Source organism: Pseudoalteromonas sp. NGC95 (assembly GCF_015864705.1).
GTDB classification, from domain to species: domain Bacteria; phylum Pseudomonadota; class Gammaproteobacteria; order Enterobacterales; family Alteromonadaceae; genus Pseudoalteromonas; species Pseudoalteromonas arctica.
In genome coordinates, this window is sequence record NZ_JADYWR010000011.1 from 1 (window position 1) to 57,671 (window position 57,671).

Annotated in this window: 52 protein-coding genes (1 of these 52 running past the window's edge); 34 read left to right on the forward strand and 18 right to left on the reverse strand. The window is 37.8% G+C overall.

Annotated elements, in window-relative coordinates; translation table 11 throughout:
• Positions 1-220: 220 nt before the first annotated feature.
• Complete coding sequence (locus I6E70_RS11500) at positions 221-1,429, reverse strand: porin (protein ID WP_197188752.1); 1,209 nt, start codon at positions 1,427-1,429, stop codon at positions 221-223.
• A gap of 903 nt (positions 1,430-2,332) precedes the next feature.
• On the opposite strand from I6E70_RS11500, the gene I6E70_RS11505 reads away from it, so the two are divergent.
• The 5 genes from I6E70_RS11505 (at position 2,333) to I6E70_RS11525 (ending at position 9,652) form a co-directional block, all read left to right on the forward strand.
• Positions 2,333-3,922 carry an ABC-F family ATPase gene (locus I6E70_RS11505; protein WP_076915491.1) on the forward strand — a complete coding sequence of 530 codons (1,590 nt, stop codon included), beginning with the start codon at positions 2,333-2,335 and terminating at the stop codon, positions 3,920-3,922.
• 161 nt (positions 3,923-4,083) lie between these two features.
• A complete protein-coding gene (gene purE / locus I6E70_RS11510; protein WP_002962540.1) occupies positions 4,084-4,566 on the forward strand; it encodes a 5-(carboxyamino)imidazole ribonucleotide mutase in 483 nt (160 codons plus the stop codon).
• Positions 4,567-4,568: 2 nt separating this feature from the next.
• A complete protein-coding gene (locus tag I6E70_RS11515; protein WP_197188753.1) occupies positions 4,569-5,717 on the forward strand; it encodes a 5-(carboxyamino)imidazole ribonucleotide synthase in 1,149 nt (382 codons plus the stop codon).
• Positions 5,718-5,839: 122 nt separating this feature from the next.
• Positions 5,840-7,015 carry an endonuclease/exonuclease/phosphatase family protein gene (locus tag I6E70_RS11520; protein WP_197188754.1) on the forward strand — a complete coding sequence of 392 codons (1,176 nt, stop codon included), beginning with the start codon at positions 5,840-5,842 and terminating at the stop codon, positions 7,013-7,015.
• A gap of 132 nt (positions 7,016-7,147) precedes the next feature.
• The gene (locus I6E70_RS11525) at positions 7,148-9,652 is read left to right on the forward strand and encodes a S9 family peptidase (RefSeq protein WP_197188755.1); all 2,505 of its coding nucleotides are present in this window, start codon (positions 7,148-7,150) and stop codon (positions 9,650-9,652) included.
• An 89-nt stretch (positions 9,653-9,741) separates the two neighbouring features.
• Here I6E70_RS11525 and rrtA read toward each other — a convergent pair whose 3' ends face one another.
• Positions 9,742-10,338, reverse strand: a complete 597-nt coding sequence (rrtA, locus tag I6E70_RS11530) for a rhombosortase (RefSeq protein WP_197188756.1) — start codon at positions 10,336-10,338, stop codon at positions 9,742-9,744.
• A 97-nt stretch (positions 10,339-10,435) separates the two neighbouring features.
• Between rrtA and ggt the strand changes: the two genes are divergently transcribed.
• The 3 genes from ggt to I6E70_RS11545 all read left to right on the forward strand — a co-directional run bounded on the left by ggt (position 10,436) and on the right by I6E70_RS11545 (position 14,931).
• Complete coding sequence (gene ggt / locus I6E70_RS11535) at positions 10,436-12,214, forward strand: gamma-glutamyltransferase (RefSeq protein WP_197188757.1); 1,779 nt, start codon at positions 10,436-10,438, stop codon at positions 12,212-12,214.
• A gap of 142 nt (positions 12,215-12,356) precedes the next feature.
• On the forward strand, positions 12,357-14,051 hold the full coding sequence (locus I6E70_RS11540; RefSeq protein WP_197103534.1) for an NAD-dependent malic enzyme: 1,695 nt from the start codon (positions 12,357-12,359) through the stop codon (positions 14,049-14,051).
• A gap of 154 nt (positions 14,052-14,205) precedes the next feature.
• Positions 14,206-14,931 (forward strand): SIMPL domain-containing protein, encoded by a 726-nt coding sequence (locus I6E70_RS11545; protein WP_007586691.1) that lies wholly within the window; start codon positions 14,206-14,208, stop codon positions 14,929-14,931.
• Positions 14,932-15,065: 134 nt separating this feature from the next.
• Here I6E70_RS11545 and I6E70_RS11550 read toward each other — a convergent pair whose 3' ends face one another.
• Positions 15,066-16,412: a DUF2254 domain-containing protein gene (locus I6E70_RS11550; protein ID WP_197188758.1), complete on the reverse strand. Its 1,347-nt coding sequence runs from the start codon at positions 16,410-16,412 to the stop codon at positions 15,066-15,068.
• A 153-nt stretch (positions 16,413-16,565) separates the two neighbouring features.
• On the opposite strand from I6E70_RS11550, the gene I6E70_RS11555 reads away from it, so the two are divergent.
• The 14 genes from I6E70_RS11555 (at position 16,566) to I6E70_RS11620 (ending at position 31,433) form a co-directional block, all read left to right on the forward strand.
• Positions 16,566-16,937 (forward strand): MAPEG family protein, encoded by a 372-nt coding sequence (locus tag I6E70_RS11555; protein ID WP_007586689.1) that lies wholly within the window; start codon positions 16,566-16,568, stop codon positions 16,935-16,937.
• Positions 16,938-16,951: 14 nt separating this feature from the next.
• Positions 16,952-17,584, forward strand: coding sequence for a sulfotransferase (locus I6E70_RS11560; RefSeq protein ID WP_165726049.1), 633 nt, complete (start codon positions 16,952-16,954; stop codon positions 17,582-17,584).
• A gap of 47 nt (positions 17,585-17,631) precedes the next feature.
• Positions 17,632-18,204 (forward strand): tRNA-(ms[2]io[6]A)-hydroxylase, encoded by a 573-nt coding sequence (locus tag I6E70_RS11565; RefSeq protein ID WP_007586685.1) that lies wholly within the window; start codon positions 17,632-17,634, stop codon positions 18,202-18,204.
• Positions 18,205-18,417: 213 nt separating this feature from the next.
• On the forward strand, positions 18,418-20,337 hold the full coding sequence (locus I6E70_RS11570; protein ID WP_024609061.1) for a pilus assembly protein N-terminal domain-containing protein: 1,920 nt from the start codon (positions 18,418-18,420) through the stop codon (positions 20,335-20,337).
• Positions 20,334-21,011 (forward strand): tetratricopeptide repeat protein, encoded by a 678-nt coding sequence (locus I6E70_RS11575; RefSeq protein WP_197188759.1) that lies wholly within the window; start codon positions 20,334-20,336, stop codon positions 21,009-21,011. The genes I6E70_RS11570 and I6E70_RS11575 overlap by 4 nt, the downstream gene beginning before the upstream one ends.
• A gap of 376 nt (positions 21,012-21,387) precedes the next feature.
• Positions 21,388-21,777, forward strand: coding sequence for a hypothetical protein (locus I6E70_RS11580; RefSeq protein ID WP_010552792.1), 390 nt, complete (start codon positions 21,388-21,390; stop codon positions 21,775-21,777).
• 97 nt (positions 21,778-21,874) lie between these two features.
• Entirely contained in the window at positions 21,875-22,642 is a 768-nt protein-coding gene (locus I6E70_RS11585; protein WP_007586678.1) for a hypothetical protein, read from the forward strand.
• A 6-nt stretch (positions 22,643-22,648) separates the two neighbouring features.
• On the forward strand, positions 22,649-23,947 hold the full coding sequence (locus tag I6E70_RS11590; RefSeq protein WP_010552794.1) for a CpaF family protein: 1,299 nt from the start codon (positions 22,649-22,651) through the stop codon (positions 23,945-23,947).
• A complete protein-coding gene (locus I6E70_RS11595) occupies positions 23,940-24,815 on the forward strand; it encodes a type II secretion system F family protein (RefSeq protein ID WP_121955001.1) in 876 nt (291 codons plus the stop codon). The genes I6E70_RS11590 and I6E70_RS11595 overlap by 8 nt, the downstream gene beginning before the upstream one ends.
• Positions 24,812-25,627: a type II secretion system F family protein gene (locus I6E70_RS11600; protein ID WP_197188760.1), complete on the forward strand. Its 816-nt coding sequence runs from the start codon at positions 24,812-24,814 to the stop codon at positions 25,625-25,627. Before I6E70_RS11595 ends, I6E70_RS11600 begins: the two co-directional genes overlap by 4 nt.
• A gap of 9 nt (positions 25,628-25,636) precedes the next feature.
• The gene (locus tag I6E70_RS11605) at positions 25,637-26,803 is read left to right on the forward strand and encodes a hypothetical protein (protein ID WP_165726040.1); all 1,167 of its coding nucleotides are present in this window, start codon (positions 25,637-25,639) and stop codon (positions 26,801-26,803) included.
• The gene (locus tag I6E70_RS11610; protein ID WP_197188761.1) at positions 26,800-29,685 is read left to right on the forward strand and encodes an ATP-binding response regulator; all 2,886 of its coding nucleotides are present in this window, start codon (positions 26,800-26,802) and stop codon (positions 29,683-29,685) included. Before I6E70_RS11605 ends, I6E70_RS11610 begins: the two co-directional genes overlap by 4 nt.
• A 37-nt stretch (positions 29,686-29,722) precedes the next feature.
• Positions 29,723-30,148: a response regulator gene (locus I6E70_RS11615; RefSeq protein ID WP_010552799.1), complete on the forward strand. Its 426-nt coding sequence runs from the start codon at positions 29,723-29,725 to the stop codon at positions 30,146-30,148.
• A 460-nt stretch (positions 30,149-30,608) separates the two neighbouring features.
• On the forward strand, positions 30,609-31,433 hold the full coding sequence (locus tag I6E70_RS11620; protein WP_197112801.1) for an alpha/beta fold hydrolase: 825 nt from the start codon (positions 30,609-30,611) through the stop codon (positions 31,431-31,433).
• A 420-nt stretch (positions 31,434-31,853) separates the two neighbouring features.
• On the opposite strand, the gene I6E70_RS11625 is transcribed toward I6E70_RS11620, so the two are convergent.
• The 6 genes from I6E70_RS11625 to I6E70_RS11650 all read right to left on the reverse strand — a co-directional run bounded on the left by I6E70_RS11625 (position 31,854) and on the right by I6E70_RS11650 (position 38,711).
• Positions 31,854-32,813 (reverse strand): sugar-binding transcriptional regulator, encoded by a 960-nt coding sequence (locus I6E70_RS11625; RefSeq protein WP_002960874.1) that lies wholly within the window; start codon positions 32,811-32,813, stop codon positions 31,854-31,856.
• A gap of 248 nt (positions 32,814-33,061) precedes the next feature.
• A complete protein-coding gene (locus tag I6E70_RS11630) occupies positions 33,062-34,063 on the reverse strand; it encodes an ABC transporter ATP-binding protein (protein WP_197188762.1) in 1,002 nt (333 codons plus the stop codon).
• A gap of 10 nt (positions 34,064-34,073) precedes the next feature.
• Complete coding sequence (locus I6E70_RS11635) at positions 34,074-34,904, reverse strand: carbohydrate ABC transporter permease (protein WP_197188763.1); 831 nt, start codon at positions 34,902-34,904, stop codon at positions 34,074-34,076.
• 2 nt (positions 34,905-34,906) lie between these two features.
• Complete coding sequence (locus tag I6E70_RS11640; protein WP_002960879.1) at positions 34,907-35,779, reverse strand: carbohydrate ABC transporter permease; 873 nt, start codon at positions 35,777-35,779, stop codon at positions 34,907-34,909.
• 146 nt (positions 35,780-35,925) lie between these two features.
• Complete coding sequence (locus I6E70_RS11645) at positions 35,926-37,230, reverse strand: ABC transporter substrate-binding protein (RefSeq protein ID WP_197188764.1); 1,305 nt, start codon at positions 37,228-37,230, stop codon at positions 35,926-35,928.
• Positions 37,231-37,382: 152 nt separating this feature from the next.
• A complete protein-coding gene (locus I6E70_RS11650; protein ID WP_197188765.1) occupies positions 37,383-38,711 on the reverse strand; it encodes a hypothetical protein in 1,329 nt (442 codons plus the stop codon).
• Between the two features lie 529 nt (positions 38,712-39,240).
• On the opposite strand from I6E70_RS11650, the gene I6E70_RS11655 reads away from it, so the two are divergent.
• From I6E70_RS11655 to I6E70_RS11675, 5 genes are read left to right on the forward strand one after another with little or no spacing between them, the layout of a single operon-like run.
• The gene (locus tag I6E70_RS11655; RefSeq protein WP_007582739.1) at positions 39,241-39,624 is read left to right on the forward strand and encodes a response regulator; all 384 of its coding nucleotides are present in this window, start codon (positions 39,241-39,243) and stop codon (positions 39,622-39,624) included.
• 13 nt (positions 39,625-39,637) lie between these two features.
• Positions 39,638-40,543, forward strand: coding sequence for an AAA family ATPase (locus I6E70_RS11660; RefSeq protein WP_197188766.1), 906 nt, complete (start codon positions 39,638-39,640; stop codon positions 40,541-40,543).
• A gap of 6 nt (positions 40,544-40,549) precedes the next feature.
• Complete coding sequence (locus tag I6E70_RS11665; RefSeq protein ID WP_197188767.1) at positions 40,550-41,536, forward strand: DUF58 domain-containing protein; 987 nt, start codon at positions 40,550-40,552, stop codon at positions 41,534-41,536.
• Entirely contained in the window at positions 41,536-43,506 is a 1,971-nt protein-coding gene (locus I6E70_RS11670; protein WP_197188768.1) for a transglutaminase family protein, read from the forward strand. Before I6E70_RS11665 ends, I6E70_RS11670 begins: the two co-directional genes overlap by 1 nt.
• Positions 43,507-43,514: 8 nt before the next feature.
• Positions 43,515-44,837 (forward strand): Na+/H+ antiporter family protein, encoded by a 1,323-nt coding sequence (locus tag I6E70_RS11675; RefSeq protein ID WP_197112794.1) that lies wholly within the window; start codon positions 43,515-43,517, stop codon positions 44,835-44,837.
• 263 nt (positions 44,838-45,100) lie between these two features.
• On the opposite strand, the gene I6E70_RS11680 is transcribed toward I6E70_RS11675, so the two are convergent.
• From I6E70_RS11680 to I6E70_RS11690, 3 genes are read right to left on the reverse strand one after another with little or no spacing between them, the layout of a single operon-like run.
• A complete protein-coding gene (locus I6E70_RS11680) occupies positions 45,101-45,532 on the reverse strand; it encodes an acyl-CoA thioesterase (protein WP_008169421.1) in 432 nt (143 codons plus the stop codon).
• A gap of 5 nt (positions 45,533-45,537) precedes the next feature.
• The gene (locus I6E70_RS11685; RefSeq protein WP_197188769.1) at positions 45,538-46,356 is read right to left on the reverse strand and encodes a M23 family metallopeptidase; all 819 of its coding nucleotides are present in this window, start codon (positions 46,354-46,356) and stop codon (positions 45,538-45,540) included.
• The gene (locus tag I6E70_RS11690; protein WP_007582754.1) at positions 46,349-47,206 is read right to left on the reverse strand and encodes a 6-carboxytetrahydropterin synthase; all 858 of its coding nucleotides are present in this window, start codon (positions 47,204-47,206) and stop codon (positions 46,349-46,351) included. The genes I6E70_RS11685 and I6E70_RS11690 overlap by 8 nt, the downstream gene beginning before the upstream one ends.
• A gap of 203 nt (positions 47,207-47,409) precedes the next feature.
• On the opposite strand from I6E70_RS11690, the gene fabA reads away from it, so the two are divergent.
• On the forward strand, positions 47,410-47,925 hold the full coding sequence (fabA, locus tag I6E70_RS11695) for a bifunctional 3-hydroxydecanoyl-ACP dehydratase/trans-2-decenoyl-ACP isomerase (RefSeq protein WP_007582756.1): 516 nt from the start codon (positions 47,410-47,412) through the stop codon (positions 47,923-47,925).
• A 67-nt stretch (positions 47,926-47,992) separates the two neighbouring features.
• On the opposite strand, the gene rmf is transcribed toward fabA, so the two are convergent.
• The gene (rmf, locus tag I6E70_RS11700) at positions 47,993-48,163 is read right to left on the reverse strand and encodes a ribosome modulation factor (protein ID WP_002960897.1); all 171 of its coding nucleotides are present in this window, start codon (positions 48,161-48,163) and stop codon (positions 47,993-47,995) included.
• A 409-nt stretch (positions 48,164-48,572) separates the two neighbouring features.
• Here rmf and acuR point away from each other — a divergent pair, with 409 nt between their 5' ends.
• Positions 48,573-49,208 carry an acrylate utilization transcriptional regulator AcuR gene (acuR, locus tag I6E70_RS11705; protein ID WP_024589313.1) on the forward strand — a complete coding sequence of 212 codons (636 nt, stop codon included), beginning with the start codon at positions 48,573-48,575 and terminating at the stop codon, positions 49,206-49,208.
• A 49-nt stretch (positions 49,209-49,257) separates the two neighbouring features.
• The gene (gene acuI / locus I6E70_RS11710; RefSeq protein WP_197188770.1) at positions 49,258-50,250 is read left to right on the forward strand and encodes an acrylyl-CoA reductase (NADPH); all 993 of its coding nucleotides are present in this window, start codon (positions 49,258-49,260) and stop codon (positions 50,248-50,250) included.
• Between the two features lie 43 nt (positions 50,251-50,293).
• Here the strand turns inward: acuI and I6E70_RS11715 are convergent, their stop codons facing one another.
• On the reverse strand, positions 50,294-50,860 hold the full coding sequence (locus tag I6E70_RS11715) for a hypothetical protein (RefSeq protein ID WP_007582760.1): 567 nt from the start codon (positions 50,858-50,860) through the stop codon (positions 50,294-50,296).
• Positions 50,861-51,054: 194 nt separating this feature from the next.
• Between I6E70_RS11715 and I6E70_RS11720 the strand changes: the two genes are divergently transcribed.
• Complete coding sequence (locus tag I6E70_RS11720) at positions 51,055-51,471, forward strand: VF530 family DNA-binding protein (protein ID WP_007582761.1); 417 nt, start codon at positions 51,055-51,057, stop codon at positions 51,469-51,471.
• A gap of 102 nt (positions 51,472-51,573) precedes the next feature.
• Here I6E70_RS11720 and I6E70_RS11725 read toward each other — a convergent pair whose 3' ends face one another.
• The gene (locus tag I6E70_RS11725) at positions 51,574-52,005 is read right to left on the reverse strand and encodes a DUF3859 domain-containing protein (protein ID WP_197188771.1); all 432 of its coding nucleotides are present in this window, start codon (positions 52,003-52,005) and stop codon (positions 51,574-51,576) included.
• A gap of 206 nt (positions 52,006-52,211) precedes the next feature.
• On the opposite strand from I6E70_RS11725, the gene I6E70_RS11730 reads away from it, so the two are divergent.
• Together I6E70_RS11730 and I6E70_RS11735 are read left to right on the forward strand one after the other, a co-directional pair.
• On the forward strand, positions 52,212-53,216 hold the full coding sequence (locus I6E70_RS11730) for a YHYH protein (RefSeq protein ID WP_197188772.1): 1,005 nt from the start codon (positions 52,212-52,214) through the stop codon (positions 53,214-53,216).
• A gap of 13 nt (positions 53,217-53,229) precedes the next feature.
• Complete coding sequence (locus I6E70_RS11735; RefSeq protein WP_197188773.1) at positions 53,230-53,760, forward strand: hypothetical protein; 531 nt, start codon at positions 53,230-53,232, stop codon at positions 53,758-53,760.
• A 105-nt stretch (positions 53,761-53,865) separates the two neighbouring features.
• Here I6E70_RS11735 and I6E70_RS11740 read toward each other — a convergent pair whose 3' ends face one another.
• The 3 genes from I6E70_RS11740 to I6E70_RS11750 all read right to left on the reverse strand — a co-directional run bounded on the left by I6E70_RS11740 (position 53,866) and on the right by I6E70_RS11750 (position 57,258).
• A complete protein-coding gene (locus I6E70_RS11740; protein WP_169060968.1) occupies positions 53,866-55,683 on the reverse strand; it encodes a protein kinase domain-containing protein in 1,818 nt (605 codons plus the stop codon).
• A gap of 199 nt (positions 55,684-55,882) precedes the next feature.
• Positions 55,883-56,143 (reverse strand): hypothetical protein, encoded by a 261-nt coding sequence (locus tag I6E70_RS20680; protein ID WP_231620104.1) that lies wholly within the window; start codon positions 56,141-56,143, stop codon positions 55,883-55,885.
• Positions 56,144-56,598: 455 nt separating this feature from the next.
• Positions 56,599-57,258, reverse strand: coding sequence for an NADPH-dependent FMN reductase (locus I6E70_RS11750; RefSeq protein ID WP_197188774.1), 660 nt, complete (start codon positions 57,256-57,258; stop codon positions 56,599-56,601).
• 255 nt (positions 57,259-57,513) lie between these two features.
• On the opposite strand from I6E70_RS11750, the gene I6E70_RS20685 reads away from it, so the two are divergent.
• Positions 57,514-57,671, forward strand: the 5' portion of a protein-coding gene (locus I6E70_RS20685; RefSeq protein ID WP_231620105.1) for a hypothetical protein. The gene runs 199 nt beyond the window's last position; 158 of the gene's 357 nt are visible here — the first part of the coding sequence; its start codon is at positions 57,514-57,516; its stop codon lies off the right edge, out of view.

Sequence of the window (57,671 nt, forward strand, 5' to 3'; positions counted from 1 at the left end):
AGCGTCGACAACTTGTAATTTAAAGCCTAATGAATAATCTCGTTGTGTTCGTTTGATCGGTGTATTATTTGACTTGGTCATAATAAATCCTAAATGTGTAAACACATTTCAGGACGAGACAGCGGAATAAAAAAAGCCCAGTTAAAAAAGTTAAAAGGGCTAAAAGGGTTGTGCTTAGGGAAGTTGTAGTCGTTTTTTAACTTATATTTAGAGCTTATATTTAGAACTTATATCTAAAACCAAATGCTATACCGTCATCTTCCGACTGCTCCATTTGTGCTTGTTGATCGTCGTTATCACTTTCAAAGTCGCTAAAGTCTTTACGCGCTTCTACGTAGGCAATAGTGTCTTCGTCAATTAAGTAGTGAAGGCCAATAACAGCAAATTGACGCTTAAATACATCGTCTGGATCGGCGTTAAAGTTTGGCTGAATTACGTAGTCATCACCGGCATCAAACACGTTGTAGGCAATAAAAGGGCGAAAATCGTTATCAAAGCGGTAAGATGCAAATGTTTCTATACCTATTGCGTCATCAATTAAGCGACCAATATTATCGGTGTCGTGGTTTTTGTTTTTATTTACGTTGGCAGCAACGTATAGGCCGGGCTTATCAATGTTGCCCCACATAATGCCTGCACCGTAAATTAAATCTTCAACATTGCGAGTAGAACCATCGCCAAACGTTAAATCAAACTCGCCACGGTTAATACCCGCTGTAAGTGTGAGCATATCGATAGGGGTATATGTTACAGATGCACCAAATGTGTAGTTAAATTCAACTTCTTGGGCTGCACTATCGCCAGAGTTCCATAACGTTTCGCATTCATCTTCTGAGATGTTGCTTACGTCACAGGTATAAAATTCGCTGTTTTTAAGCTGTGCTTGTACTGCAAAACTAAAATCGTTATAGCTATTGCGGTACTGCACTAACTTATCACCACGGCCAGTGCCATTTACAGCGCCATCGTCTTTGTTATAGGTGTAAACGCCAGCTGCATTACCATCCCATACAAAGCTATTATTTGTGCCATAAACTACGTCGTACCATGCACCCCATTGTTTACCAATGGTAAGTTGACCGTACTTTTCGTGTGAAAGGCCTGCGTAACCTAAACGGTTATACAAAAACTCGTCCTGAATTGATTCAAAACGATTATTATAAATTATATCGCTGCTGCCAACAGGGTTTACACCCCATTCTACGAGTGCAAGGGCAGTCCAGTCTTTCTTGAGCTTTCGGGTAAAGCCAAAGTTAATGCGCGAAGTACCGTTAACAACTTCGGTTTCGTTTTGTGTGTTAATTACACGCACATCAAGATATCCACCTACTTTTAGAGTGTTTTTATCATCTTTGTATAACTCTACCGCCGAAACAGCGGGTGCTAATACAATACTTGCGCTAATCAGTGTCGCTAATTTTTTGCTCATCTTGTGTGTTGCCCTGTGTAAATTTCAGTGTTTTTACGTAGGTAAAAATTCAGGTTCGAAGATTAACAAAGCAATAAACGGCTCAAAAGTGAAAAAAAATCAACAAAATTGGACGGCAAACTTAATTGACATTCACTCGAGGTTAATTTTGTTTTTCAGGTGTTGCTGAGGTTTGTTTTTTTAGTTGTTTTGTAGGTGAAAAGGATTGGTAATAAGTGGTGTGTTAAAATTCTAATTTGAATTAATTTCATCTTGGTTAAAAAATAGCGACTAGTGCAAAAGCTCTAAAAGTGCTTTATTTTCATAAATATAACTTTTTATTGTTATAGGTTGTACAAAAATGAGTTAAGTAAACACACAAACACGTTAAAAGTGTTTTTACTCTAGGGTCTGTTGATCTTTGCGGATTAAAATTTGTTCAAACTAGGGGCTATTTAATCGCGGCGCGAGGTTTGTAACCTAGTGGGCTAAGTAAAAACCGAGCAACAAAGAGTAAATAGCCCCTAGGAAGACCCCTTTGGGCAGCGCCTGTTTGGCATTAATGCTACGTTATCGCCCATTTATGGGGAATAACCACACTACATAGACTCTGCCTTGTCTTAATACCAAACAGACTGCTGAAAATTTAACCTTAAAAGATCAACAGACCCTAATATATATACCAAATTCTAAACGCTCATATCGGTTTATTATGAATGTATTTATGAATTTTAATTTATCTAAGTTGAATAACAATTTGCAAAAACACTAAATCTAATTTGTTATTTTAATTACGAGTAGCTCAGTGATAATAATTGCCTTAAACCACGTGGTTTGCCTTTAAACTTTCATAGAAAAACAGGCCATTTTGGTTTAAACTGCGCGCAATTTAAATACATCATTACTCCTTTGGAGGGTAGCGCTATTATTAGTACAGCTAATGTCACCATGCAATTTGGTGCTAAACCATTATTTGAAAATATCTCAGCAAAATTTGGCGACGGAAACCGTTACGGTTTAATCGGTGCAAATGGTTGTGGTAAATCAACATTTATGAAGATTCTAAGTGGTGAGCTCGAAGCGTCTTCAGGTAATGTAAGTACTGATCCAAATGAACGTGTTGCTAAACTAAACCAAGACCAGTTTGCCTACGAAGAATACTCAGTAATTGATACTGTGATCATGGGTCACAAAGAGCTGTGGAAAATAAAACAAGAACGCGACCGTATTTACTCTTTACCAGAAATGAGTGAAGACGACGGTATGAAAGTAGCCGATCTTGAAACTGAGTTTGCTGAAATGGATGGTTACTCTGCTGAATCTAAAGCAGGCGAGCTTCTATTAGGCGTAGGTATTGGCACAGACCAACACTTTGGCCCAATGTCAGAAATTGCACCTGGTTTTAAACTACGTGTGCTACTTGCACAGGTGTTGTTTTCAGACCCAGATATAATGCTACTTGATGAGCCTACCAATAACTTGGATATTTACACCATCAAGTGGTTAGAAGACGTGTTAAACCAACGCGACTGTACCATGATAATCATCTCGCATGACCGTCACTTTTTAAACTCTGTGTGTACTCACATGGCCGATATTGACTACGGTGAGCTACGTATTTACTCAGGTAACTACGACGAATACATGTTTGCAGCAACGCAAGCACGTGAGCAACTACTTAGCGAAAACGCGAAGAAGAAAAACCAAATTGCTGAACTTCAACAGTTTGTATCACGTTTCTCTGCTAACGCATCTAAAGCTAAGCAGGCAACATCGCGCGCGAAACGTATCGACAAAATTCAGTTAGACGAAGTTAAAGCGTCTTCACGCCAAACGCCGTTTATTCGCTTCGACCAAGAAAAGCAGTTATTCAGAAACGCGCTTGAAATGAATAACTTAACGCAAGGTTTTGACGACAACACATTGTTTTCTGGACTTGAAGGTTTAGTAGAAGTTGGCGAACGTATTGCTATTATTGGTGAAAATGGTGTTGGTAAAACAACATTACTTAATACATTAGCAGGGCGCTTAGCTCCTAAAGCCGGTGAGTTTAAGTTCTCAGAAAATGCAAATATTGGTTACTACGCGCAAGATCACGCAGATGAGTTTGCAACCGACATGAACTTGTTTCAGTGGATGGAGCAATGGCAACAAGAAGGCGACGACGAGCAAGTGGTTCGTAGCTTCTTAGGTCGTATGCTGTTCTCTCAAAACGATATTAAGAAGTCAGTTAAAGTAATTTCAGGTGGTGAGCAAGGCCGCATGCTGTTTGGTAAAATTATGATGCATAAACCAAACATATTGCTAATGGATGAGCCAACCAACCACATGGATATGGAATCTATTGAAGCGCTTAACTTAGCACTTGAAGCCTACGAAGGTACATTAATGTTTGTATCGCACGATCGTCAATTTGTATCATCGGTAGCTACCCGAATTTGGGAAGTTAAAGATGGTAAAATCATTGACTTTAGAGGCAACTACGCAGAATACCTAGCGAGTAAAGAAGCTTAATTAGCTATTTACCCGTTAACTCTAAAAAGCCATGTTTAAACATGGCTTTTTTTGTTTTTGTGGCTTTGTATTAGTCGCAATTAATATGGCTTTGGGTATAATACCCGGCTTAAACAGGACATAAGTCCGCTATTTTAAAAATACATTACTGAGGAGTATTTATGACTGTTGGCATTATTATGGGTTCTAAATCAGATTGGCCAACCATGGAACATGCAGCACTTATGCTTGAGCATTTTGGCATTAAGTACGAAACTAAAGTCGTGTCTGCACACCGCACTCCTCAATTACTTGCTGATTACGCAAGTTCAGCCGCAGAACGCGGTATTAAAGTTATTATTGCTGGCGCTGGCGGCGCGGCCCATTTACCAGGCATGGCTGCTGCTTTTACATCGCTTCCTGTACTGGGCGTGCCTGTAAAATCAAAAGCATTAAATGGTGTTGATTCACTTTTATCTATTTGCCAAATGCCTAAAGGCGTTGCAGTGGGCACACTTGCAATTGGTGAGCCGGGCGCAGCAAACGCAGGTTTACTAGCCGCACAAATTTTAGGGTGTCAAAATCCAGAAATTTTTGCAAAAATTGAAGCGTTTCGTAAAGCTCAAACCGATACTATATTAGCTAATCCAAACCCTGCAGAGTAATAATGAATATTTTAATATTAGGTGCAGGGCAACTTGCACGTATGATGAGTCTTGCAGGCGCGCCGCTTAATTTAAATGTGGTTGCATACGATGTAGGCAGCAAGCAAATTAAGCATCCGCTAACTGGTGAGGTTTATAGCACGTCACTTGAACAAGCAATATTAAACGCTGATGCAATTACTGCAGAGTTTGAGCACATTCCTGATGACGTACTAACACTTTGCTGTAACAGCAATAAGTTCTACCCAGGAAAAGCCGCTATTAAAACCGGTGGCGATCGCTCGCTTGAAAAAGCATTGCTTGATAAAACAAACGTAACTTGTGCGCCGTATCAATTAATTACTGAAAAAGCGCATCTTGAACACGCAGTTAAAATCCTAGGCAAGCCACTTGTTATTAAAACATGCCAAGCGGGTTACGATGGAAAAGGCCAATGGCGTTTAAAATCGGATAGTCAAATAGACGAAATTTGGTCACAAATGTCTGATTTTATTGCATCGGGCACCGAGCTTGCGCCACATACAATTATTGCTGAAAAAATGATCCCGTTTGATCGTGAAGTATCTATTATTGGTGCGCGCGATAAATACGGTAATGTTGCTATTTATCCGCTAACAGAAAATGAGCACACAAATGGTGTATTAACGCTTTCTATTGCCGGTAAAAATAATCACAACGTTGAAGCGCAAGCAAACGATGCATTTACAAAAATAGCAAACGAGCTTAACTACGTTGGCGTATTAGCAATTGAGTTTTTTGATGTACAAGGCACGTTACTCGTTAACGAAATCGCACCGCGTGTACATAACTCAGGCCACTGGACGCAACAAGGCTGCCATTGCTCACAGTTTGAAAACCACATGCGTGCTGTTGCAGGTTTACCGCTTGGTAATACAGAGCTTAAACACATTACCGCGATGATAAACGTACTAGGGCAATCTAATATTCCAGCTGACGTACTAAAATATGCAGATGTGACTAGCCATTGGTACGGTAAAACTGCAAAGCCAGGTCGTAAAATGGGCCATATAAACGTATCGGCCACTAGCATGAACGACCTAGCAGATAAATTAGGTGAGCTTACTGAATATCTACCTGAGCAAGACTACCCTGGTATTTTAAAAGCGGCGGCAAATTTAATCCTTCATTAAATGGCTAACCGTTTTATTAAATGCCGAGCTTGCTCGGCATTTTTTTGCATTTAAAAAAGGCGCAAGGTTACCTAGATTGTGAAATAATGATTGAGTCTAAAATTTTACAGTGAAATTATTTAATGAAACTTAAAGCAATTTATAGCGCACTACTTGTTGCCGCTTCTTTTAGTCCTTTTTTTAGTAACAGTGCATTTGCATCAGACTCTCTTCGTGTTGCTACTTTTAATGTAAGTATGGATGCAACTAATCACACACCTAAAGGTGAGCAAGTTAAAAGTGATGCTTTAGTTAATGCACTTAAAGCAAACCACCAGCAAATTAAGAATATAGCGGAAATTATTCAACGTGTTCGCCCTGACATTATTTTACTTAACGAATTTGATTACATCCCAAAAGAGCAGGGAATTGAATACTTTAATCAACATTATTTAAATGTAGGTCAGCAAAAACAAGCCGCTATTAATTACCCTTACTCTTATATTGCCCCTGTAAATACAGGCCTAGCTACCGAGTTTGATTTAGATAACGATGGCAAGAAAAATGGCGTGATGGGCGATGCACAAGGTTTTGGTTTTTTTGAAGGCCATTACGGTATGGCTATTTTGTCAAAATACCCAATCGATTTTGATAAAGTAAGAACCCTTCAAACCTTTAAATATAAAGACATGCCAAATGCACAAATGCCCGTAATGCCTAAAACAGGCGAAAACTGGTATAACACACAAGAATGGCAAGCGTTAAGACTTAGCTCTAAATCGTTTTGGGATTTACCTATTAACGTAAATGATAAAACCATTCATGTTATTGCATCTCACCCAACACCTCCTGTATTTGACGGTGAAGAGGATAGAAACGGCAAACGTAACCACGATGAAGTAAGGTTAATTGCCGATTACGTTTCAAACGCTAAGTATATTTACGATGATAAAGGCGAAAAAGGCGGTTTAAAAACTTACTCTCGGTTTGTTATTTTAGGTGATTTAAACGCCGCACCAGAGGGCGATAAAGCCCGCACAAATACCACCGACCAACTGCTTAAAAACCCATTGATAAATGCAAGTTTTGTTCCAAAAAGTGAGGGCGCTAAAGAGCAGTATGCTGTGCCTTATGCACAAAATTACAGTGCTAATTGGCAAGCGCGTGTTGATTACGTTTTACCGTCAAACTACGGCTTAAAAGTTAAAGACGGTGGTGTGTTTTGGCCAACTAAAACGAGCAATGAATATCGTTTAATTAAAGACAGAAACGCATCGAGCGATCATCGACTGGTGTGGCTTGATTTAATAGTTGAATAACGCCTATTAACAGGGGATGCGCTAGTAAACTGAGCTTTACCCTGTTTAATGGCTATTTATCTTAAAAAATTGCAATAACTTGAGTGCTTCTGCTTAAATACGGCTTAATTATAATAACCGTATAGAAGCGCTATGATTTTTAATTTTTCTTCATCTAAAACGTTAGTGGCCTTAGCTGTTGCCTCAAGTGTCATGCTTGCAGGTTGTAGCGCGACCGCTAACACCTCATCAACACAGCAAAGTGCTTTACCAGCAACATCGGTTGCTGCGGTTGTAAACACGCCAGCAGATATCGGCTCACAAAAAATAACGCTAGAACAAGCAATGGCCGATCCGGATTGGATGGGCAATCAGCCAGAGAGCGCTTATTGGGCTAGCGATTCGGCTACTATTATTTATGCTCAAAAAGAGCAAGGTAATACACTACGCGATTTATTTAGCCAATCGGTTACTAGCCAAACAGCAGAGCAGGTAGCACTTAATAAACTTCATACTGTGGGTTCAAATAAAGCTGTTTATTCAAAAAATAAAACAATGGCGGCCTACACGTTTAAAGGCAATGTGTTTGTTAAAAACCTAAAAACCGGTGAACTTAAACAAATTACAGCGACATCAGCAAGCGAATCTAAACCACAATTTTTAAATAATGGCGATTTAGTTTACCGCCAAGGCAATGTATTTTTTAAAGTTGATTTAAAAACAGGCTTAACGAGCGAGCTTGCTAACTTAAAACTTGCTGATGAGCCAAAAGGGATTGAAGAGCCAAGCACGTATATTGCTAAAGAGCAGCATAAATTGATTAAGTTTGTGGCGCTTCAACAAAAAAATAAAAAAGATAAGCAAGCACGTAATGAGCAAATTAATGAACAAAACAATTCAATTGCTAACACGGCTTACTACTTAGGTGATGGTAATAAAGTTGCAGAAGCACAGCTTTCGCCAAATGGTGATGCGCTGTTAGTCGTTGTACAAAAGCAAACAGATTGGCGCGGTGATGACGATATTATGCCTAACTACATTACAAATGACGCCACTATAGAACCTAAAAAAGCACGCCGCCGAGTAGCCGACGCTAAAGAAGAAACCTCAAAGCTTGTGTACATCAATTTAACTAACAAAGAGCAAACATCACTTAGCTTTAATACTTTACCGGGCTTTGACGAAGATGTTTTAGCCGCAGTTAAAAAAGAAAACTATGCACGGAAAGGTAAAACATATAAGTCTAAAAAGGCGCCTCGTGGCATTAACCTTATTATGGACTGGGGTTTTGATCAAAGCCCAGTAGTATGGAACGATGACGGCTCGCAAGTAGCTGTCATGCTTGAAGCATGGGACAACAAAGACCGCTGGCTTGCGAACGTTGATTTTAAAAACAACAAACTTGTCTCGCAACATCGCCTGCATGACGATGCATGGATTGCTTACGCGTTTAACGACTTTGGTTGGTTACATAACTCAAACACGCTTTATTACCTATCGGAAGAGTCGGGTTACAGCCAGCTTTATAAAAAACCAATTAACGGCAAAGCAACCGCGTTAACACAAGGCCAATTTGAGGTTTCTAACTTAACGCTTACCAGCGACGACAGCGCAATTTATTACAAAGCGAATGTTGAGCATCCAGGCCTGTACGAAATTTACCGCGTTAACCCACAAACAGGTAATAGCGAGCAAGTTACTGACTTAAATGGCATGACTGATTACACGTTAAGCCCAGATGAAAGCAAGTTACTCCTTAAGCACTCTACAATTACCATGCCTAATGAGCTTTATGTAGCTGATGCTCAAGCCAATACAAAAGCAACGCGATTAACGCATACTGTGTCGGATGAGTTTTTAGCTAAAAAGCTAACTGCACCTAAAATTGTTGCTGTGCCATCGAGCCATACTGATCAACCTATATACGCAAAAGTGTACTACCCAGCTGATTACGTAGTAGGTGAAGTAGGTAAAAACCGAAAAGCGGTTATTTTTAATCACGGCGCGGGTTACTTACAGAATTCACACATGGGGTTTTCGGTTTATTTTCGTGAATTTATGTTCCATTCATTGCTCGCTGATGAAGGTTACATAGTAATGGATATGGATTACCGCGCATCTAAAGGTTACGGCCGTGATTGGCGCACCGCGATTTATCGTCAAATGGGCACACCTGAAACACAAGATTTAGCCGATGGCGTTAAATGGATGGCGCAAAATGCCAACGTTGATACCAAAGCAGTAGGTACTTATGGTGGCTCTTACGGCGGCTTTATGACCTTTATGGCATTGTTTACCGCGCCTGAGTTATTTCAATCGGGTGCGGCACTACGACCTGTTACCGACTGGGCACATTACAACACAGGTTATACGGCTAATATATTAAACCATCCTGATGTTGACCCGATTGCATATGAGCGTAGCTCGCCAATTTATTACGCTGAGGGTTTAAACAAACGTTTACTCATTAATGCACCCATGGTTGACGATAACGTGTTTTTTCAAGATTCAGTGCGTTTAGTACAGCGCTTAATAGAGCTTGAAAAGCAAAACTTTGAAACAGCTATATTTCCTGTTGAACCACATGGCTTTGTACAGCCTTCAAGCTGGTTAGACGAATACCGACGTATTCATAAGTTATTTAAAGAAACGCTTTAATCTTTAATTCTTAAAGTATAAAAACAAAAACGCCGCATTAGTTTAGTTAACTAATGCGGCGTTTTTATTGGGTTGAACAAAATCTAACTTTATTTTTTATTTTTAAAGTTCTTATTAAAGAGTTCTATAACCAGTGGTATGGCAAGCAGAGTCCCGCCAATTACACCAATTAAATGTGCATCAATAGCCACAGTGGAGTTAATAAGCTTTCCAATATCAGCATTAGGGCCGCTAAATTGCTCAAACGCTATTTTAATCCATACGCCTACAAATAATAAATAACCCGACTTAAGCCCTACAGTTATATCTTTAACTGCCCCCCAAATAATTACACCATGCAGTAGAGCACTCAATCCAGTGTAAATATGTATGCTTGGGCAAAACCAGTACACGCCGAGCCCACACCACAGCGCCAGCGCACTTGTATTAAAAGCGTAGCGAGTAGGTGATGTGTATTCGCCATGTAAAAGCCATATTAATAAAACACCACTGGCATTTAATCCCAAATGAGCCCAATTAGCATGAACAAATTGGCTAGAAAAGATTCGCCACAGTTCGCCTTCATCAATTAGGCTTCGGTTAAATTCAAGTAAATTATTTAAATCAAATGCAGCAAAAATGGTACTAAATAGCAGCAGAATAATAGGCGGTAATATATAACGTGGTTGAATAGGTAAATTAAGCATTTTATTATATTTTTTTAGTCAAAATTTTTGCATATTGTGCCCGTTTAACTTTAAGATGCCAAATACAACTACGTAATTAAGTGTTTTTAGTATTTTTATGCATTTTAAACTTAACTCATTATTTGCCATTGGACTGTGCGCAGTATCACTGCCTTCATTTGCACAGCAAGCAACTCAAATTGAAACTCGCGAACCTGAAGCCGCTACTGGATTAATCCATAAAAAAGTGGTGCAAGGTGATAAATACATGGTTGCTGCTGCAAATCCATATGCCTCAAGAGCCGGTCAACAAATTTTAGCCCAAGGCGGCAGTGCCGTAGATGCTGCCATTGCTACTCAACTAGTGCTTACTTTAGTTGAGCCGCAATCGTCAGGTATTGGCGGTGGTACATTTATGATGTACTACAACAAAGCAAACAATAAGCTGACTAGTTTTGATGGCCGCGAAACAGCACCTGCAAATGCAGACGAAACGCTGTTTTTAGATAAGCACGGTAAAGCCGTTAAATGGATTGAAGCTGTAGTAGGCGGACGCTCTGTTGGTGTACCTGGTATTTTACATGCATTTGCAAGCGCACATAAGCAATACGGAACATTACCATGGGAAGCGCTTTTTAAGCCTGCTATTGAACTTGCAGAGCAAGGCTTTGTAGTTTCGCCGCGTTTACATGGCTTATTAGCCCGACAGTTAAACCCTGGCGTGTTGAGCATGCCAATTATTAACGAATACTTTTACCCAAATGGTAAATTAATTGAAGTGGGTAGTGTTAAAAAAAATCAACCTCTTGCTGATTTATACAAAGACATTGCAAAGCAGGGCATTGATGCATTTTATAAAGGCGAAAATGCTAAACAAATGGTTAATGCGGTACAACACTCTAAAATTGCCCCTGGTAAATTAAGCGTACAAGACTTAGCTGATTACAAAAGTAAAGAACGCGATGCGGTATGTATTCAATATCGTGCTTATAACGTGTGTTCTATGGCACCACCGAGTAGTGGCGGCGTAGCAGTACTACAAATGCTTGGCCTACTTGAGCATAAAGATATGAGTGCACTTAAGCCAAACGGCGAAAAGGCGATTCATTACTTTAGCCAAGCTTCGCGTATTGCATTTGCCGATCGCGATATGTACATGGGCGATCCCGATTTTACCCAAGTACCTACACAAGAGCTCTTAAACAAAGATTATATTGCCTCACGCGCTAAATTAATTACCGAAACAGACCAAAAAGCGGTAGCAGGTAATCCTGTAGGGTATTTAAGTTATGCAATGGATGATTCATACGAGTTACCTTCTACCTCACATGTCTCTATTGTAGATAGTAAAGGTAACGCCGTTTCGATGACCAGTTCAATTGAAATGGCGTTTGGCTCTACGGTTATGGTTAATGGCTTTATTTTAAATAACCAACTAACTGACTTTTCGTTATCGCCACGTAAAAACGGTAAGCTTGTAGCAAACCGTGTAGAGGCTGGTAAACGCCCGCGTAGCTCTATGTCACCGGTAATGGTATTTAATAAAGATGGCAGCTTACGTTTAATTATAGGCTCACCTGGCGGTAGTCGTATCATAGATTACGTTGCACAAGTTGTTGTGGGTGTTATTGACTGGAATTTATCAGCACAAGACGCTATTAACTTACCGCGTACAACAAATCGTAACGATTACACCAGCCTTGAAAAAGGCACAACCATTGAAGCCATTGCGCCTGCGCTTACTAAACGTGGCCACAATGTACGTATTATTGATTTAAACTCAGGCTTACACGCAGTTGAAGTTAAAAATAATACCTTATATGGTGGTGCGGACCCTCGCCGTGAAGGTGTTGCGTTATCTGATTTAACTGATAATAACGCCACTATACAATTTTAAATTATGTATAATATGCATGTGGGCAGTGAAGCCCGCATGTATTTTCTCTCAATGGTCTGACTAGCTTAATTGTCGTTGCAATTAAACCTTTAACACTGATAATGACAGATCATAACTTAAGACTCCGTTAAAGCCTGGAAATATGACAACTAATACTGATCCTAACTACTTATATATTCATCATTCTGGCCCTGGCCTAATTGAAACACCGCTATTAAATAAAGGCAGTGCCTTTAGTAAAAAAGAACGCGAAAATTTCAATCTTGCTGGTTTACTTCCTCCTCGCTTTGAAACAATAGAAGAGCAAGTTGAGCGTTGTTATCAGCAGTATTCTAGCTTTACCGACAACCTTAATAAGCATATTTACTTACGTGCGATTCAAGATAACAACGAAACACTTTACTACCGTTTAGTGCGTGATCATCTCGAAGAAATGATGCCAATCATTTACACACCGACAGTGGGCGACGCTTGTGAAAAATTCTCAGACATTTATCGCAGCGCACGTGGCTTATTTATTTCGTATGAAGATCGTTACCAAATTGACGACATTTTACGCAACGCTACCAAAGGTAAAGTAAAAGTGATTGTTGTAACCGATGGCGAGCGTATTTTAGGCCTAGGCGATCAAGGTATTGGTGGCATGGGTATCCCAATTGGTAAATTGTCACTTTACACTGCGTGTGGCGGTATAAGCCCAGCATACACATTACCTGTAATGCTTGATGTGGGTACTAATAACGAAAAGCTTTTAAACGATCCTATGTACATGGGTGCACGTCATAAGCGTATTGCTCAAGACGAATACGATGAGTTTTTAGATTTATTCATTAAAGCGGTTAAACGTCGCTGGCCAAATGTATTACTTCAGTTTGAAGATTTTGCACAACCAAATGCAATGCCGTTACTTAAGCGCTACCGCAATGAAATTTGTAGCTTTAACGATGACATTCAAGGTACTGCGGCTGTAACGGTCGGTTCTTTACTTGCTGCGTGTCGTGTTAAAAATTCAACCCTAAGCCAACAAAAAGTAGTTTTTGTGGGTGCAGGTTCTGCTGGTTGTGGTATTGCTGAGCAAATTATTAGCCAAATGGTTTTTGAAGGTATTACAGAAGCTCAAGCGCGTAGCCAAGTATTTATGGTTGACCGTTTTGGCCTACTTTCAGAGGGTATGGAAGGCTTACGCGATTTCCAACAAGCACTTGCACAACCGCAAGGCTCGTTAAGTGATTGGACTTACAGCGGTGAATACGCATCACTTCTTGATGTTATGCACTGTGCACAACCAGACATTTTAATTGGTGTTTCAGGCCAACCTGGTTTGTTTACTGAGCAAGCTATTCGTGCAATGCACGCCGGTTGTGAACAGCCAATTATTTTCCCATTGAGTAATCCATCTAAGCAGGTAGAAGCGCATCCTGCTGATGTGATTAAGTGGACTGACGGTAAAGCGCTTGTTGCAACAGGTAGCCCGTTTGATCCGGTTGAACACAATGGCGAAACGTTCCCAATCCCACAATGTAACAATAGTTATATTTTCCCGGGTATTGGTTTAGGGGTTATTGCCGCTAAAGCGACACGCATTACAGATGCTATGTTAAGTGTGTCTAGCGAAATGCTTGCAGAGTCGTCGCCGCGTGCCAACACAGGTAAAGGTAGTTTATTACCAGCCCTGACTGAAATTGAAACGCTAAGTAAGCGTATTGCATTTGCCATTGCTAAAAAAGCAATCGAAGAGGGCGTTGCTCTTGAGATTACTGATGATGCGTTATGGGCAGCAATCGACAAAAATTACTGGTTACCAAAATACCGTAACTATAAACGTTGTAGTGTTTAATTAGGTTTATACGTAATTAAAAATAAATAACGTTGTAGGCACAGTTACAACGCTTAACAAAAAACAGGCAATTGCCTGTTTTTTTGTGCTTGTTCATATTTAATTAACCACGTAAGGTCTTTAATAGCATTTACAAAATTAAAGGATCGACTTAATGAAAACACTGACTCTTGTTTTAGGTAGTGCACTGGCTTTAAACGTACTTAGTTTTGATGCACTCGCGGCAGCGACTCCCGATGCTCCTCATATTTATGTTAAAGGCGAAGCTACTCTTACTACAATGCCAGATTACGTACAGCTTAGCGTAGGTATTACTGAAGTTGATAAAGACTTAATTGCTGCTAAAAATAAAACCGACTTAACCATCGCTAAAGCAATTAAGCTCGTTAAAGAAATTGGTGTTAAAGAGGGAGATATAAACGCCGGGCAAATCTCAATAAACCGTGATAGCCAATACAACCGCACTACCGGTAATCAAGAATTTAAAGGCTTTAAGGTTTCTCGTACATTAACTGTAAAGCTTAGCGATATAAATAAATACCCTGAGTTACTACAAAGCTTAGTTAACAACGGTATTAACGAAATTAATCAAACGCAATTTTTAGCAAGTAACTACAACGAGCTGCATAAAAAAGCGCAAAAATTAGCAATTAAAGACGCACGGGATGCAGCAAAAGAGTTTAGTGAAGATTATGGCGTTGATTTAAAAGGGTTGTACAGCGCGTCACTAAGTCCACTCAATGTGCAGTCGCAGCCGTATATGCGCGCAGAAAAAGTAATGATGGCTGATAGCGCACCAAGTAACTATGTACCTGATGCCTACCATGCTGGAGAGATTAAAGTTACTGCCTCAAGCTATGCTGTGTACTACATAGATTAAAATATAGGTTCTTCCTAGGGACGATTAACTCTATGTTGCTCGGTTTTTACTTAGCCCACTAGGTTACAAACCTCGCGCCGCGATTTAATCGCCCCTAGATTGAACAAATTTCAATCCAAATAATTCAACACGCCCTAGTGGTGCTCAAAACGTGCCACCAACTTCTCACCTTGCTCTTGGCTAATACGCGCTATAGAGTTGAGCATATTAGTCACTTCGCATCTGTCGTATTCATTAGTTACATGTTCATTTATGTCATCAACAATTGCATTTAAATAATTAAATAAACTGTTTCGTGCATCGGTATCTTTATGGGCAACAAACAAAATATTTTTAAATGCCTCAAGCACGTTTGTCATTACGTATGCATCGCCTTTGGCGTAATTACGCAGCGGTGTAAAGTTGTCGTGTAATAACTCATCAAAGCTTGTTTCATGAAGGTATAACAATGGGGCATTATCACTGTGCTTAAACGAGTAGTTAATATCGTTAATTGACAGCCTTTGGATAAGTAAAATACTCAGCATATCAATTGATTTAACCGCAGTACCGGGATCGTTTATGCCCGGGCTCATTGCCTTAACCGCAATTTCGGATATTTGCGTTAACCCATAACGGTAATGATCGCTAATGTACTCTTCTATATAAAAAATAAAGCAGTCGAGAATTTTATTTATCAGCTCTTCATCGTTTGCTATATCTTTATTACATTTTAAAAACGGGTAGCCTTTAACTGTAAAATAGCCTTGGTTAACAGAGATATACACCTTTATATCTTGCTCTGCCAAAATGGCACACAGCTTATCGGTTTGCACGCCTTTATAATACCCTTCAGTTTTACTGCTAACCGAATGCCACTTGCTAAAGCCTGGAAAGTCTTCAACTGGGTTCTCTTGCTGTCTTTGTATTATTGTTTTAATTTCGTTTTTAGTTTGGCTAAACAAGCCATTTAACACGTTATCAACCTGAATGGCGCGAGAGATTGAATGTATAAAAAATACAAATAAACCTAATGAAATCAAGCCAAAAATAAGTGCAAACAGTACACCAATTGAAGGAATAGCCGTACTGCCACCTTCAAGTTTATTAATATTTATAAGCATAATAATTGAGTAAATTATGCTGCCTAAATAAAAGCCCAAAACCATTTGGTGTGATTTACGCGTAATAAGCCCAGGCACTACGCGGGGCGATAAACTCGCACTGGCCGAATTTAAAACCACCATTACCATCGAAAAACTAAACACGGTAAGCGAAATAATACTCCCCGCTAAAGTGCTTAAAATAGTACGCGCGTTTTCGGCGCTATCAACAAGTAAAACCGATATAAACGATTTTAGCTGCTCAATAGGGGCTAAATATTCAACCGACATAGTTATAATGGCAAATACTAAAAAGCCCACTGAAAGCATAGAAGGGTAAAAGCCAATACTGTTAATCATTTCACGGTAACTGTCGGCTACTTTGCGAGGTACAAACATAAAATCCTTATGTATTTTTCTACTTACTTAATACCCTTAGCTTAGCATAGGCATTTATTAAACTTCTGATAATGCTGCTCAAATTTATATGTTATTATCACGCCCACAATAATAAAGCGCATGCTTATGCGATAAAAATAACAGGAAAACGCTGTGATCATTTCAACTTATGCTGCATTACTTGCATTCTTTTACATTTATTTGAGCTTTAACGTAATAAAAGTGCGCCGCGCGGAGCAGATATCACTTGGTGATAATGGTAACGCAACGCTGCAACGTGCTGTGCGTGCCCACGCTAACTTTATGGAGTACGTGCCAATTGCTTTAATTTTACTTTTTTTGGCAGAGTACCAAGGGCTTGCTAGCCATTACTGTCATATATTAGGTGGTGCGTTATTAATAGGGCGTGTGTTTCAAAATTTAGGCATAGTAGAAAAAAGCCTGAAATATCGCCAAATTGGTACCATTACTACATTTTTGGTGATTATTGTTAGCGCCTTTGTATTGCTAGTAACACGTGGCTAATTAAAGAAAAGTTAATGAGCAAAATATTTATAATAGGTTTACCGCGTACCGGCACTACTAGTGTGTGCCACGCATTTTTAGAGCTTGGTATTACAACAGCGCATACCGCATATACTAATGCTTGTTTTGAAAATGCTAACGCGATTGCCGACACTCCCATATTTAATGACTTTAAAGCGCTTGATATTCATTACCCAGACTCTAAGTTTATTTATTTAGAGCGCGAACTTGGTGCATGGCTTGTATCAATAAAACAGCTTTTAACGCGTATGCACACTAATTTAACCCGTGGCGACGGGGGCTTTAATATTCATATAAAACGTTGTTATTTAAATACGTTTAGTGAGCTTTCGCTTAATAATATTAGCGACGATAGTTACTTAGCAGACTGTTATAAAAAACATTTTAATGATGCTCAAACGTACTTTAATAACCGTGACAACGATTTTTTATCCATTGATATAGCAAAGCCTGATAGCTATAAAAAGCTATGCAATTTTTTAGCGTTAAAAAGTGATAAAACTGATTTTGAAAAAATGAATATGGGCGGCAAAGTTACCGCGTGGAACGATATTAAACACCCGTTAAAAGTTGAATCTACGGCTAAAGGACGGATAGATAAATTACTGCCTTACAAGATTTTTTAAATCAAATACGTTAAAATCCCCGCATTATTATTTAAGTTGTACAGAAAATGTTTGAATTAAAATACCACACCCCATTTGAATGGACTGAAGTTGTCCTTGCTGACTTTAATACTTTTTTACAAGATCACGCCGCTGCAGAAAAAAAAGCATCGGGTATGGCTATGTCTATGCTTTCGCATTATCCAGACAAACGTAAATTAGTAAAAGCTATGACCGATTTAGCGCTAGAAGAATTAATACACTTTAAACAAGTACTTAAATTGCTTTTAGAGCGAGATGTAAACTTAGGTGACGACAAAAAAGACCCGTACATAAAACAAATACGCGCACTGTTTAGACATGGTCGTGATGGTTTTTTAATGGACCGATTACTGGTTGGCGGTGTAATTGAAGCACGTGGCCACGAGCGTTTTTCTTTAGTTGCACAAGCACTTCCTGAGGGTAAAGAAAAAGATTTTTATGTTGCTATTGCTAAGTCAGAAGAAAAACATAAAAACCTATTTGTAGAACTCGCTTACGAATACTTTGAAAAAGAAGAAGTTGATGTTCGTCTAGAAGAGCTGCTTATAGCTGAAGCTAAAATCTGTGAAAGCATCCCGTTTACAGCCGCTTTGCATTAATTAAAACTAGCGTAAAGCGTACTTTCACTCGCTTTGCGCCACACACCTCTGCTCTTATTTCTTTGTTAACCTCTTCATGAATTGTTGATTTGCAATTTGCGAATCAAAATAATAAAAAACACGTTTATACATCTTAATCCACTGATTATAAATACAAAAGCCCTTGGTCTCATACTTGCTACCTATACAGTAAGCAAATTGAGGGAAAGGCTTATGTTAAAATTTATTTTTATACTATTACTAATATCTTTTACCGCTATGGGCAGTGAAAGTCATTTAGATTATATAGAAAATGCAAATGGTGAGCGGGTACAAAAAGTATCGCACTTAGTTAAATGGACGCATACTCGCTTTGTGTTTACCCGTGATATTTCTCGTATTGCACTTGGCCACGAAACAACACTTGATGTGAACGTGGTAAATGGCCGTGAGCTACTAATTTTAGCTAAAAAGTTGGGCCGTACATCTATGATGGTGTGGTACGACGATAAAAGCTCTGAAACATTTTTACTTGGCGTAACCGAAGACTACAGCGTACTAGAAAATGCCTTAAACGACATCCATCCTGACGTACAGCTAACCATAGCGCCTGATCGCCATGCTGTTGTATTACGTGGTGAAGTACCTACTATAAATTATCGTCATGCCGCTTATGAAGCTGCAAAAAACTACCTTTATGCCAGTAGCTCACAAGCATCACAACCCGTTATCACCTCAAATCCTAACCAAGGTATGTTTAATTCACTTGCTCAACGCTTGCAAGGCTTGGGTAACGCAAACGGCGGCAGCTCTCAAAACTCGAGTAAAGTCGCTATTATTAATTTAATAAAAGTAACTCAAGCACCCAAGCCTAAAGAAGAACGTATTAGCGAAGTAATAAAATCAATGGGCGCAGATAAAGTGACCATTAAACGCATCTCGGTTGATGAGTTATCAAATGACGACAACGATGTTTTTTTACTTTCCGGCTCTGTAAAAAACCAGATAGAGCTAGTGCGCTTATTAAATACAATTAATAAATTATTCGAACCAGAGCAAGCATTACAAACTCAGGGTTCTCCTCTTGATCCTAATAATTTAATGGGCGGCGCAACGCAGGATAAAAGTTCAGGTATTGAAGTACTTGCCAACGAGTCAGGCGGTTTAATAAATGATGCTACCTCAGGATTAAATTTAAGTAATGTGAGTTCTAATATTGCAAGAGCAACGTTGCTGTCAGTGGCTGGCGGTAAAGTTTTGTCGAGTATTGAAGTTGAAGATTTACCGCAAGTGCGTGTATCGGTGCAGCTATACGAAGTAAATCAACGTAGGTTAAAGCAATGGCGCCCAGATATTAGCGTGCTCTCTAATGGATATGAAAAAGAAGCGGGTTTATTTGGCCGTGACGGTATGACTAATCGCGAATCTGGCTCTGCAACAATAGAAAATGCGCTGCAATTAATTGGTGGTCAATTAACTAATAACTTACAGCTTTCTACCTCACAGTTTGCCATTGATATGTTATTTTCATTACTTGAACAAGAAGGTATATCGCGAACTCTTTCTCGCCCTACAATCACGGTTTTAGCCGGTGAAAGTGCCGTGTTTAAAGTCGGTGGTGAAGTACCTGTACCTACAAGTTATAGCCCATCTGGAATTACAAGCGGTCAGCAAGGTAGTAGTGGGTCGGTGTTTAGCGGTACAGAATTTAAATCATTTGGAGTTGAATTAAATGTACGCGCCATGGTTGACGACAAAGACAGAATAACACTTGATCTAAACCCAGTAATTTCATTACCCGATACCACGTTAACCGCCGAAATTGCACAAAGTACAGGCAGCAGTTTAAACAGCAGTGCATTTAATACACGCAGCATGCAAACATCAACACGTTTAAAAGACGGACAACCTCTTATTATTGGTGGCTTAATTAGCACCGATAACAATGCAAGCCACGACTTTGTACCTGATGGCAACGGCAATAGCATGCTAGGAAAGTTAAGCGAAACAACCAGCAAAAGTGAAAACAACCGCGAGCTTATAATTGTTGTAACTCCAAATCTGGTGCGTGAGCCAATTAATACATTACGTTCGTGGGAACAGGCAAATATAGACACCCAGGTACTTAGCTATATACAGGAGCAAGGGCTATGAGAATATTTTATATTATTTTACTGCTTACTTTATCGGGTTGCGCTCATATTGATTACAAGCCAACAGTAAATCCTTACAACGCGCTGGGTGACATCGTTAAAAAATACCAATTAAATGCCCAACCATTAAAGTGTGAAGGTATAAATGCAAGTAACTGTTTGAACCTAGTGCATGAGGTGAATCAATTAATGCTTGAACACCCCGATAACACGGCAATACTGTCGATATCGGCCTACGTACTTTATAAAAGTGGCCGTGCTAATCAATCTCAACAAGTTATAAACACTCTACTTAATAAAGCTAATCCACCATTAAATGCAATTACTTTAGGGGTTACGTTAGCAATAGAGCAAGGTAATTTAGCTAAAGCAAAAAGCATTGCTCAATACGGCGTAGATGTTTTTGGTACACATGCTTCACCATACCTGCAAATGGCCTCTATACATTATGCTCAGGGCAGTTACGTTATAGCTTCAAACTACTTAGAGCTTTCGGTTAAGTTTGGTTTAAATAGCACCGCCTATTTTTACCATAAAGGGTTAATTGAAGAAGCTAATACCAATAATTTATTGGCTTGTGGCTACTATGAGCAAGTTTTACGTGCAGAACCCACGCACAAAAAAACACTTGCTAGGCGCGGTAAACTCTCCGTTTTAGGTAATTGTTATTCTTAAGGCCTTCGGGCCTTTTTTTATACCTAAAATTTGGCATTATTAAGGAGCCAAAACCACTTTATTATTTATCAAAAATAGGAGTAAAGCTTACGCTCATCCTACGTTTTATACGTAACCTCACAAGATTGCTTTTAATATTTACTCCTTACACTATCCATCAGTTTTAATAATACTTTCAATAACGTAAACCTAGCATTAAGTATCTAAAAATTATTTTTTAATATTGATTTGCATTTTGCAAATCAAAAATGAAAACATCTAATAAACAATAACCATTAAAAACATAACCAACTGTATTTAATGGTTATTTATAGCTGGCATGGTCCTCGCAATATGTAAAGTGAGCATAAGCTCTTCTAATTTAAAGGCTACGATTATGAAAACTATTAAACATAACTTAAATAGCAAAAAGCAAAAAGGTTTTGTACTAACGTCAGAGCTAATCATTCTTTCTACTTCAATGGTAGCAGCACTTGTAATTGGTTTATCTACATTACGTGACTCGGTAACCAGTGAACTTGAAGATGTAGCTGAAGCAATTGGCTCACTTGACCAAAGCTATGTATTTGACGGCATGATTAACGCCGAAGGCACAGCTGAAGTGTCTGGCTCTGGGTTTGTGGATTCAGTTGATGTGTACGCAGGCGATGGCAGTTCATTCACTTTTGTTGCATCAGACTTTAGTGAAAGTGCCGCACTTGTTAATGCAACACCAAGCGGCGATGCTGCAACACGTACAGCAGCAGGCGGTTCACAAGGTAACTAACGCAAGGTACCCAATATAAGGCAACCAGGTTTGAATACCAAGCTTAAGGCTCACTGCCACAAAAGTGTGGCAGTGAAAGTTACTCTGGAGGAATATTATGAAAAGTAAAAGTAACAAAGGCGCAACCACTGCGGCTCTCACATTACTCATCACCTCTGGCATGTTAGCTTCGGCTTTGGGCATTAGACAGGTAAACGATGAAAATAGCGTAACAGCCTGGGTAGTAAACAAAAATATGTCAGCCGGTCAAACAGTAACCGTTCACGATGTAGAGCAAAAAAGTATAGATCCAAGTAACTATTCAAATATTGCACTGAGCGTTCAAAACCCACGTGCATTAATTGGTCAAAAATTAGCAACTAACAAAATGGTTGAACAACCCTTGTTCGACACCGATTTTATTAGAGCGAAAAGCCAAAATTTATCAGAAGCCATACCGGCAGGGCGTGTTTTATATACTTTAAAACTAAACACCTTAGATATTCCGCTTTCGCGCATACACAAAGGTGACCGACTCGACATAGTCGCTAAAACTAATCGCTTAGTAAGAACAGTTGCCCGTGATGTACAGCTTATTGGTGTTTCAAAAGGTCCTAAATCGCAAGCCGCTAAAAGTGGCGTAATGGATAATTTAGCTAAAGAGTCTAATTCTGCTGCGGGCGGTGTTTCATTAGTCCTTGCGGTACTTCCAAAAGATGTTTATTCGTTGGCGGGTATAGATAACGCCGACAAAGTTTCAATTATTGTGCATAGCGCTTATGACATTGAACAGGGTCGTTTGCAAAACTTTTCACGCTTACAAACCAGTCGCACAATCGAAGTGGTTAAAGGCGTTAAAAATGAAGCTGTATATGTAGCTAAGTGAGTTTTTATGTTTAATTTATCAAGCAAACATGAAGAAGTTCAAACCAGTTTAAGTACCTTTGAAGAGCTTAAAAAGCTATTGCACGATGCCGTTATCGAAGAGTACGAACAAGAGCCAACCGCGCTTTTATCAAGTAATGTTCTCGAAAAAATCTCTGCTTTGTGCAGTGAAATTCCACAATTTAATCAATCTTCATTTAACCAACATCAACAAGAGCAGGTTGTTCAGGCTGTATTTGATGAAATTCAAGGCCTGGGACCTATTGCACAGTTTATGCTGGACGATCAGGTAAGTGATATTTTAATAAACGACACGCAAGATATTTGGATTGATAAACAAGGCAAACTACTTTGCACAGCCAGTAAGTTTGATGACGAACGCCATTTACGCCGATTTGTTGATCGCTTACTTGATGGTTGTGGCCGACAAGTCAATGCGCTTATGCCAATTGTTGATGGCAAACTAAAAGATGGTAGCCGTGTTCATATTATTGTACCGCCTGCGTGTACCAGCGCAGCTATTGTGTCTATTCGTAAGTTTAACCATAAAAAAATAAACGATGACTTTTTAGTTAATAACCATTTTTTAGATAAAAACATCTTATCATTTTTAAAAAGTGCAGTTAAAACAGGCGTTAATATTTTAGTGTGTGGCAATGCCGGGGCTGGTAAAACGTCATTATTGAACGTACTTGCCAACTCAATTAATCCAAATGAACGTGTTGTAACCATTGAAGAAAGCGCTGAACTTAATTTGCATCACAACCACGTTGTGCAATTAGAAGCCCACGACACAAACAGCGATGGTAAAGGTGCAGTTAGCCTAAGAGATTTAGTAAAAGCAGCCCTTAGAATGCGCGCAGATAGAATAATTGTTGGAGAGGTACGCTCAGGCGAGGTAATCGATATGCTCCAAGCAATGAACTGTGGTCACCAAGGTTCGATGACGACCATACATGCTAACAGCGCAAATGATGCCGTTATTCGTTTATCTACCTTAGTGCAGTTACACAATGCACAACTGAGCGATACCCATACAAGTTCGCTAATCGCGTCGAGTATTCAACTTATTGTGCATGTTTCTCGCTCAACTAATGGCACCCGAACTCTAAAAAGTATTGGTGAAATTAAGCGTGTTAATGGCGGCGCACATTTTAGCCCGCTTTATAGTATTAACGAAGCAGAGCCAGTACAAAGTGAGTTAATAGATAACTCAAGTGTTATTGAGTTTATGAAAGGCCAAGGCGCAAATGCACAAGAATTAAAAGCATTACTGCACAATAACCCGGAGGCTAACAATGACTAAACTTGATTATTTATTAGCTATAGCGGCGGTTATAACCTTTGTACTTGCAGCTAGTGTGTTGGTTTCTTTGTATGCTAAAAATAAAAGCAACCAGAGCGCTAAAAAAGTAGATATTTTAGAAGAAAAAGACGTACTTACTTTGTCACTACGAGTGCTAGGCTTAAACATAAGTAACGCTTGGTTTATAAGCATGGCGTGTTCGCTCTCTAGTAGCTCATGGTTTTTAGCTAAATTATATTATCCAGAGGCATCAACCAGCGCGTTTATTATTTCAATCGTGGTTTTTGTAACCTGTTTTATAACTGTGATTGACTTGGCTCATTATAAATTAGCAAAATTTGAGCATCATTTTTTAGAATTTATTGAAACCGTACAATCGTGTTTAAGCACTGGGCTATCGCTACAGCAATCAATGCAGTTTGCTGATGAACATGCAGACCCATATATAAAAAAACAAAGCACCTTACTAATACAACGCATGAGCATGGGTAGTGATGCCGAAACGTCGTTTGCCCCTTTAATTGAAAGATACAACTGCGAAACCGTAAGATTGTTTGCTCATAGCATCATTACACATACACAAAGCCAGTGTGATTTAACCGATATGCTAAAAAGCGTATGCAACATGATGTCGCTTCGGACCCTCGACCGCCAACAGCTAAAAGCTAAGCTTTCGGGCACTAAATACGCTGCTGTATTTAGTGGTTTTTTACCTTACGCACTAATTCCTTTATTTAGCTATACCGATCCAACCTGGTTTGAACCATTATTAAACGACCCTAATGGGATTGCATTTATAACGGTTGCGCTTCTTTGTCAGCTATTTGGTTTTTTATGGCTACGCCTTAGCTTAAGGGTAACATTATGATTGATATACTTTTACTTATCGGACTTTTAGTAAGTATGGGGTCATTTATCCATATTCATAGGCAATCTCTTAAAGTTGAATTAGATAAACCCGATACTAAAAACATTAATTGGTATCCGCTAATCATCATCTCTAAACGTCAATTAAGACAAGCAGGAATTCAAATTAATAAAATATTAATAAGCCTGTACTGCTTCAAAGTGGCTGCTACTTTTAGTGTATTTACGGTTATAGAACTAACAGGTTATGAGCTGAGCCAATCGATTAAATTATTACTGTGTTTTATGTGTTTTTTTGCACCCGAATGCTGGTTTTTATTACGTAAAAATCAACGTCAAACCACTATTAATAATAGTTTAGAGTTTTTTTTACGGGTTTTACTGGTTTACATGCGCGCTGGATTTTCACTAGAGCGCTCATTTGCACTGGCGGTTGATCATGGATTAAGTCAAAAACACCCATTATACAAAGAGCTAAAGTTATTTTTATTCGAACTAAGCGCAGGTAAAGATCGTGAATTTGCATTTAATTCACTTTTTGAAAGAACCGGCGTATTAGGAATTAAAAAGCTCGCCAACTTAATGTTAATAGGGTCAAAACTTGGTACGCCACTTATCCAAGCAGTAGAGGCTCAACTTGAAGGCATAGCTCTAAAAAAGAACATTTTACTCGCTAAAAAAGTAAACAAAAAAGCGATGCACACAACCTTTCCCATTATCTTAATTTGTTTTCCGATGTTTTTGGTATTGGTGTTTTTTCCCGCAGCATTACAAGTAATGAACGTACTTAAAATGCTTGTAGAAGTGTTATAGGAGCCTGATATGAAAAAGCATTATCAACAAGGGTACATACTTACTATTGAGCTTATATTAATTATAACTATTTTAATTATTGGCTCAATTGGCGGGGTGATTTTAGTCAGGGATGCCCTTATTAAGCGCCATCAAACTAAGGTAGATAATCAAATTACTGTAGTCGACGCTAATAATAGACCACTCGGTATTGCTGTAAGTTTTGATGAGCACCAAGCACCACTCATTTTTTATACAGACCGTGGAGCAAACAACACGTACAGGGCATTAATAGGCATACGAGACGATAGGTTTACCTCGCGAGAAGCTGTTTATTACGATGCTCCAAATTGCCAAGGTAACCCGTGTTTAAAGGGCTTAAGTGACGAAGCAACAGACAGCCAAGGTGTTAGCAAGTTAAATAATACCGGTAATGTAAGTTATATAAATGCGCTGCAGCAAGGTCCAAATTATGCAATAGGGCAGTTAGGTAATACCGTTATTGGTCAGTTATTAAGAAGCACGCCACAACAATGCCCAGCTAATAGTGAACAAATTCTATCTCGTTATGTATCGCAAAAAGTAGTAACAGGCTCACCTTGTGAAAGCTTTGAAATAGATAAGCAGCCGGCCGACAGCAGTTGTTTAGTTGGGGTAACAGCTCTAGGTAATCCACTTTTAGGTACAAGCGATCAAGGTTTATCGCAATCGTGTGATACATGCCAAACGGGGTACGAATCGCAAGGTGACATACTTGATTTATATTTACCTCAGGTAGAACCGCTTTTAAATACAGCCCTTAATGCGCTGTCATTAGTTGGTATTGGAACAAGTGTTGATATAGAGCTAGGCACTATATGCTGCCCAGAAGGGACACGCTTAGAAGAAGATGAAAACATTGTAGAGACACTCGTCTTCACTATTTTACAAACTACATTTGACCTCGCCGGTATTGATTTAGTAAATAACCTTATTATTAGTGAAACACTGAGCTTAATAGGGATTGAGCCAGGCATTACATATTGCAAAACATCACTTAATTTAGTTAATGCAGAACAAGTAATTAATATCACTACAGGCGAACCTGCACTTAGTAGCTTAACACCACCATTTAAAGTTTTACTGCCAGTACATAGCGGCCAAAACAGTACAACGTGGATACATACTCCCCCAAAAGGGGAAGGAGAACGTCAATGAACGCCTCAAATATATTTACCTCACATGCTAATGTAGCAGATACACAAACTGATGAAATATCAACAGAAATTAAAGAAACGCTAACACTACTAAAACAGTTTTATGATGTTTCAATTGTTAAATTTATCGATTTTAGAGAAGTTTATTCAAAGCAGTTAATAACCTGCAGCGATAAAGAAAGCGTCGAAAATGAGTTATTAAGCTATCAAAAACGCTGTACACAAGAAAAACTATATCTATTTGAAGATACTTTTTTTGATGATGTATCAAACAACACGCACAAATTAATTCGTTTTTATGCACAATATCCAATTTATAGTGTCACTAATAAATTAATTGGCGTAGTGCTGATGGCCGATTTAGCACCTAAAACATTAATAGGTTCACAAAAAGATCAGTTTATTTCATTTGCTCAATTATTACAGACACAGTTAAATAAAAATTCAGATTCAGTAAGTAATCAAAGTACTAAGCCTGCGAAAAAAAATTATGGTGAAAAGTATATTCATGTATTTAGTTTAGCGCCCGTCGCATTTTTAATTTCATTAGTATTATGCTCATTCACTGCATTACTTCTTTATACTATTGAAAAAAAGGAGCTGCAAAGTAACTACAATCAACAAACCCAGCAATTACGTAAAACGTTATTTAATGCATTAGAGCGATTTGATAATCAAGGATTGTATATATCTCAAAAAGATTTAGTTATTGCAGGCTTTTTACAAAGCCAAAATAACTATACAAAAGAGCAGCTTAACAATTTAGTGCAGAGTCAGGTTTCACAAAATTTAACTTACAAAGGGTATGTTGTGTTTGATTCTGAGTATAACCAGCTTGCACTTTGGTCAAAAAATAATTTTGATTTAGCCGCGTATGGGTTTACAAACTGGTTAGAAAAATTTAATAAAAGAGCAAATAAACAAGCAGTAGAAGTATTTACGGTTGCTGATACGGCCTTCTTAATTTCTGAAATAAAAATAAAACAAGGTTCTATTTATACGCTTACAGCATTTGATTTAAGTAAGTTTTTAAAAGCCGTTATTGGCAAATTAAACACTGAAAATTATAACGTTTTTATAGCAACACCACAGTTTACTTTAGGAAAACAAGGAGAAGTAAACCCGAGTATAATTAAAAATAGTATTAGCGCTTTAAGCAGTCGTTTCCCTCCTACTTGGCGCTTGCATGTGCAACCAATGAATAAAATAGTACGACCACAAATAACTAAATACAGTTTAATTAGATTAGGGTTAATCTCTTTTTGTGTATTCGCGTTTGTGTATTATTTTTTACGTTTGCCAAGGCGTTTACACAGTGAAATAAAACAAAAAAATCAGTTAATACTCAATAGAGAAGAGCTTTTTTCAAGTTCTCTGGATGCACTGCCGCATGGGTTTGCTATTTTTAATAGCCACGAATTTCCTGTGATTACCAACAATGCTTTTAATCTTTTATTTGCACAGGTGAATAAACAAAATAGTCAGCTATCGTATAGCCAGCTGATAAGTATTGCGCAGCAGCATAATATTATAAATCACTACCACGAACATCATAAGCTTGATGATGACCGTAACCAATTAATAGATATAGGTTTTACAGACGGGAAGTGGATAACTGTATTACAAAGACATACAGATTTTAATGGTTTCGTTTGCTACTTTAGAGATGATACAGAGGCACATCAAAAAGAATGTTTACTCGCTGATGTTCTCGAAAAATCAAAACAGACAAATCAATTAAAAGAAAAATTTGTTACAAGGCTTAGCCGTCAGTTAAAAACGCCTTTATCATCTTTAAAGTCATTAGTTGAAATATCTAAAGATCCAATAAGCTTTAACGAATTTAAAAATAATGTGGGGAATATTTCTGATGCATGCGACCAGCTCGAAAGTGTAATTCAGCAACTCGTAAATATAAATAAATCGGAAATAGGTAAGTTAAAGCTTCAGGCCAAAAACGTAAACCTAAATCAAATGATCAATAATAATATGTCGATTTTAGCTAAAGAGGCTGAAAATAAAAGAATCGTTCTTAAAAATAATATTACGCCTGAATTAACGGTCGCAAGCGATGAAAAGTTAATTTCTCAATTGGTTATTCAATTAGTGACTGAGGTTTTGGATTCATCAAATAATACAACGCTTTCAATTAACGCTCAGATTAAAAATGAAAGTAAACGTAATTACTTATACCTCGATTTTTCATTAAGTAATTTGATCGACAGTAGTAACTTTATAACTGAGCTTAAAAGTATATCGGGTGATGATATAACGCGCTTTATAGATGATAAAGACGTGTCATTAGAGTTAAAGTTTTTTATTTCAATATTTAAAATGTTAGGTGGTAAAGCGATAACGGTAAGTAGTAACGCGAATAAATCAACGATATCACTTTCTATGTTGGTCAACATAGCAACCAAACAAAGTAAAGGTAAAGACAACGAGCAAGAAGTACCAAGTAGCTCGTTAACAAATAATGATTTAGTAAAAGCGAGTTTAGTAACTAACAAACACCAAAACACGCTATTACTGGTTGATGACGATCCTCTTGTTGAGATTGTAATTAGAGCGATGCTAAAAAATGAGAATATTAAAATAGATTACGCGCGCAGTGCAATAGAAGCGATGTTGATGGTATCGCAAAACAGTTACGACATTATTTTAATGGACATAGTAATGCCAGAATTGTCGGGAACTGACGCTATGTTAAAAATTAAAAAACACAGTGACAATTTGAAAACTAAAATAATTGCTCATACATCGACACCCGATACAGATTCAAAATACGTTAACCAGGGCTTTGATGACATGCTATTAAAACCAGTAAAACAAGGTGTATTAATAAATCAAATAACACGCATTTTAAAAGATAAATCGTTATAAATTAGCGTATATTACTGGAACAGTAATGAGGTAAAACATGAAAAACACTATTGAAAATATGGCTGAAGTTATCGAGTTTAAAGTAACGCCAATAAATAAAACTAAACGACTGCTTTTAGTAGATGATGACTTGCTAATAGAAATAGTAATTAGAAAAATGCTTAACGAAGAAAATATTTTAATAGATTTCGCATCAAGTGCTATAGAGGCGCTACTTATGGTTTCTCAAAATATTTACGATATTATTTTAATGGATATAGTAATGCCGCAATTTACAGGCACCGACGCAATGCTAAAAATAAGAAAGCATGCTGACGCATCAGCAACAAAAATTATCGCTCATACATTTAGTGAAAACGAAAATAGTGATAACAAGTATGTGAAGCTTGGGTTTAACGGCTTGTTATTGAAGCCAGTTAAGCAAAGTGTATTAATAGAAAATATTAGATATTTTTTGGAATGATAAATAGAAACAGTAGGGCGGTTAACTATTTTTTATTTATAGCTTACTAAAAAGTTAAATTATAATTTTTGAAAGCACTAATATTTATTAGTGCTTTTGCGTATATGAACCATTAATGTATTTAAATTTGTAAAAGTTCTTTAATAAGAATAATTATTTCAAATTATTCCTTCAAAGTATTACAAACTACGCTTTTGTAATTGTTGCATGTATACGAGGCATCGTTTCACACTTCTTAAAGCGGTTTGATAATCACAATTATTAAACACTGCAATATTATAAAGTCAGTAAATTTATTTAGCCTAGAGCCCACGTAGCACAGGGGTTTAACTTTTAAAACATTAAGATTTTTTAATAACTAATAAATACTCATATTGGGACGGAATTTGCTTTATAAGGCTATATTCTAATTTTATAGTTTACTAAATATTATAATTTTTAAAGTTAAAGAGGCAAAATTATGAACAAGACACAGTACGTTACAGTAGAAGGTCATCAAATTGCTTATCAAGAAATGGGACAAGGAACACCTTTATTATTGATACACGGAATACCAACCAATAAATTTTTATGGCGAAATGTGATGCCAAAACTTGCATCAAAATATCGAGTAATAGCGCCTGATTTACTAAACTTTGGTGAATCTGATATGCCAATTAACACCGATGTATCTATAAATGCGCAATGTAGAATAATGTGTAAGTTTTTGGAAGAACTCGGTATTTCTAAAGTTAATATTGCTGCACATGATATTGGTGGTGGTGTTGCTCAATTAATGGCTGTAAATCATCCGGATAAAGTGAACGGGTTGGTTTTAATTGATAGTGTATGTTTTGACTCTTGGCCAATACCAGAATTTGAACCTTTGCTAGAACCAGGTGTAGAAGAAAAAACAACTGTAGCTGAATTTGTGGATACATTAAGAGATTTCATGCCCAAAGGTGTTTACGACTCGAGCGTAATGACTGAAGAGTTGATGAAAATATACTTAGCACCATGGAGTAATGAAAAAGGAAAAGCCGCTTTATTTAGTAACATGCGCAGGCTCAATAAAGAATATACCGAAGCTATTACAGGCGATCTTAAAAGCTTACCTCATGAAACACTCATAATATGGGGTAAAGAAGACAAGTTTCAAAAGCCAAAGTATGCGCCAATGTTAGAAGAAGCAATTCCAAATTCATCATTGATTTGGATAGATAAAGCCGCTCATTGGGTTATTGATGAACATCCAGATAAAGTGTCTGAGCTTATTAGTGAATTTATGAATAATAAAACATTCTAGTGAATTACTAGGTTTATTAAAAAGCTATTTGTTTCAATACGTTAAGTTTGATTGGGTAAAGTGGCGAATAGGCAATCATTGTAATACCGCTTGATTATATTAATAACCAAGCGGTATTTTTATATGTTCAAGAAGCTAATACCGTAAATGGGTAAGGCACTAACTATTAAGATAAGTAGGTTAATGCTTATTAAACAGTCAAAATATCGCGTTTATACGTTAATTAATGAAGGTGAGTAACTTGGTTATGTATTTATTTATGCTATTTAACATAATATAAATTATAGGTAGTTAATGTATATATAGTAAGAGCGCTTAAATGCGCCCTTACTATGTCCAATACTAGACGGTATCGGACATTAAGTGATTTTATTACAATAACAGATATTACTAATACAGATACTTTATTTATCAATTTGTTTAATCAATACTTAATAAACGCTCAGCTGTATATTCGTTAGTAATTAATCCGCTGATCATGTTTGACCTTACTGCGCCCAAAATGGCTAACACTTTTTCTTCACCAGCAGCTATCGCATAAATCTGTTTGTTAGCATTTGTTTTTAATGGCGTACTTGCTACACGCTGATTAACTGTGCAATCTAAAAGCTTACCGTTTTTATCAAACACCCAACTAATCATTTCACCAACGGCACCAAGATCTTGTAACTCTTTAAGTTCTTGCGCATCAATAAAACCATCTATATGTAATGGCGATTTTTCACCTAAGCTACCAATACCCACAAATGTTACATCGGCATCTTTAGCGAGTTTTAAATTACCGGTAATATTTTGTTGTGCATGTAACTGTTCTTTTTCTTCAATACTTCTTGGTAAAACTGGCAATGGCATTGGGTAATGTTTTGCATTGGTGTGTTCGGCCATTCTTACTACAACATCATAAGGTGAAGCCGATCCATCCAAAGCCATATTACCTAGCATTGCTACAATTTTATGTTGCGGACAATCAACAGTTCTTAGCTCATCTACACATGAACGTAAAACTCGACCGGTTCCCATAGCAAGTACTTTGGGTTGTTCTGATTTTAAATGACGTTCTATTTCAGCCGCGCCAGCTTGAGCCAAACCTAATGTAGACGATGGTTCAGACGGATCGCTCGGTACAACTTCGCACGAATCTAACCCAAAACGGCTTTTTAATTTTTCGGCCAAATCCATACATTTGGCAATCGGGTGGTCAAGTCTAACTTTAATTAGACCTTGGCTCACAGATAATGCGACCATTCTTTGTGCAGATTGACGAGATATATTTAGCTTTTTAGCAATTTCATCTTGTGTGTTACCGCCAACATAATATAACCACCCTGCTCTGGCTGCATCATCTAGCTTTCTAATTTCTGTATTTGATAGCTTTACCACGTAAACCTCTTAAAATATAAGGAAAACTAAATCCTTATTTTCATTACATAATTTTAATTATATGTGCTGCTATATAAATTATTTTATTAATTTTGGAATATCTATTTATCAATAACGTTTTTGTTATTTATAATTGTAAATATACCATTCCTTAATAAAAAATACCTAGGTTTCATAGGATTATGTAATTAGAATTTAGTTAATAGCACCCTTATAAAGGTGCTATTTAAGGTAATTAAAAATTGGCTTTAGCGAATAGTTAAACCGTTATTATCAAACTTTAATACTTTATCTGCCGGTGCGCTTAGGTAAATACTGTCGCCATATTTTAATGGGCAATCACCATCCGCTTTTACTGTTACGGTCCCTTTGCCTTCAATATTTATATGTAAAAAGCTCTCCGATCCTAAATGCTCAATTACACCTACAGTTCCAGTCCAAGTACCTTGCTCAGTAGAGAGTGTTATATGCTCTGGTCGTATACCAATACAGCTAACATTCGCATCTTCATTTTGTGGAGCATCTATAAAATTCATTTTTGGCGAACCAATAAAACCAGCTACAAATTTGTTTACAGGGTTTTTATAAAGTTCTAAAGGTGTGCCTACTTGTTCAATAATACCGGCATTAAATACCGCGATTCTATCTGCCATTGTCATGGCTTCAACCTGATCGTGTGTAACATAAATCATTGTTGTAGCTAAACTTTTATGTAATTCAGATATTTCTAAACGCATATTTACACGTAGTGACGCATCAAGATTCGAAAGTGGTTCGTCAAATAAAAATGCCGAAGGCTGACGAACAATTACGCGCCCTATCGCTACACGCTGGCGCTGACCGCCCGATAATTGCCCAGGCTTTCGGTCTAAATAATCAGTTAAATTTAGAATTTTAGCGGCGTTAGCAATTTTACTTTCGATTTCTGCAGGGCTTACCTTGGCTCTTTTTAAAGGAAAAGCAATATTGTTACGCACTGTCATATGCGGATACAACGCATAGGATTGAAACACCATTGCTAAGCCTCTTTTTGCAGGCGGTGTTTTTGTAGCGTCAATGCCATCAATTTCTATATTACCACTGGTGGTATCTTCAAGACCTGCGATCATACGAAGTAATGTAGATTTACCACAGCCCGACGGACCGACAAAAACGATAAACTCACCGTCTTTAATTTCTAAGTCGAGCGGTTTAATTACGTTTACTTCATCAAAGTTTTTAGTGACTTGTTTTAGTGTGATGCTGCCCATGTGTATTCTCCTATTTTACTGCGCCGAAACTTAATCCACGCACTAATTGTTTTTGACTAAACCAACCAAGTATTAAAATTGGCACAATGGCCATGGCAGATGCTGCCGATAACTTAGCGTAAAATAACCCCTCAGGGCTTGAGTAACTGGCAATAAATGCCGTTAAAGGTGCAGCATTTGCAGCGGTTAAAATAAGTGTCCAAAACGCTTCGTTCCACGATAAAATAACATTTAGCAATAACGTTGAGGCTATACCTGGTAAGGCTATTGGCAATAAAACATGAAATATTTCTTCACCAATTGTTGCGCCATCCATACGTGAAGCTTCAAGTATTTCGTTTGGTATTTCTCTAAAGTAGGTGTAAAGCATCCATACCATTATTGGTAAGTTAATGAGTGTCATTACAATCACTAAACCTAATTTTGTATCGAGTAACGCAAAGTCACGAAACAATAAATAAATCGGAATAAGTACGCCTACTGGCGGTAACATTTTGGTTGAAAGCATCCACATTAATAAATGCTTTGTTTTTTTAGTTTGTACAAAAGCCATAGACCACGCAGCAGGTACAGCAATTAATAACCCCAGTAAACTTGAACCTAGCGATATAACTACAGAGTTCCAAAAATGGGTAAAGTATGGTGAACGCGACAGTACATCGCGGTAATTTTCGAGTGTCCAATCGAATGCATATAAGCTTGGGCTTGCTGAAATTGCTTCGGCTTCCGTTTTAAAACTGGTGATGAGCATCCATAAAATTGGAAAGAAAATCATACCGCTTATTGTCCATGCAGCAATGGTATAAATTAGTTTGGAACGACGGCTATCTTTTATAGTCATAATTAACCCTCCAAGTTTTTGCCAATTAAGCGCATTAAAAATATAGCGACTATATTTGCAATAATAACTGCAACTATGCCCCCTGCCGAACCGCCGCCTACATCAAATTGAAGTAGTGATTGCGTGTAAATTAAGTACGTTATATTGGTCGACGAATAACCAGGGCCGCCACTAGTTGTAACTAATATTTCAGCAAAAATTGACAGTAAAAATATAGTTTCGATTAAAATAACCGCAGTTACAGCACGCGATAAATGCGGTAAAACGATGTAAAAAAACTTACTAAATGGGCCTGCTCCGTCCAAATCAGCCGCTTCTAATTGCTCGCGGTCTAATGATTGTATTGCTGTTAGTAGTATTAATGCTGCAAACGGTAACCACTGCCAAGACACAATTATGATGATTGAAAATAACGGCATTTGAGCAAAAAAGTCGATAGGTTCAAAGCCAAGCCAAATCGCGAAATGTGCAAATAAGCCATTAACTGGGTTCATTAGCATGTTTTTCCATACCAATGCCGACACAGTTGGCATTACAAAAAATGGGGCTAGCACCATAATGCGAACATAGTTTCGTCCCCATATTGCTTGGTCTAGTAAAATAGCTAAGCCAATACCACCACAAATAGTGATAAGTAAAACCCCAGTTACTAAGTAAAGCGTGTTAAAAAATGATTCAAAAAAAGCCGGATCAGTTAGAAAAAACTCATAGTTTAAAAAGCCTACAAACTCTTTATCCCCAGGAACGAGTAAGTTGTAATCAATAAATGAAAAATACAGTGTCATACACAGCGGAACTATCATCCAAGCAAGTAATAAAATTACACTAGGAAGAAGCATAAACCGAGCAAGCGTGCGCGAGTTAGTTGTTGCCATAAAGGTGACCTTAAAAAAGCCAATTCTATTTACTTGTTAACTATCAAGTGAAAATCAGAAACCCTTGATAGTGTTTATAACTAACAAGTAAATAGAATTGACATAAAATATTGGGTAAGTTTGAGTACTTACCCGCCCATTACATGCTATTTAGGATAGCGAGCTTTACGCATTGTTCGCTCAACGAGGTGCTGAGACGTACTAAGCGCTTGCTTAACGGTCATTTGGCCAGTTAATGCTGCTGAAAATTGTTGCCCAACAGCTGTACCAATTCCTTGAAACTCAGGAATAGCAACAAACTGAATACCTACATAAGGCACCGGTTTAACGGTTGGATTTTTAGGATCTGCAGATTGAATAGAATCTAAGGTAATTTGCGCAAACGGTGCTGCGTCCATGTACTTTTGATTACTGTAAAGTGATTTACGTGTACCTGGCGGTACTTTTGCCCAACCTTTTTTGTCGGCTACAAGTCGAGTGTATTCTTTAGATGTTGCCCAGCTAATAAATTTCATTGCGGCATCTGGTTTTTTGCTGCTTGCCGGTACGGCTAAAGTCCAAGACCATAACCAATTACCGCGTTTACCTAGGCCGTTATCTGGCGCAAGTGCAAACCCTACTTTATCGGCAACTTCTGAGTCTTTTTTGTTGGTAACAAATGCGCCTGCAACGGTTGCATCAATCCAAATACCACATTTTCCGGTTTGAAATAGTGCAAGATTTTCATTAAACCCGTTTGCAGATGAACCAGCAGGTCCCGACTCTTTCATTACATCGACATAATACTGAAGGGTATTTTCCCACTCTGGGGTATTAAACTGTGGCTTCCAGTTTTCATCAAACCAACGCGCACCAAACGAATTAGCCATGGATGTAATAAGCGCAACGTTTTCGCCCCAACCTGCTTTACCACGTAAACAAAGACCATAAACACCTTCTTTTTTATCTGTCACCGCTTTAGCAGCTTTGCGTATAAAGTCCCATGTTGGTGCTTTAGGCATAGTTAGCCCTGCTTTTTCCATTAAGTCAGTGCGGTACATAACCATTGAACTTTCACCATAAAATGGTGCAGCATAAAGCTTATCGTTAATCGTTAAACCGCTTCGGATTGCCGGAATTAAATCGTCTAAATCGTAGTTTTCACCTAAATTATCCAGCTCTTTTAGCCAATTTTGCTTGCCCCAAATTGGTACTTCATAAGTACCTATGGTCATAACATCGTATTGTCCGCCTTTTGTTGCAACATCGGTAGTGACACGTTGGCGAAGAATGTTTTCCTCTAGAGTGACCCATTTTAGATCTATATCAGGGTTTTGGCTGGTAAAGTTACTGCTTAATTCTTTCATGGTGATCATGTCACCGTTGTTAACAGTCGCTATTGTAATTGTTTCTTTTGCCGCAGCGCCCATGCTTATAAAGCCACACGCGAGCATAATTAATTTATTTTTCATCGGGTATTCCCCATACACATTATGTTTTAACAAGTGCTATTAAATTTCAATCTATTACCAATTCTATTTATGGCAGTTTTAACGCATAAAACTGCCCGCAAAGTGCCTTTTTAGGTCCTTTGTATAAATAGTTAGACTATTTGGATAATGATTTAAAATTTAACAGATATTTCAGAAGTGAAGCCGTCAAATCCTTTACCGATTTGGCCGCCCGAATTAACACCTTCTTCTTGGTTAACATACTCAACTTTTAAAAGCGTTTTATCGTTAAACCAGTAACCTGCGGCTACTTGAATACGCTCTACTGTGTTGTCTGTTTGTTCAATTAAGTCGGAAGTGTTTTCGGCTTCTGCATAACGAGCCGCTACATATAGCTTTTTAGGGATTAGATATTGTTGTGCTTCAAACACGAAGTACTCAACCGATGAGTCGCCTTCTATTACACTGTTTGAATCAAAAGTAGTGCCATTTTCATCTACTATACCGTTTGTACCAAAGTAGGTAATACCGGCAACTGCATTACCAGCGGCATCTGCAAATGTGTAGTCATCAGATGATTTACCAACCATAAAAATTAAGCTAGTTTCGTCAGATGGCTGATAAGCTAAGTTAAGCTGGATGATTGATTGCTCAAGCCCTGGCATTGCACCAACGTGAGTGTCACGCTCGTTCGAAGGTGACGCTGAGAAATTATAGTTTTCACCATCGCCAAAGCGATAGTTTGTTGTGGTTACACCATCAAGACTGGCTACACCATTTTCAAAACGTAACTGGTCGCCTTGATTCGCCTTTAATAAGTTTAAGCCTGCTTTAAAGCCACCTTCAAATTCTAGAGTACCTTGAAGTCGGTAGTTATAACCTCTGTCTTCTTGAAATGCTTCACCGAAACTTGAAGTCGTAATGTGACCTGTAACATTATAAGCACGTACTACACCACTATCGAAAGTTTCGCTGTAACTTAGCTGTGCACCGTTTTCTGCGGTTGCGTAATCGGTAATACCATTACCAATAAGTGCATTACTTTGGTTATCTGCGCCGTCTTGAAAGCCTTTAAATTGAAAAGGTGATCCACCAATGTTACCTAAACGCAGTGTTAAATTTGCGTTTTCTTTTGGTGTGCCATAAAGGCCTAGTAAGTCAAATTCAACACCTGCAAAATCGTTGTGAAATGAAAAGTCACGATCTTCGCCACCAAAGTCATTAGGCTCTTCTGCAATATCTATATCGGCAGTAATGAACTCGTTAATATGAAATTTAAGCATTAGATTTGCTCTAATACGGCCAAAACCTGATTCTTGTTCTTCATCTTCTGGACGAAATGCGCCGTCTTTAGCCTGAATTGACTGAAAGTTTTGCATTAGTAAAAAGTCTACGTCAACGCGATCTAAATATTCAGAAATATCAGCCTGTGCTGGAGCCGATGTAGCCATAGCTGCCGCTATGAGAGAAATTGCAAATTTAGTCTTTTTATTATTCAACATAATAAGCTCTTTATTTAGTGTGGTGTGTGATGCCAACTTTATTAAATTGCATATTCATTTAATGAAATTGGTATTAATTCAGTGTGTGTAGATGAGGCTTGCTGAGCAAAACATTAAATAGATAATGAAATTGCACTTGTGAGCATAAGCCCATCTGCTGAGCATAATCACAGAATGAATTTAGAAGGTCAACGATTTTTTATTACAAAACGTTTACAAAAAATCGAATTCATATGTAAATATTTTTGAATCAATAAGTTAAGTAGCAAATTTGTTACATCAAATTTTGAAGAAATAAAGTGTAGGATTAAGGGATTTATTGTAGATACGTCATTATTGTTCAATACAATTAATGAAAATATAAGTTAGTAGAAGATATGAGAGCAGATAATCCTTTAAAAATACGTTGTTGGGCAAACCTATAAACAGTTTATTTATTAGTGTTTTTTAAGTAACGTTCTTGAGCTTATGATGGGGTTAGCTTAGTATTAAAGCACTTAGATGTATTCAAAATAGAAGTAACCTACATATGGAATTTGTTCGCCCGCTGGAGCCCATCCTCATTATTGATGACGTTAAGGAAATTCGTGATTATCTAAACCAAATTTTAACTGACTTAGGGTTTGAAGATATATTAGAAAGCGCTGATTTTAGCTCTGCTAAACCTATTATGAACAATAAACCGCCAGGCGTTATATTTGTAGATGTAGATTTACCTGACTCTAACGGTGCAGATATATTGGAATACATTAATAGTGCTTACCCGCACACTCATGTTGTTATGTGCTCTGGCCACAATAGTCTCGAAAACGTACAAAACACGTGGGAAATGGGCGCTAAAGGCTTTATTGCAAAACCTTTCAATACAAAAAAAGTAGACACTGTAATGAAGCGTCTTGAAATAATAGAATAATAATAAGGTTAGCATGCATAGTACTGTTACTGCGATTATAGACGATCTTTCGAGTGTTATATTTGGTAAACAACAACAAATAAAACTGGCACTTACATGCTTATTTAGCGAAGGGCATTTACTCATTGAAGATTTGCCTGGCATGGGAAAAACCACTCTTTCTCATGCATTGTCAGCTGTGTTGGGTTTATCGTATCAGCGTATACAATTTACCAGTGATCTTCTGCCTGCTGATATTTTGGGTACTAATGTGTTTAACTCTACCGAGCACAGTTTTACGTTTCATAAAGGCCCTATTTTTAGCCAAGTTGTTTTAGCTGATGAAATAAACCGCGCAGGACCCAAAACACAAAGTGCGTTGCTTGAAGCAATGGAAGAGCAACAAGTAACAGTTGATGGAAAAAAATATACGCTGCCAAATCCATTTTTTGTGATAGCAACACAAAACCCGCTTTACCAATCAGGTACCTACCCGTTACCTGAGTCGCAATTAGACCGTTTTTTAATGCGTATTAGCTTAGGTTTTCCACCTAAAGAAGCCGAAAAACGCTTAATTTTGAATATGCAAAAACGAGATTACAGTCAGTTACCTAAGCGTATTAACCAACAAGAGTTAGCGGCAATTCAAACCCAGATAAGCCAAATTACTTTAAGTAGCCCGGTTATTGACTACATTATAGAGCTTGTTAATTACACACGCACAAGCAACGCTTTTGCATCTTCGTTATCACCGCGTGCCAGTATGGCTCTTGCTAAAGCGGCTAGGTCGTGGGCCTTTATTGATGGTCGTGATTTTGTAATGCCAGAAGATGTTCAAGCCGTATTTGCAAGTGTGTGTCAGCATCGATTAGGTTTGCATAATGATTCAGGTGAAGCGCAAGTAAACGATATTTTAAAAAACGTATTAGTTCCGGTATAAACTTTTATGCCAAAAAAAACAGCTAAGCGCCCTTCTTTATTTAAGTCATTTAAGCGAAGTGTATTTAATAAGTTATTAAAAAATAAGCATTTAAAAAACTCAATTACACTTGAACACAGAACAATTTATGTATTGCCATCGTCCCTAGGTTGGTACTTTGTAATTGTGGCTATTTTAAACTTTGTAATGGGCATTAATTATCAAAATAATTTAATTTTAATAATGTCTTATCTTATGTTTGTGGTGATGATTATTGCTGTATTAATGGGCTACAGTAACGCTAAAGGCTTAACGGTTAAATTTAAAGATGCATTTAACAGCTACGCACCCCAAAGACCGAGTATTGTATTTGAATTACGAAGCCCTTCACTAACCCAATCTATTAATTTAACATATCAAGGTAGTAAGCAAACTCACAAACATACCGACGAAGTTGATAGTAAGACTCAGTTACTTACACTCAACTTACCCTACGGCTCACGCGGTAAGTACTCAGTGCAACGTATTAAAATAGCGAGTAACTATCCCTTTGGTTTAATAACTGTTTGGAGCTACATTCAATTACAAGAAGATGTATTTGTATACCCGTCGCTTGAACAAGTACACAGTGATGCGCATGTTTCTATGTGTGATGAGCAAGCCGATAAAGGTATTTCTACACAATCTGGTAGCGAAGAGTTTGAGTCGTTAATCCCACACTTACCTGAAATGGGCTTGCAAAGAGTCTCTTGGAAGCATTACGCAAAAACACAGCAGTTGTTAGTTAAAGAGTTTGTAGACTTTAAAACAGCGAATGCGCTCTTCGATTTTACGTTGATGAATGGAGATACAGAACAACGTTTAAGCCAGTTATGCTTTTTAGTGTGTGAAGCAACCGAGAAAAACACCCCTTTTATGTTAAAGCTACCGAATAAAACAATAAATACAAATACCGGACAGCAACATAAGCAGCAATGCTTAGAATTATTATGCTCATTTAATGGTGATGTGTAATGGACATACTTAAAAACGAAAAAGTAATAAATTATTCGCTGTCTTTTATATATGCATGTTTAATTGTATTTTTTGTATCACATTTACCGCTTGCTTTTGTAGGTGTACTTTCACTTATTTGTGCATGGAACTTTTACATAACGCTGAGTAATAAACCAAAGCCAAATGCTTGGCTGGCAAATATACTCGCAGGTGTGTCACTAGGTTTAATGCTCTACACCGTAGGCATGTCGGATACGGTTATTTTATTTGTGGCCATGCTGCTACTTGCTAGTTTATTTAAGCTGCTGCAGGCTAAAACCAAAAAACACTATCATGTAATTACAACGCTTACGTTTTTTTCACTCTCATCGGTGTATTTATTTAACCAAAGCATTTTAACGACTTTAACTGTAAGTGGTTTATACATATTAAACTTTGCAGTACTTGGCTTACTCGAATCCAAACATAATTTAAAAATAGCCTCTAAGCAAAGTGGTAAATTACTACTTTTAGCACTTCCTTTAGCTATATTTTTACTGCTTTTTTTACCAAAAATGCCCGCCTTTTGGCAGCTTCCTGGGCCTAAGCTTGCAAAAACAGGGCTTTCTGAACAAGTCGACCCATTCGATATTGCAAAGCTTTCAAATTCTGACGAGCTTGTGTTTAGAGCTAAATTTAACGAAGAAAAACCTGTAGCGCCTTATTATTGGCGAGCAATAGTTCATGATGAATTTAATGGCAATGCGTGGTTTACGTCTGACTTTTTAAAATATAATAATCTAAAAACAAATACCCAGAGCGAAAATAATGAGCAACTTATTGCAAGCTACTCAGTTATTACAGAGCCTGCTACACAAAAATGGCTCTATGGTTTAGCGTATTCCAGTAGTAACTCACCAAGTGTTGAAAGTAATTCGCTAGGCTTATTGCGTAAAAAAAGTCGTCAAGCTAAAAACTTACAATACGATGTAAATAGCTTTAACTTCACAGCTTTACCGCTTGGCGAATTTGAAGAAAAACGCTACAAATACCTCGCTTATAAAAAGAATGTAAAAACATCATCACTTGCTAAAAACTTAAAGCAAAATACATACTCTGACCGCGATTTTTACAATAGCTTATTACAATACTTTGCAGGTACGGGATTTACTTATACGTTAACACCCACTCCTATGAGCGGTGATAATACAATTGATCAATTTTTATTTGAAAACCAACGTGGATTTTGTGGTCATTATGCAAGCGCCGCTGCGTACATTTTTAGAACCGCAGGTATACCCGCTCGATTAGTAAGTGGTTATTTAGGCGGTGAATTAAACCAAGATAATAATACGCTAACAGTTCGCCAGTACGACGCACATGCATGGGTAGAAGTATATTTACAAAACGAAGGTTGGGTTATTTTTGATGCAACCGCTGTTGTAGCACCGGAGCGTTTAAATGGCTCACTTTCGCAAAACGAAGAGCTGAATGACGAATTTAAAAGTAATCTTGATTTTGGTTTAGTGAGTTTAAGTAATTTCCCCGCTATTAATTGGTTAAGGTTGGAACTTGAAAATCTCGATTATCAATGGTCTAGCTGGGTACTTGGTTTTGACGAAGAAAAACAAAATGATTTTTTAAAATCAATTTTTGGTAGTAAAAACATTTGGCTTGTACCATTAATGGTTTTATTAACAGCTGGTTTTTGTTTTGTAAGTTATTTTGTTTTTTTAAACTTACCAAAACGCCCGGCTAAATTAGCGCCTATGGTTAAAGAATTTTATGAAGTAAAAGCATGGGCGAAAAAACAAAAAATAAATACACCCGATAATTTAACACCGAGTCAGCAGTTACATTTTTTTGCTGACAAATTCCCTCGTTCTGCACAATCTATAAACACATTTAGTCAGTTATTTAACCAAGTACGCTATGGTAAAAAACCTTTTACGAAAGAGCGTAAAACTCAGGCTAAAGATCTGATAAAATTAATTAAAATTTCCAAATAGAGAATACTATGAATGCTGTTGTTATAGGCGTTATTTTAATGCTCGGGCTATCTCTGGCTCGCGTTAACGTCATTGTTGCCATGATCATAAGTGCTTTAGTTGCTGGTTTAACCGCAGGCTTGGGTATAAAAGAAAGTGTTGATGCATTTAATTCTGGCCTTTCTGCCGGAGCTGAAATTGCACTAAGTTATGCCATGCTCGGTGCTTTTGCTGTTGCTATTTCTAAGTCGGGTTTAACACGCATTCTCGCTGATAAGTTACTTGCTAAAGTAAATGCTAAAGGCAGCGGGAATGAAACGTTTTTAAGTTACTTCATTTTATTAATTATTTTAGGTTGTGCAATTTCTTCGCAAAACTTAGTACCTGTACACATAGCGTTTATTCCTATTTTAATCCCGCCGTTACTCGTGGTTTTTAATCAGTTAAGGTTAGACAGGCGTGCTATAGCGTGTATTTTAACATTTGGATTAGCAACCTCTTACATGGTGCTGCCTTATGGTTTTGGTGGTATTTACTTGTATTCTATTTTGCATAAAAATCTAGTCGATAACGGCTTAGACATTGTAAATACACAAGTCCCTATGGCGATGATTATTCCTGCATTAGGCATGTTTATAGGATTACTTATTGCGGTATTTATTACCTACAAAAAACGCCGCGAATACACCGAGCTCCCATTAACAACTCAGAGTAAATCGGCCGAGGTAGAAAACCCTAAAAAAGTAATGATTGTAGGGCTATGTGCGGTACTTGCCTCACTTGTTGCACAAAACCTAAGTGGCTCAATGATTTTAGGCGGTTTAGTAGGTGTAATGATATTTAGTGTATTTGGTGTAGTTAAGTGGGAAGAAAACGGCGACGTATTTAGTAAAGGCGTTGCGATGATGGCGATGATTGGTTTTATTATGATATCGGCACAAGGCTTTGCATCGGTTATGCAGGCTACTGGCGACGTAGCGAGCTTAGTACACAGCTCAGCCGCACTTTTTGATGGTAATAAACCTTTGGCCGCCGGTGTTATTTTGTTAGTCGGGTTATTAATTACAATGGGAATTGGTAGCTCGTTTTCAACAGTGCCTATTATTGCAACTTTGTTTGTTCCTTTGTGTTTAGACCTCGGGTTTTCTGTTATGGCTACCGCTGCACTTGTTGGTACTGCGGGCGCTTTAGGTGATGCAGGCTCCCCTGCTTCAGACTCAACGCTTGGCCCAACATCAGGTTTAAATGCAGATGGCCAGCACGACCATATTAGAGACTCTGTTATTCCAACATTTATTCACTTTAACATTCCGCTGCTGATATTTGGCTGGATTGCAGCAATGGTACTTTAAAAAGTATTTACGTAAGTGTAATTAAAAGCTGAAGATAACCAAAAAGGTATGTTAAAAGCATACCTTTTTAGTATCCAAATCCAACAACTCTCACCCCTATCAATTCTCTCCCAGTTTGATTACTTTTTTTTAGTTAACATTAACTCTGTTGTTGAGGTTATATTTAATGAATATCAGTATGATGTGTTCCTTTGAGGGTTTTATATAAGCACCAATTAAGGTGCTTATATAAATTTACTTTACCGCATATTTAAAGCTTTAAATTAATCAAAACCATAAATCATTTTGTCGCATACTACCGGAGTCGGTCTGTGGTTATCATCGACTGCAACAAACGTAAAGCTACCACTAATGGCAGAGTGCTTATCATCTCTGTGCATAGTTTCTAATAGTATATCTACATCAACTTTTAAGCTGGTGTTACCTACATGGACTACTTTAGCAATTAACTCTGCAAAAGTACCTGCTGGTATCGCTTCTTTAAAATCAACTCTATCGGAAGATATGGTAACCAAAGGTTTACGACAAAAACGCGTAGCAGCTATAAATGCCACTTCATCCATCCACGCCAGTGCATCACCACCAAATAAAGTATTGTGATGATTGGTACGCCCTGGAAACACTGTTTTAGTTACCGATGTGGTTGAATCTTCAATGCGTTGAGCAATTATTTCATCGCGATTTACGTCAGTCATAATCTCTACTTTTTGTTTGCTAATGTATCTTGCATTAGTAATGCTGGATCTAGGCGCTCGCCTTTCCAGTTAAAACGCCAATCTAGGTGAGGACCCGTTACACGCCCTGTTGCACCAATTTCAGCTACTTTGTTGCCTTGCGTTATTGTGTCACCTACTTTTACATCAAGCTTACTCAAATGAATGTAAGTTGAGGTAATACCATGTCCATGGTCAATAATTAATGTACCGCCTGAGTAGTATAAATCAGGTTCAGCAAAAACCACTGTGCCACTAATAGGCGCGTAAACAGGTGAGCCTGTTTTATTCGCAATATCTAAGCCAAAGTGCGGACGACGAGGTTCGCCATTAAAATAGCGCTGACTACCATAAACACCCGATATACGCCCTTCTGCAGGCTTTAACACAGGATCTAAAAAGTACAGTAAATCAGAGTCTACTTCTCTCGCTTTACGAACAGCAACTGCTTCGCGGCTTATACGTGCACTGACTTCTTTTGCCGGTGAAACATACTTCTTAGCCACGCCGGTAATTTTATCAATTTCATATTCACGCTTAGTTATGGCTAGCGGCTGAGAATGCGATTTACCCGTGTTATCTACCCATTTTAAAGTATGAGTCGTTTCAGCGTCACGCCCAAAACCAAATACAAAGTCACCATTTGGCGAAAGTTTTAAGCTTTTGCCATCTAAGCTTACTGAATTAGCGTTTTCTAGCTTTCCAGTAACTAAACCGCCTTGTGTTAAATGCCCTTTTAACTCAAGCGCCATAGCACTAAAGCTAGCAGAGGCAACAAGCGCTGTTGCTAAAAGTGTTTTAAACATAACTAATCGATCCTTTTCCAACACCTTCATAAGCAGTCACTTTCACTGCTTTTTCTGGATATTGGGCTTTAATTTGGCCAGCTACATGTTCAGCAATACATTCAACAGTGGTGTCTACTGGTAAAATGTCGCAACGGGATTCGCTAATCGCCATTTCAAAATAGCCTTGTGCCGACGTGTAAGCAAAACATACATCACCCGCTTTGGCTGTTATGTGTTTTAAATCAGGTGCGTTAATTTGATCTTCACTGGTGGCTAAGTAAATATCTTCCCACTTTTGAGACCATTCTTTTTGCAAGCGCGGCATAGAGATGCCATCTAGGCTAATACCAATTTGAGAACGATGCCCATGAATAATACGTTGGCAATTACCGTCATGCTTTTTAAGGCCATGGCTGTAATGATAGTAAAAGCTTTGGCTGTGCTCAGGCTTAAGAGACAGCTCAATTTTTTCAATGTTATCTGGTAGCTTCGGTAAAATAGTCGCAATTAAAAATTCAGTAACCGATTCAACAGTTACTTCGTCTGCGTTAATCATGCAATAAGCTTGATGAGGAGCGCTCATAGCTAAGTGGTTGTTTTCACCAAATGTGCAATCGAGTGTTTTATGCTCGTCAAATTCAGATACAGTGCCATTAAGGCCCGTAGGAATTGCTAAACGGTGATCAATACACTCATCTATAATGCCTTTAATTTGCTTTTTAACTAAACCAAAGTCTAAAACCATAGACTCTTCGTTAAGTTTACCGTGCAAAGTTAAATCAACAATCCAGCTCTCGCCAACGGCGCCGCGTTTGTTACATAAGTAAGAAAAATCAATCACAGTTAGTGAGTTAACAAAAAGGATCATAAACTTCCTTTAGACTGGTTATAAGACAGCGTTAATTATAATGATTTCTGATTGTAATTGCGCGGTTTTATAGTGCAAAAACCAATCGCGCTGATTGATTGATGATTTAATATGCAATATTTTGATTTTTTAACTGCTCCGAGTTGTTTAGCGTACAAGTGTACGCTAAAGTACTTGGCAATTTCTAAGCGAAGATAAGTGTTATGGAACCTAAAAATAGCTATACAAAAGAAGATTTGATCCTGTGTGGTCAAGGTGAAATGTTTGGTGAAGGCAACTGCCGTTTACCAAGTGACAACATGTTAATGATGGACCGCATTACCTCTATTACTGCTGATGGCGGAATTCATGGTAAAGGCGAAATTGTTGCTGAGCTTGATATTGACCCTAGCCTGTGGTTTTTCGATTGCCATTTTAAAGGCGACCCAGTAATGCCAGGTTGTTTAGGATTAGATGCTATGTGGCAACTAGTTGGCTTTTACTTAGGTTGGTCTGGTGGCCCTGGTCTTGGTCGTGCGCTAGGTGTGGGTGAAGTTAAATTTACTGGCCAAATTTTACCAACTAATAAAAAAGTAACTTACCGTCTTGTAATGAAACGCGTAATTAAACGTAAATTGTTTATGGGCGTTGCTGATGGCACTGTAGAAGTAGATGGCCGAGTAATCTACGAAGCAAAAGATTTAAAAGTGGGCTTATTCCAAGACACTAGTGCGTTTTAATTTTTAAACGCATAAACAAAAAGGCCTCCAATGTGGAGGCCTTTTTGCTTAAATTCGATTATTGATTTTAGGTTTTGTACATGTTGCGGTTTTCAATCGCTTCACGCCAACCTCCTAACCACTCTGATTTTGGATCTACTTGTTGATAAGGGCATAGCTCTTTTGAGCGACCTGCTAAACCTGCTTTAAAACCTTGAGAATGAGCTCTTTCTAAACGATCTCTTTTCTGTCTCTTCATCGGTAATATCCTCACCTTTTTATTTATATATTGTGTAGCATTAGTGAAATCTACATTTAATGAATAGTTAATAAAAATGTAAAATTCAAATTGTAAAAGCAATTAAATTGTTTGACTTTAACTAAGCTGCTGATGCAAAAATGAATTAACATTTAAAAAAGTAAGTGGTCATACAACATTTAATTTGACCGGTTCGTAATAACAAATTGGCGATTTAATAATCGCTAAAAAGCACCTGTGTGCTTTAATTGTGACCGACTAATATTGACTAAGTTCCAAACAAAAATGTAATCGTGACACTTTTATTTCATTAATCTTAAATTAGTAGCCCGCCCCTAAATTTGAACTATTTTTAAACAATTTAAATTTATACTTGATTATTTAAAGTCGATCGGTCTAATATGAGTTCATGAACAAAAACACATCAACACCAATACGCCGTGGTCGCCCACCTAAAATAGCCAGAGAAAACGCCGATACAAAAGCGTTACTTATTCGCACGGGCCTAGAAACCCTAACTGAATTTGGTTTTAGCGCCACGGGGCTCGATACTATTTTAAAAAAAGCGGCTGTACCTAAAGGCTCTTTTTATCATTACTTTAAAAGTAAAGAAGCCTACGGTATTGCGTTAGTTGATGCATACGACAGTTATTTTATTGCCAAGCTTACCCATTACCTACAGCAAGAAGATGTTCCCCCACTTGAGCGAATCGTTAATTTTACTCAAAGCGCAATTAAAGGGATGAAAAAATACGATTACAAACGAGGCTGCTTAGTCGGTAACTTAAATCAAGAGCTTAACCATTTAAGTGAAGAGTTTAAAACCAGATTAATGCAAAGCTACACCGCTTGGCAAAACCATGTAGAGGTTTGCTTAAATCAAGCTAAGCAACAAGGCACTATTGCAAGCCATGTAAATACAAAATTGATGAGTGAGTACTTTTGGATTGGTTGGGAAGGTGCTGTTATGCGCGCCAAGCTCACAAAATCAAATACTCCACTTACTTTGTATACAGAAATGTTTTTACGCGCATTATTAACCTAATGCGTTTTTATTTACCAATTAAAAGACGATCGGTCTAAAAGGATATCCCATGAGTAACCCAATTAAAGCCATTGTTATTAATAAAGAAGATAATAACTATAGCGCTTCATTATCAACTATCGAAAATAGTGATTTACCAAACGAAAACGTATCTATCGACGTGCTATACAGCACACTTAACTATAAAGATGGTTTAGCAATTACTGGCAAAGGCCCCGTTGTACGCAGTTTTCCTATGGTGCCAGGTATTGATTTAGTGGGTACGGTTACAAATTCCACCAGCGATGAATTTAAAAACGGCGATAACGTAATATTAAATGGCTTTGGTGTAGGTGAAAAACATTGGGGCGGGCTTGCTCAAAAAGCAGCACTTAATAGCGATTGGTTAATCCCCTTGCCTGCAGGTATTTCACCAAAACAAGCAATGCAAATAGGCACTGCGGGTTATACCGCTATGCTAAGTGTTATAGCACTTCAAAAACAAGGTATTACGCCTGAATCTGGCGAAATACTGGTAACAGGTGCCAATGGTGGCGTAGGCAGCTTTGCTATTTATTTATTAAACCAGCTTGGGTTTAACGTAACAGCAGCTACGGGTCGATTAGATCAAAGTGAGTATTTAAAAGAGTTAGGCGCTTCACAAATAATTGACCGAAATGAGCTTTCAAACCCGGGTAAGCCTTTGCAAAAAGAGCGATTTGCAGCGGCAATAGATTCAGTAGGTAGCCATACACTTGCCAATATTTGTGCATCATTAAAATATGGTGGCGTAGTAACCGCCTGCGGACTTGCACAAGGTATGGATTTACCAGCATCGGTGGCACCCTTTATATTACGTGGTATATCTCTTATAGGAATTGATAGCGTAATGCGCCCTAAAGCCGACAGAATTGAAGCATGGGATCGTTTAGCTAAATTAGTAAGCGCTGATTATTTAGATAAAATTTCGACAGAAATATCACTCGAACACGTAATCGATAACGCAGAGCAACTTATGGAAGGTAAAATTCGTGGTCGTGTTGTAGTTAATTGCCAAAGTTAATTAAATAATAAGCCACATAGTAATATGTGGCTTAAACGTTTAACTAGGCACCGAATGCAGCTAATTTTTCAGCTAATTCTGTTTTAGTAATCAAACCCATTTCTTCTTGCTTTTTAAGCTTGCGAATGTTGTCAAAGTTATCTAGTTTTAAACGTGCTTTAGCTAACTTTTCTTCCATTTCTTCTTTAGATAAAACATCAAGTTTTACTGCTTTTTCTAACTTCTCTTTTTCTTGATCATATTCTTTTTGAAAAATTGCTTTTTCTTGAATTATAATTTGATCTTTTATTTTCTTTTCGATTTCAATGGCTTCATCTTCAAGCTCAATCTTTTTCTCTAAAAGAGGTTCTATTCTTGATAAAGGCTCTTGTAAAGCAACTTCAACATTTTCACCTTGGTTAGCTAAAAGGTTCTCAACATATTTTTTACCAATATCTTTGTAACCAATATTAAGCTGACCTTCGATTGAAGTGATTTCTGAACGAATCGATGAAAGTTTTGCGTTTTCTTTTGCTGAAGTAGCAATATCACTACTTAGTTTTGATGTAGAGTCACTAATATTTGAGCCAATAGTGCTTGCTTGAGTTTTGATCTTATTAAAAAGTCCCATTTCGTAATATTCCTTAATCTTTAATACTATAAATTGGCATCTTGCCGTATTTTATAAAGCTTTTTAATATTACCGATTATTTAAACACGTGTAAATTTTATCTTTCAATTCATTGTATGTGTAGATTTTAGAGTATCAAAACTTATAGATAAAACTTATAATGCAATTTGTATTTTAATAATGAGGCAACACCTATGAGCAACCAAGAACTTTTCAGTAATAACCCACTGCAAGGCGTAAAATTAGAACAAGTGGTTGAAGAGCTGGTTGAACAATACGGGTGGGAACTCCTACACGCTTATTTACAACTTAACTGCTTTAAAAATAATCCTGATGTTAAGTCTGCGGTTAAATTTTTACGTAAAACACAATGGGCACAAGAAAAAGTAGATAACTTTTACCTTTATCGTCTTAAAAACTTACCTAAGCCTGATGATGTTCAATACGAATTACCGCCACGAGATCGTGTGATCCCAGCTGATCATAAACCCGGGGAGCCGTGTGAGCTTAGTTTTGTTGATGCTAAGCGTATTGTAGAGAAAAAAGAATCTAAGCAACGTGCTCGCGATCGTAAGCAGCGTTCTAATTCTAGTAACCCTTGGGGTAACTAAAAACTTACTAATTTAAGGTCGAAGAGCTATTTATAAATAGTTCTTCGACTATTTTCTCATTAACTTCAATTATATCCGCGTTACATAGCCAATAAATAACAATTAATATCCTCGATTTTTCCAAAAGTCTGTTTCAGTGCGCTGCGCCTCTAATGCCACATTAAAAGTTTTATCAGCAATAATTTTTCCATTTAGCTCAATCGTCATACGCCAATCACCCAATTTATTTTCTATTGGCAGCCAAAGTGTATCGCCTAAATAAAAGTTCCAATCACTGTTTTTAACGTATACATCGCCTTCAAAAGGGTCCATCACATCACCGTTACTACCTGGAATATCAGGATGGTAAATACAATAATGAAGCTTTTCGCCTTTACCTTTTTTGATATTTACGATTAAGCCAAACTCAATATCTACCTCAGCTATTACATTTGTTGTAAATTGCTCTATTTGTGGCAACGCTTTACTTTCACTATCCCACTTAGAGTAAATACCGTGACTTTGTAACGTCACTACAGGTTTTGTTTTAGCCATTAAGGTAGCCTTTTATGTTAGCTATTTTGGCATTAGTTTAACTTTTTGAAATTTTAAAATAAAACACAATCTCATAAAGTTAAATCTCAACTTAGCTTAAATACTCCGCCTATTTACATAATTGCTAATTTGTCATCATTGTTTACACACTATTTGCACAATTGCTGATTATTGTTTGAGTAACTTAATTGATCAGGTAGGCAGCAATGAAACAATACGCACTTAATAATAAAAATCGAAATAGGATAAATGCTTTAAAGCTAAGCACCTTGGCTCTAGTTGTTTTATCGTTAGTTGCTTGCGGAGGTGGAGAAGGCATAGTTGATACCTCAACAACTACAGATTCATCATCAACCACCTCAGATAACGGTACAGGTACGAGTAGCTCAACCCAAGGCGTGTTTTGTGAATATAGCTACAGTGAATATAACGAGTCAGAATCAGTACAAGCCACCAGCGCTGCAGATTGGTCATGCACAGGAACTACACGTGACTTAGTAGCTAATGGCATACCTGATCACGAAGTAGGTACATTCCCTAATGCCGATAACCCAAATACTATTTCTGAACAATCAGTAAATGAAAGCTACACACTTGAGCCTGTAGAAACAACACAAGCAACCATGCTTGGTGGCCCTCGTGGAATGATAGGCGTTGTACTTAATGGCATTAAAATAGACGCCGGCACAGGCGGAAGTTGCGATGATTCAGGCACCGATTGTGATTTAGGCGACAACAGCGGTAATTGGAATATAGAAGCCTTAAGCCAAGACACGTTTAGTTTTGGAACAGACGACAACAATGCACACGTACAACCCGATGGCACATATCATTATCATGGTATGCCTGAAGGCTTTGTAACACTGCGAGGTGGCAATAGCTCCACTATGACTCTAATAGGCTGGGCAGCAGACGGCTTTCCTATTTATGCACGTTACGGCTATTTAGACTCAAATGATGCAACTTCAGCGTTAACCGTAATGACCGGTAGCTACCAACACATAACATCTGTAAGCGCAAACCGCCCTTCTACCGATATATACCCATTAGGTACATTTGCACAAGATTGGGAATACGTAGCAGGCTCTGGTGATTTAGATGAATGTAATGGCCGCGTTGGCGTAACACCTGAGTTTCCTCAAGGGATATACCACTACTACGCAACAGACACTTACCCGTTTTTTCAACGCTGCGTTAAAGGCGAAGTTTAATTAGGAGTAAGTTATGCCTTATATGAAAAATTATCTGTTAAGTGTGACCACATTGGGCTTATTGAGCACATCAACATTAGCAAACGCGCATTTAATGGTTGCAGAGCACGGTACGCTGAATTTTGTTGATAATAACGTGTTTATTGTGCTTTCAATCCCTATGTCGGCTTTTAAGGGGGTTGATGAAAACAAGGATGGCAAAGTGTCAATAGTTGAGTTTAACGCTCATAAAAAGCTAATAACTAAGCGAGTTAAAAAGAACGTTTATTTAGCGGATCATCAGTATAAATTTACTATTGACGGACTTTTGCTAAACCCAGAAGCGTCGCATACACATAAAAGCGACAATATAGGCCAAGTAACCATTACAGGGCGCTACTCTTTGCCCAGTAAATTAACCAAAGTTAACTTTAACGTTAAGCTATTTAGTAACAATGAACACAAGCAGCATTATCAAATAACAGCGGCTAATAAAACGCAAAAACTAACTCATCAATTTGAGCTATCACCAACATCGCCCTTTAGTAAGGTGTTTAATAATTAGTAATACTTACCTAAATAATTAAGTAGCAAAGGGTATAAGTTAAACAAACTTGTACTCTTTTTTTATCTTTGTCTTTTCATTCAGCACTCTTAATTTAAGTACTTTCTATAAAGATACAAGCTTAGGATTTTTAGGAAAGTAATGCTCTTCTTGCTGCTCACATAAACTAAACTCACGGGTGTTTTTATATGGGAGTTTCATAAAGCCCGCAACACCAACGTCCGTAATATTTACCGCGTATTGCATTAGTTTATTAAGAAGGCGTTTAAACTCAACCTCTTTACTCGAATCGAGTAAGCGGTAGTAATGGTGAATCTTCATTCTGTCCGGTAGTGCTTCAAAAATAATACACCCCGTATGATGAATTTGGTTAAGCTCAAATACGCACTTAATAACTTTTTTAGGTAGCTGTAGTTGCTCATCAGGGTCTTTACCGTCTTCAAAGTATGAATGCGGGCGGGTTATGTCGTTTGCCTTCATGCTTACAACTTCGTATTCAAGCTCTGGTAGGCTATCAAACTTAAATGCACCCGTGCCATCTCGCTCTAGTTGAATGGTTTTACGGGCATCAAACAAACAACACTTAAATAACCCTTTTTGATTAATCGCTTGCGCAAGCATCACCGTGTTATTAATTGCATCACTAAACGCATCACCCAATGATTCGTCATGCATAATTAAAGACGATTCAACAAACATCGACTCATCCTTCCAATGAAAACTAAGCCCACCAACAACAGGGTACTTAGCTAATCGGCTTATTGATGCTAAAAATGCTTTTTCGTTATCGCCTGTATCAAACAAAAACTCTTTATAATAACGGTCAAGTTGCGCGTCGTTTATATCTAGTAATTGCTGATTATGATCGGCCTGGCGTAAAAACTGTTTTCGTGAACTATATACCACCGTGTCGGGCTGCTCGGCCTTGCCATACCAAAAAGGGATATCTGCTTTTTTTTGTTTTTTATCAAGCTCTGGTAAATACGCTTTAGCCATAGTTGTAATGTTACGCATAAAGTAATCACCGGCACCATCACGTTGTGCCTTACTTTTAGATAGCATGCCATCAATCACTTTAGCCAGTTCTTTTGGGAGCCCTAAGCTGCTTGCAGGGATGGCTTGCGCACCAAAGCGACACGACTGCGCCGACGCTAGCGCATACAACGTAGCGGCTACACCTTGTTCGTCAAATCGTGGGGATGACTGCTCCCCCGACATTTGTGCTTCACCAATAAAGTACACATCGCCCATACGCGCATTAGTTGTACTTAAATCGCCCGACATTAAATCCATAAAGTTACTCGCAACAGGGTTACCATCGCTATCGAGCTGTGCATACACAGAGCTTCCCCAATCCACTAACGACAGCGCATCAGTGTTTGCATCCCATACAAGGTTTGAAGGCTTTATATCGCCATGCACTATAGGTTGTGGGCTAACGCCATTTTTATGGCTACGTAAATCAACCAACACATTACGTAACCTAACAGCTAGCGTCATTATTTGCGCGGCACTAAAGCGCCCTGTTTTAAGCGATACTTTTTCAAGGTCCTCTCCAATGGCGCGCGCCATCATTAAAATCCCTTGTTTTTTAATTCGCTCAAAAGCATAAAAGGTAGGCACTAAGGGGTTATTAATCTGCGAAAGCATATACGCTTCGTCTTCTAAGCGGTCGCGTACACTTTGGGCAAGCGTAATACGCGAAAACTTAAATACCCAAGGTAAGCCGTTATCGTCATCACCTGCAAACACAAAACCAAAAGCACCTGAGCCAATCATTTCAACGTTTTTGTAGCCCAGCAGTGTTAACTGCTTAATACAAATATTAAGCCACTGGCGGTGTTTTTTAGCATCGCGGTGCGAAAGCAAATAAACAGATTGCTCTTCGTTGATATAAAAGTTGCGGATTTCTTTAGCTTTCAATACGGGTACTCAAATTTATAAAACTAACTAATTATTAGTTTTATATAATGAGATTACAATAGGTTAAATAGGAGTTTTGAAATCGTTGAATAAAACAGCGCTAAAGTAGCGCCAGAACAGTAAATTTAAGTGTAAACGTTAAAGCTCAAAGCAAGCTTTTTACAATGCACTGTATATAAATACAGTGCATTGCTTTTTACTAACTTTCAATAACACGAAGCTGCTTAATTGATGACACAGCTATGTGCGTTTGATAATAATATTTATTAGTGACTCTACCACGGCTCGTAAAATCGATAGTTACTCGTTTAGCTTCGCCTGTTACTTCTATTGTTTTATCAATAAAAAAGGTGTCTGCTGGTTGTCCGTATTTACTTTGAAGCTCTGCTACCACATTAGGCTGTATTGATACCGTAATTGAACGCCTGTCGCGATAATCAGTTTCTGTATTTAAATACAACCAACTCCCCTGAGCTCCCGCCGCTTTAATATGAAACTGGTAAGTGCCAGCAACACCCTTTGTGCACTTTGCTCAGTTAAAGCGATAAGGTTCATATTTGCAGCCGTACTTTGGCTCATTTCAATTTTATGGGGAACAGAACTACATGCACTAAGCGTTAGCACACTTAGTAAGGCTAGATATTTCAAGACACAATTTCCTTGTTTCTTACACTAATTCGCATAATTAAGTGATCTATTTTGAGGCAAGAAAACCGTGTTGATAACAAAGCAAAAATTTCGTTATTTAGTTGTTCTATATCAAAAATTTTTAATGCCGTTAGCGATTTAATCTCTTAAATTGATTAAGTATTATTGCGGATTGGTATTATGCATTATTAAAAATATGTAGTGTTAATGATACCACTATATACAGCCATGTTTCTATAATCAATCCAAACAATTAGTTAGCGGGTATTAAGGTGCATTGCGCTGAGAAGGATCTGTTTTAAAGCTTTTTAGCAAACTTTGCGGGTCAACCACCTCGGTATGGTCTTTAGCAGCCTGCGCCCACCATATTAGTTGGCCAAACGTACGTGAGAAATAATTAAACCACGATGATTGACTCTCTCCTGCAACAGGTTTGCCATCCTCACTAAACACATCTTGCGCTTTTGGCACGTGGATCATCGCCGATACCGGCAAACAGCCAAGTTCAGATAAAAATGTGCGCATACTAATGGCCGCTCTTACGCCACCCCACTGTCCTGCTGAGTAAGTTACTATTGCACTTGGTTTATACGAAAATAGTGAGCTACCAAAATGATTAAGTAAGTCAGCGAGGGCTGGACTCATGCTGTGATTGTACTCAGGGCTAATCATTATATAACCATCTGCGGCTTTAATTTTATCAGCTAATAGAGTGAGCTCTGTAGGTGCATTACTTTTAGCGTATGCAAAGTGTGGTTTAAATACGTTTTCGCTAGGAAAATCCAACGCATCAATTAGCTCAAACTCATGACTGCCAAAATGCTCTGTTAAGCATTCTATACAAGCCCTAGAAACCCTTAAGCCTAAGCGAGCTGGTTTTGGTGGAGTGCTATCGCGTACTGTGCCTAAAAAGACTAAAAACTTCATATGTAATTCTCAACTGTATTTGAACGATAGCTAAACACTAACATTTTTAGTTATTGTGTATTACCCATACGCATTGTTTATTGATTCAAAACACAAAAAATAATTAAATTTAAAAATGTTTTTTAGTAACCATTCGCTGTAAAACATATTTTATCATGTGTTAAATTCACTCGTTTTACATACTTTTTACACATTTGGCCAGTAATATGCCACAGTATAAGTACGCCAAAACCTATACCGAAAAGGATACAAGTAATGGGCTTAAAAAATTATAGCGCATGTGCAATCATTGTTAGCGCAACAGCTTTAACTCTAAGTGGTTGCAACGATTCATCTACTAACAAAAATACCGAGCAAGTCAGTAGCTCACTTAGTGAGGCGCAAAAAGCAAATCAATCAATAAAGCTATCTAT

Excerpts from the sequence above, each read along its gene's own strand:
- I6E70_RS11525 (WP_197188755.1), top strand. The coding sequence starts at position 7,148 with ATGATTTTTAATTTTTCTTCATCTAAAACGTTAGTGGCCTTAGCTGTT.
- I6E70_RS11750 (WP_197188774.1), bottom strand. The coding sequence starts at position 57,258 with ATGAAGTTTTTAGTCTTTTTAGGCACAGTACGCGATAGCACTCCACCA.
- I6E70_RS11540 (WP_197103534.1), top strand. The coding sequence starts at position 12,357 with ATGACAACTAATACTGATCCTAACTACTTATATATTCATCATTCTGGC.
- I6E70_RS11500 (WP_197188752.1), bottom strand. The coding sequence starts at position 1,429 with ATGAGCAAAAAATTAGCGACACTGATTAGCGCAAGTATTGTATTAGCA.
- I6E70_RS11610 (WP_197188761.1), top strand. The coding sequence starts at position 26,800 with ATGAACGCCTCAAATATATTTACCTCACATGCTAATGTAGCAGATACA.
- I6E70_RS11580 (WP_010552792.1), top strand. The coding sequence starts at position 21,388 with ATGAAAACTATTAAACATAACTTAAATAGCAAAAAGCAAAAAGGTTTT.
- I6E70_RS11605 (WP_165726040.1), top strand. The coding sequence starts at position 25,637 with ATGAAAAAGCATTATCAACAAGGGTACATACTTACTATTGAGCTTATA.
- I6E70_RS11600 (WP_197188760.1), top strand. The coding sequence starts at position 24,812 with ATGATTGATATACTTTTACTTATCGGACTTTTAGTAAGTATGGGGTCA.
- I6E70_RS11560 (WP_165726049.1), top strand. The coding sequence starts at position 16,952 with ATGAGCAAAATATTTATAATAGGTTTACCGCGTACCGGCACTACTAGT.
- I6E70_RS11550 (WP_197188758.1), bottom strand. The coding sequence starts at position 16,412 with ATGTTTGTACCTCGCAAAGTAGCCGACAGTTACCGTGAAATGATTAAC.
- I6E70_RS11670 (WP_197188768.1), top strand. The coding sequence starts at position 41,536 with ATGGACATACTTAAAAACGAAAAAGTAATAAATTATTCGCTGTCTTTT.
- I6E70_RS11620 (WP_197112801.1), top strand. The coding sequence starts at position 30,609 with ATGAACAAGACACAGTACGTTACAGTAGAAGGTCATCAAATTGCTTAT.
- I6E70_RS11720 (WP_007582761.1), top strand. The coding sequence starts at position 51,055 with ATGAGCAACCAAGAACTTTTCAGTAATAACCCACTGCAAGGCGTAAAA.
- fabA (WP_007582756.1), top strand. The coding sequence starts at position 47,410 with ATGGAACCTAAAAATAGCTATACAAAAGAAGATTTGATCCTGTGTGGT.
- I6E70_RS11570 (WP_024609061.1), top strand. The coding sequence starts at position 18,418 with ATGTTAAAATTTATTTTTATACTATTACTAATATCTTTTACCGCTATG.
- I6E70_RS11725 (WP_197188771.1), bottom strand. The coding sequence starts at position 52,005 with ATGGCTAAAACAAAACCTGTAGTGACGTTACAAAGTCACGGTATTTAC.
- I6E70_RS11545 (WP_007586691.1), top strand. The coding sequence starts at position 14,206 with ATGAAAACACTGACTCTTGTTTTAGGTAGTGCACTGGCTTTAAACGTA.
- I6E70_RS11520 (WP_197188754.1), top strand. The coding sequence starts at position 5,840 with ATGAAACTTAAAGCAATTTATAGCGCACTACTTGTTGCCGCTTCTTTT.
- I6E70_RS11675 (WP_197112794.1), top strand. The coding sequence starts at position 43,515 with ATGAATGCTGTTGTTATAGGCGTTATTTTAATGCTCGGGCTATCTCTG.
- I6E70_RS11650 (WP_197188765.1), bottom strand. The coding sequence starts at position 38,711 with ATGTTGAATAATAAAAAGACTAAATTTGCAATTTCTCTCATAGCGGCA.
- I6E70_RS11565 (WP_007586685.1), top strand. The coding sequence starts at position 17,632 with ATGTTTGAATTAAAATACCACACCCCATTTGAATGGACTGAAGTTGTC.
- I6E70_RS11730 (WP_197188772.1), top strand. The coding sequence starts at position 52,212 with ATGAAACAATACGCACTTAATAATAAAAATCGAAATAGGATAAATGCT.
- ggt (WP_197188757.1), top strand. The coding sequence starts at position 10,436 with ATGCATTTTAAACTTAACTCATTATTTGCCATTGGACTGTGCGCAGTA.
- I6E70_RS11590 (WP_010552794.1), top strand. The coding sequence starts at position 22,649 with ATGTTTAATTTATCAAGCAAACATGAAGAAGTTCAAACCAGTTTAAGT.
- I6E70_RS11595 (WP_121955001.1), top strand. The coding sequence starts at position 23,940 with ATGACTAAACTTGATTATTTATTAGCTATAGCGGCGGTTATAACCTTT.
- acuI (WP_197188770.1), top strand. The coding sequence starts at position 49,258 with ATGAGTAACCCAATTAAAGCCATTGTTATTAATAAAGAAGATAATAAC.
- I6E70_RS11680 (WP_008169421.1), bottom strand. The coding sequence starts at position 45,532 with ATGACTGACGTAAATCGCGATGAAATAATTGCTCAACGCATTGAAGAT.
- I6E70_RS11685 (WP_197188769.1), bottom strand. The coding sequence starts at position 46,356 with ATGTTTAAAACACTTTTAGCAACAGCGCTTGTTGCCTCTGCTAGCTTT.
- rmf (WP_002960897.1), bottom strand. The coding sequence starts at position 48,163 with ATGAAGAGACAGAAAAGAGATCGTTTAGAAAGAGCTCATTCTCAAGGT.
- acuR (WP_024589313.1), top strand. The coding sequence starts at position 48,573 with ATGAACAAAAACACATCAACACCAATACGCCGTGGTCGCCCACCTAAA.
- I6E70_RS11635 (WP_197188763.1), bottom strand. The coding sequence starts at position 34,904 with ATGACTATAAAAGATAGCCGTCGTTCCAAACTAATTTATACCATTGCT.
- I6E70_RS11690 (WP_007582754.1), bottom strand. The coding sequence starts at position 47,206 with ATGATCCTTTTTGTTAACTCACTAACTGTGATTGATTTTTCTTACTTA.
- I6E70_RS11735 (WP_197188773.1), top strand. The coding sequence starts at position 53,230 with ATGCCTTATATGAAAAATTATCTGTTAAGTGTGACCACATTGGGCTTA.
- I6E70_RS11575 (WP_197188759.1), top strand. The coding sequence starts at position 20,334 with ATGAGAATATTTTATATTATTTTACTGCTTACTTTATCGGGTTGCGCT.
- I6E70_RS11585 (WP_007586678.1), top strand. The coding sequence starts at position 21,875 with ATGAAAAGTAAAAGTAACAAAGGCGCAACCACTGCGGCTCTCACATTA.
- I6E70_RS11515 (WP_197188753.1), top strand. The coding sequence starts at position 4,569 with ATGAATATTTTAATATTAGGTGCAGGGCAACTTGCACGTATGATGAGT.
- I6E70_RS11715 (WP_007582760.1), bottom strand. The coding sequence starts at position 50,860 with ATGGGACTTTTTAATAAGATCAAAACTCAAGCAAGCACTATTGGCTCA.
- I6E70_RS11665 (WP_197188767.1), top strand. The coding sequence starts at position 40,550 with ATGCCAAAAAAAACAGCTAAGCGCCCTTCTTTATTTAAGTCATTTAAG.
- I6E70_RS11630 (WP_197188762.1), bottom strand. The coding sequence starts at position 34,063 with ATGGGCAGCATCACACTAAAACAAGTCACTAAAAACTTTGATGAAGTA.
- rrtA (WP_197188756.1), bottom strand. The coding sequence starts at position 10,338 with ATGCTTAATTTACCTATTCAACCACGTTATATATTACCGCCTATTATT.
- I6E70_RS11655 (WP_007582739.1), top strand. The coding sequence starts at position 39,241 with ATGGAATTTGTTCGCCCGCTGGAGCCCATCCTCATTATTGATGACGTT.
- purE (WP_002962540.1), top strand. The coding sequence starts at position 4,084 with ATGACTGTTGGCATTATTATGGGTTCTAAATCAGATTGGCCAACCATG.
- I6E70_RS11640 (WP_002960879.1), bottom strand. The coding sequence starts at position 35,779 with ATGGCAACAACTAACTCGCGCACGCTTGCTCGGTTTATGCTTCTTCCT.
- I6E70_RS11660 (WP_197188766.1), top strand. The coding sequence starts at position 39,638 with ATGCATAGTACTGTTACTGCGATTATAGACGATCTTTCGAGTGTTATA.
- I6E70_RS11615 (WP_010552799.1), top strand. The coding sequence starts at position 29,723 with ATGAAAAACACTATTGAAAATATGGCTGAAGTTATCGAGTTTAAAGTA.
- I6E70_RS11645 (WP_197188764.1), bottom strand. The coding sequence starts at position 37,230 with ATGAAAAATAAATTAATTATGCTCGCGTGTGGCTTTATAAGCATGGGC.